Source organism: Longibaculum muris (assembly GCF_004343035.1).
GTDB lineage: Bacteria > Bacillota_I > Bacilli_A > Erysipelotrichales > Coprobacillaceae > Longibaculum > Longibaculum muris.
On record NZ_SMCQ01000005.1, the window covers coordinates 57672 to 115342 of the forward strand.

The 57671-nt window shown below is 29.6% G+C and carries 58 protein-coding genes, 11 tRNA genes and 1 pseudogene (2 of these 70 cut by a window edge); 4 read left to right on the plus strand and 66 right to left on the minus strand.

What is annotated here, in order from left to right; translation table 11 throughout:
* On the minus strand, window positions 1-25 hold the beginning of the coding sequence (locus tag EDD60_RS05395; RefSeq protein WP_066449339.1) for a DUF969 domain-containing protein. The gene continues 653 nt to the left of window position 1, outside the view; 25 of the gene's 678 nt are visible here — the first part of the coding sequence; the start codon lies at window positions 23-25; its stop codon lies beyond the left edge, outside the window.
* 103 nt (window positions 26-128) lie between these two features.
* Window positions 129-521: a PTS sugar transporter subunit IIB gene (locus EDD60_RS05400; RefSeq protein WP_243646641.1), complete on the minus strand. Its 393-nt coding sequence runs from the start codon at window positions 519-521 to the stop codon at window positions 129-131.
* Between the two features lie 138 nt (window positions 522-659).
* Between EDD60_RS05400 and EDD60_RS05405 the strand changes: the two genes are divergently transcribed.
* Window positions 660-1724: a branched-chain amino acid aminotransferase gene (locus EDD60_RS05405; protein ID WP_132226306.1), complete on the plus strand. Its 1065-nt coding sequence runs from the start codon at window positions 660-662 to the stop codon at window positions 1722-1724.
* Window positions 1725-1778: 54 nt separating this feature from the next.
* Here EDD60_RS05405 and EDD60_RS05410 read toward each other — a convergent pair whose 3' ends face one another.
* From EDD60_RS05410 to EDD60_RS05435, 6 genes are all read right to left on the minus strand, one after another.
* Window positions 1779-2561, minus strand: a complete 783-nt coding sequence (locus EDD60_RS05410; RefSeq protein ID WP_243646639.1) for an HAD family hydrolase — start codon at window positions 2559-2561, stop codon at window positions 1779-1781.
* Window positions 2545-3882, minus strand: coding sequence for a citrate synthase (locus tag EDD60_RS05415; protein WP_132226307.1), 1338 nt, complete (start codon window positions 3880-3882; stop codon window positions 2545-2547). The genes EDD60_RS05410 and EDD60_RS05415 overlap by 17 nt, the downstream gene beginning before the upstream one ends.
* Before the next feature lie 68 nt (window positions 3883-3950).
* Complete coding sequence (locus EDD60_RS05420) at window positions 3951-4469, minus strand: hypothetical protein (protein WP_066449331.1); 519 nt, start codon at window positions 4467-4469, stop codon at window positions 3951-3953.
* 66 nt (window positions 4470-4535) lie between these two features.
* On the minus strand, window positions 4536-5312 hold the full coding sequence (locus EDD60_RS05425) for an HAD-IIB family hydrolase (protein WP_066449328.1): 777 nt from the start codon (window positions 5310-5312) through the stop codon (window positions 4536-4538).
* A 36-nt stretch (window positions 5313-5348) separates the two neighbouring features.
* Window positions 5349-6359 (minus strand): AI-2E family transporter, encoded by a 1011-nt coding sequence (locus EDD60_RS05430; RefSeq protein WP_066449325.1) that lies wholly within the window; start codon window positions 6357-6359, stop codon window positions 5349-5351.
* Window positions 6360-6411: 52 nt separating this feature from the next.
* The gene (locus EDD60_RS05435; RefSeq protein ID WP_066449323.1) at window positions 6412-7797 is read right to left on the minus strand and encodes a polysaccharide deacetylase; all 1386 of its coding nucleotides are present in this window, start codon (window positions 7795-7797) and stop codon (window positions 6412-6414) included.
* 90 nt (window positions 7798-7887) lie between these two features.
* On the opposite strand from EDD60_RS05435, the gene EDD60_RS05440 reads away from it, so the two are divergent.
* On the plus strand, window positions 7888-8436 hold the full coding sequence (locus EDD60_RS05440; RefSeq protein ID WP_066449321.1) for a hypothetical protein: 549 nt from the start codon (window positions 7888-7890) through the stop codon (window positions 8434-8436).
* Here EDD60_RS05440 and EDD60_RS05445 read toward each other — a convergent pair.
* The 25 genes from EDD60_RS05445 to EDD60_RS05565 form a co-directional block, all read right to left on the minus strand.
* A complete protein-coding gene (locus tag EDD60_RS05445; protein ID WP_066449319.1) occupies window positions 8422-10770 on the minus strand; it encodes an HAD-IC family P-type ATPase in 2349 nt (782 codons plus the stop codon). The two genes, EDD60_RS05440 and EDD60_RS05445, sit on opposite strands and share 15 nt — an antisense overlap.
* 176 nt (window positions 10771-10946) lie before the next feature.
* Window positions 10947-11023 (minus strand) — tRNA-Ile (locus tag EDD60_RS05450).
* Window positions 11024-11065: 42 nt separating this feature from the next.
* A tRNA-Met gene (locus tag EDD60_RS05455) sits at window positions 11066-11142 on the minus strand.
* 31 nt (window positions 11143-11173) lie between these two features.
* A tRNA-Phe gene (locus tag EDD60_RS05460) sits at window positions 11174-11249 on the minus strand.
* Window positions 11250-11253: 4 nt separating this feature from the next.
* Window positions 11254-11330 (minus strand) — tRNA-Asp (locus EDD60_RS05465).
* A 3-nt stretch (window positions 11331-11333) separates the two neighbouring features.
* Window positions 11334-11410: transfer RNA gene (locus EDD60_RS05470), tRNA-Met, on the minus strand.
* Between the two features lie 23 nt (window positions 11411-11433).
* Window positions 11434-11526 (minus strand) — tRNA-Ser (locus tag EDD60_RS05475).
* A gap of 8 nt (window positions 11527-11534) precedes the next feature.
* Window positions 11535-11610, minus strand: a tRNA-Ala gene (locus EDD60_RS05480).
* A gap of 6 nt (window positions 11611-11616) precedes the next feature.
* Window positions 11617-11693 (minus strand) — tRNA-Pro (locus EDD60_RS05485).
* Between the two features lie 25 nt (window positions 11694-11718).
* Window positions 11719-11795, minus strand: a tRNA-Arg gene (locus tag EDD60_RS05490).
* A 103-nt stretch (window positions 11796-11898) separates the two neighbouring features.
* Window positions 11899-11987, minus strand: a tRNA-Leu gene (locus EDD60_RS05495).
* A gap of 6 nt (window positions 11988-11993) precedes the next feature.
* Window positions 11994-12068, minus strand: a tRNA-Cys gene (locus EDD60_RS05500).
* Between the two features lie 153 nt (window positions 12069-12221).
* Window positions 12222-13268: an ABC transporter substrate-binding protein gene (locus tag EDD60_RS16380; RefSeq protein WP_066450663.1), complete on the minus strand. Its 1047-nt coding sequence runs from the start codon at window positions 13266-13268 to the stop codon at window positions 12222-12224.
* Window positions 13252-14061 carry an ABC transporter permease gene (locus tag EDD60_RS16385; protein ID WP_066450666.1) on the minus strand — a complete coding sequence of 270 codons (810 nt, stop codon included), beginning with the start codon at window positions 14059-14061 and terminating at the stop codon, window positions 13252-13254. The genes EDD60_RS16380 and EDD60_RS16385 overlap by 17 nt, the downstream gene beginning before the upstream one ends.
* Window positions 14021-14914, minus strand: coding sequence for an ABC transporter permease (locus tag EDD60_RS05515; protein WP_066450669.1), 894 nt, complete (start codon window positions 14912-14914; stop codon window positions 14021-14023). Before EDD60_RS05515 ends, EDD60_RS16385 begins: the two co-directional genes overlap by 41 nt.
* Window positions 14914-15957: a spermidine/putrescine ABC transporter ATP-binding protein gene (potA, locus tag EDD60_RS05520; protein ID WP_066450672.1), complete on the minus strand. Its 1044-nt coding sequence runs from the start codon at window positions 15955-15957 to the stop codon at window positions 14914-14916. Before potA ends, EDD60_RS05515 begins: the two co-directional genes overlap by 1 nt.
* A gap of 11 nt (window positions 15958-15968) precedes the next feature.
* Complete coding sequence (locus EDD60_RS05525; protein WP_066450674.1) at window positions 15969-16502, minus strand: helix-turn-helix domain-containing protein; 534 nt, start codon at window positions 16500-16502, stop codon at window positions 15969-15971.
* Window positions 16503-16650: 148 nt separating this feature from the next.
* Complete coding sequence (locus EDD60_RS05530) at window positions 16651-17481, minus strand: prephenate dehydrogenase (protein ID WP_066450676.1); 831 nt, start codon at window positions 17479-17481, stop codon at window positions 16651-16653.
* 10 nt (window positions 17482-17491) lie between these two features.
* Entirely contained in the window at window positions 17492-18961 is a 1470-nt protein-coding gene (locus EDD60_RS05535; RefSeq protein WP_066450678.1) for a nicotinate phosphoribosyltransferase, read from the minus strand.
* Window positions 18962-19076: 115 nt separating this feature from the next.
* Window positions 19077-19430 carry an FMN-binding protein gene (locus tag EDD60_RS05540; protein WP_066450679.1) on the minus strand — a complete coding sequence of 118 codons (354 nt, stop codon included), beginning with the start codon at window positions 19428-19430 and terminating at the stop codon, window positions 19077-19079.
* A gap of 67 nt (window positions 19431-19497) precedes the next feature.
* Window positions 19498-19776: a LysM peptidoglycan-binding domain-containing protein gene (locus EDD60_RS05545; protein WP_066450681.1), complete on the minus strand. Its 279-nt coding sequence runs from the start codon at window positions 19774-19776 to the stop codon at window positions 19498-19500.
* A 78-nt stretch (window positions 19777-19854) separates the two neighbouring features.
* A complete protein-coding gene (gene rnc, locus EDD60_RS05550; protein WP_066450683.1) occupies window positions 19855-20541 on the minus strand; it encodes a ribonuclease III in 687 nt (228 codons plus the stop codon).
* The gene (gene plsX, locus EDD60_RS05555) at window positions 20538-21521 is read right to left on the minus strand and encodes a phosphate acyltransferase PlsX (protein ID WP_066450689.1); all 984 of its coding nucleotides are present in this window, start codon (window positions 21519-21521) and stop codon (window positions 20538-20540) included. Before plsX ends, rnc begins: the two co-directional genes overlap by 4 nt.
* A 66-nt stretch (window positions 21522-21587) precedes the next feature.
* On the minus strand, window positions 21588-23597 hold the full coding sequence (gene recG / locus EDD60_RS05560; protein ID WP_066450692.1) for an ATP-dependent DNA helicase RecG: 2010 nt from the start codon (window positions 23595-23597) through the stop codon (window positions 21588-21590).
* Between the two features lie 81 nt (window positions 23598-23678).
* Entirely contained in the window at window positions 23679-24587 is a 909-nt protein-coding gene (locus EDD60_RS05565) for an AEC family transporter (protein ID WP_066450694.1), read from the minus strand.
* Between the two features lie 149 nt (window positions 24588-24736).
* Here EDD60_RS05565 and EDD60_RS05570 point away from each other — a divergent pair, with 149 nt between their 5' ends.
* Together EDD60_RS05570 and EDD60_RS05575 are read left to right on the plus strand one after the other, a co-directional pair.
* Window positions 24737-25507: a Cof-type HAD-IIB family hydrolase gene (locus EDD60_RS05570; RefSeq protein WP_066450695.1), complete on the plus strand. Its 771-nt coding sequence runs from the start codon at window positions 24737-24739 to the stop codon at window positions 25505-25507.
* A 92-nt stretch (window positions 25508-25599) separates the two neighbouring features.
* Window positions 25600-26274 (plus strand): DUF3298 and DUF4163 domain-containing protein, encoded by a 675-nt coding sequence (locus EDD60_RS05575; protein ID WP_066450696.1) that lies wholly within the window; start codon window positions 25600-25602, stop codon window positions 26272-26274.
* A gap of 474 nt (window positions 26275-26748) precedes the next feature.
* Here EDD60_RS05575 and EDD60_RS05580 read toward each other — a convergent pair whose 3' ends face one another.
* The 33 genes and pseudogenes from EDD60_RS05580 to EDD60_RS05735 form a co-directional block, all read right to left on the minus strand.
* Window positions 26749-27561 carry a hypothetical protein gene (locus tag EDD60_RS05580; protein WP_066450698.1) on the minus strand — a complete coding sequence of 271 codons (813 nt, stop codon included), beginning with the start codon at window positions 27559-27561 and terminating at the stop codon, window positions 26749-26751.
* 39 nt (window positions 27562-27600) lie between these two features.
* Window positions 27601-28643 (minus strand): annotated as a pseudogene (locus EDD60_RS05585) (nucleotide sugar dehydrogenase); the annotation flags it as partial.
* Window positions 28644-28883: 240 nt separating this feature from the next.
* Window positions 28884-30167: a BCCT family transporter gene (locus EDD60_RS05590; RefSeq protein ID WP_132226308.1), complete on the minus strand. Its 1284-nt coding sequence runs from the start codon at window positions 30165-30167 to the stop codon at window positions 28884-28886.
* A 9-nt stretch (window positions 30168-30176) separates the two neighbouring features.
* Window positions 30177-31454, minus strand: coding sequence for an ATP-grasp domain-containing protein (locus tag EDD60_RS05595; protein ID WP_066450702.1), 1278 nt, complete (start codon window positions 31452-31454; stop codon window positions 30177-30179).
* A 2-nt stretch (window positions 31455-31456) separates the two neighbouring features.
* On the minus strand, window positions 31457-32107 hold the full coding sequence (locus EDD60_RS05600; protein ID WP_066450705.1) for a sugar transferase: 651 nt from the start codon (window positions 32105-32107) through the stop codon (window positions 31457-31459).
* A gap of 84 nt (window positions 32108-32191) precedes the next feature.
* Window positions 32192-32602 carry an LbetaH domain-containing protein gene (locus EDD60_RS05605; RefSeq protein WP_066450708.1) on the minus strand — a complete coding sequence of 137 codons (411 nt, stop codon included), beginning with the start codon at window positions 32600-32602 and terminating at the stop codon, window positions 32192-32194.
* Window positions 32603-32613: 11 nt separating this feature from the next.
* Complete coding sequence (locus EDD60_RS16065; protein WP_165973127.1) at window positions 32614-32757, minus strand: hypothetical protein; 144 nt, start codon at window positions 32755-32757, stop codon at window positions 32614-32616.
* 376 nt (window positions 32758-33133) lie between these two features.
* On the minus strand, window positions 33134-34249 hold the full coding sequence (wecB, locus tag EDD60_RS05610; RefSeq protein WP_066450711.1) for a non-hydrolyzing UDP-N-acetylglucosamine 2-epimerase: 1116 nt from the start codon (window positions 34247-34249) through the stop codon (window positions 33134-33136).
* Between the two features lie 241 nt (window positions 34250-34490).
* The gene (locus tag EDD60_RS05615; protein ID WP_066450714.1) at window positions 34491-35945 is read right to left on the minus strand and encodes a lipopolysaccharide biosynthesis protein; all 1455 of its coding nucleotides are present in this window, start codon (window positions 35943-35945) and stop codon (window positions 34491-34493) included.
* A gap of 3 nt (window positions 35946-35948) precedes the next feature.
* A complete protein-coding gene (locus tag EDD60_RS05620; protein ID WP_066450716.1) occupies window positions 35949-37091 on the minus strand; it encodes a polysaccharide pyruvyl transferase family protein in 1143 nt (380 codons plus the stop codon).
* Window positions 37088-37843: a glycosyltransferase family 32 protein gene (locus EDD60_RS05625; protein WP_066450718.1), complete on the minus strand. Its 756-nt coding sequence runs from the start codon at window positions 37841-37843 to the stop codon at window positions 37088-37090. The genes EDD60_RS05620 and EDD60_RS05625 overlap by 4 nt, the downstream gene beginning before the upstream one ends.
* A 189-nt stretch (window positions 37844-38032) precedes the next feature.
* The gene (locus EDD60_RS05630) at window positions 38033-38494 is read right to left on the minus strand and encodes a serine O-acetyltransferase (protein ID WP_207905296.1); all 462 of its coding nucleotides are present in this window, start codon (window positions 38492-38494) and stop codon (window positions 38033-38035) included.
* A 134-nt stretch (window positions 38495-38628) separates the two neighbouring features.
* Window positions 38629-39735 (minus strand): EpsG family protein, encoded by a 1107-nt coding sequence (locus EDD60_RS05635; protein ID WP_066450723.1) that lies wholly within the window; start codon window positions 39733-39735, stop codon window positions 38629-38631.
* Window positions 39725-40834: a glycosyltransferase gene (locus tag EDD60_RS05640; protein WP_132226309.1), complete on the minus strand. Its 1110-nt coding sequence runs from the start codon at window positions 40832-40834 to the stop codon at window positions 39725-39727. Before EDD60_RS05640 ends, EDD60_RS05635 begins: the two co-directional genes overlap by 11 nt.
* 18 nt (window positions 40835-40852) lie before the next feature.
* Window positions 40853-41650, minus strand: coding sequence for a glycosyltransferase (locus EDD60_RS05645; protein ID WP_082787461.1), 798 nt, complete (start codon window positions 41648-41650; stop codon window positions 40853-40855).
* A 38-nt stretch (window positions 41651-41688) separates the two neighbouring features.
* Window positions 41689-42837 (minus strand): glycosyltransferase family 4 protein, encoded by a 1149-nt coding sequence (locus EDD60_RS05650; RefSeq protein WP_066450733.1) that lies wholly within the window; start codon window positions 42835-42837, stop codon window positions 41689-41691.
* A gap of 34 nt (window positions 42838-42871) precedes the next feature.
* The gene (locus EDD60_RS05655; RefSeq protein ID WP_066450735.1) at window positions 42872-44059 is read right to left on the minus strand and encodes an ATP-grasp domain-containing protein; all 1188 of its coding nucleotides are present in this window, start codon (window positions 44057-44059) and stop codon (window positions 42872-42874) included.
* Between the two features lie 45 nt (window positions 44060-44104).
* Window positions 44105-45388, minus strand: a complete 1284-nt coding sequence (locus EDD60_RS05660; RefSeq protein ID WP_243646642.1) for a DegT/DnrJ/EryC1/StrS family aminotransferase — start codon at window positions 45386-45388, stop codon at window positions 44105-44107.
* Window positions 45385-45555, minus strand: coding sequence for a hypothetical protein (locus EDD60_RS05665; RefSeq protein WP_243646640.1), 171 nt, complete (start codon window positions 45553-45555; stop codon window positions 45385-45387). The genes EDD60_RS05660 and EDD60_RS05665 overlap by 4 nt, the downstream gene beginning before the upstream one ends.
* A 203-nt stretch (window positions 45556-45758) precedes the next feature.
* Window positions 45759-46244 carry a transcription termination/antitermination NusG family protein gene (locus tag EDD60_RS05670; protein WP_066450739.1) on the minus strand — a complete coding sequence of 162 codons (486 nt, stop codon included), beginning with the start codon at window positions 46242-46244 and terminating at the stop codon, window positions 45759-45761.
* A complete protein-coding gene (locus tag EDD60_RS05675) occupies window positions 46241-46717 on the minus strand; it encodes a hypothetical protein (RefSeq protein WP_066450749.1) in 477 nt (158 codons plus the stop codon). Before EDD60_RS05675 ends, EDD60_RS05670 begins: the two co-directional genes overlap by 4 nt.
* Before the next feature lie 918 nt (window positions 46718-47635).
* Window positions 47636-47992, minus strand: a complete 357-nt coding sequence (locus EDD60_RS05685; protein ID WP_132226310.1) for a type II toxin-antitoxin system PemK/MazF family toxin — start codon at window positions 47990-47992, stop codon at window positions 47636-47638.
* A gap of 717 nt (window positions 47993-48709) precedes the next feature.
* Window positions 48710-48838: a hypothetical protein gene (locus EDD60_RS16565; RefSeq protein WP_257529190.1), complete on the minus strand. Its 129-nt coding sequence runs from the start codon at window positions 48836-48838 to the stop codon at window positions 48710-48712.
* Window positions 48839-49051: 213 nt separating this feature from the next.
* Complete coding sequence (locus EDD60_RS05690; RefSeq protein WP_066450755.1) at window positions 49052-49963, minus strand: tyrosine-type recombinase/integrase; 912 nt, start codon at window positions 49961-49963, stop codon at window positions 49052-49054.
* Between the two features lie 15 nt (window positions 49964-49978).
* The gene (locus EDD60_RS05695) at window positions 49979-50791 is read right to left on the minus strand and encodes a hypothetical protein (RefSeq protein ID WP_165973128.1); all 813 of its coding nucleotides are present in this window, start codon (window positions 50789-50791) and stop codon (window positions 49979-49981) included.
* A 28-nt stretch (window positions 50792-50819) separates the two neighbouring features.
* The gene (gene rfbD / locus EDD60_RS05700) at window positions 50820-51728 is read right to left on the minus strand and encodes a dTDP-4-dehydrorhamnose reductase (protein WP_066450762.1); all 909 of its coding nucleotides are present in this window, start codon (window positions 51726-51728) and stop codon (window positions 50820-50822) included.
* Complete coding sequence (gene rfbB / locus EDD60_RS05705) at window positions 51728-52762, minus strand: dTDP-glucose 4,6-dehydratase (RefSeq protein ID WP_066450765.1); 1035 nt, start codon at window positions 52760-52762, stop codon at window positions 51728-51730. The genes rfbD and rfbB overlap by 1 nt, the downstream gene beginning before the upstream one ends.
* Before the next feature lies 1 nt (window position 52763).
* On the minus strand, window positions 52764-53339 hold the full coding sequence (gene rfbC / locus EDD60_RS05710) for a dTDP-4-dehydrorhamnose 3,5-epimerase (protein ID WP_066450767.1): 576 nt from the start codon (window positions 53337-53339) through the stop codon (window positions 52764-52766).
* A gap of 13 nt (window positions 53340-53352) precedes the next feature.
* Window positions 53353-54249 carry a glucose-1-phosphate thymidylyltransferase RfbA gene (rfbA, locus tag EDD60_RS05715; protein WP_066450769.1) on the minus strand — a complete coding sequence of 299 codons (897 nt, stop codon included), beginning with the start codon at window positions 54247-54249 and terminating at the stop codon, window positions 53353-53355.
* A 75-nt stretch (window positions 54250-54324) separates the two neighbouring features.
* Complete coding sequence (locus EDD60_RS05720) at window positions 54325-55476, minus strand: MerR family transcriptional regulator (protein WP_066450778.1); 1152 nt, start codon at window positions 55474-55476, stop codon at window positions 54325-54327.
* Window positions 55473-55736, minus strand: coding sequence for a hypothetical protein (locus tag EDD60_RS05725; RefSeq protein ID WP_066450780.1), 264 nt, complete (start codon window positions 55734-55736; stop codon window positions 55473-55475). The genes EDD60_RS05720 and EDD60_RS05725 overlap by 4 nt, the downstream gene beginning before the upstream one ends.
* Before the next feature lie 240 nt (window positions 55737-55976).
* Complete coding sequence (locus tag EDD60_RS05730; RefSeq protein WP_066450783.1) at window positions 55977-57422, minus strand: flippase; 1446 nt, start codon at window positions 57420-57422, stop codon at window positions 55977-55979.
* A gap of 22 nt (window positions 57423-57444) precedes the next feature.
* Window positions 57445-57671, minus strand: partial view of an O-antigen polymerase gene (locus EDD60_RS05735; protein ID WP_165973129.1) — the 3' end only. The gene runs 997 nt beyond the window's last position; only the last 227 of its 1224 coding nucleotides appear in the window; the start codon falls outside the window, past its right edge; its stop codon occupies window positions 57445-57447.

Consider the following 57671-nt stretch of genomic DNA (forward strand, 5'->3'; position numbering starts at 1 on the left):
TACCAATTAAAGTCATGTATTCCATTGTTTACATCTCCTTTCAAATCATAGATAGTTTTCATTATAGCGAATTTTCTTCTTTTTTTCAACATTATTAAGAACTTGAATAAAAAAAGAACCCTTGCTTTTTATTTTTCATGACTATATGCGCACTTTCTGGTTATTTTTAAAACATTTTCTTCACCAGGAAAATGAACTGGATTTTCTCCTGATTTTCTAAAAATATGAATGATATCCTTAGCATCTTGATAAATCTCTTTAATTTCCATCATCCCATACATTCTTGGTGGCAAGATATAAAAAGGAATAGGCAAAGATTGCATTTGAGCAAGTCTTTTGACATAAATATAAAGATGTGGACAACAAATCACAATATCATAATCATGCATTTTATCTAAGGCTAAGGAAAATGGTGAAAATTCAATAAAGACTTCATTTTCTAATTGATTTTCTCTAATTTCTTTCTTCATTCTCTCTACAACATAGCTAGAAGAAAAGCCTCCACCACAGCACAATAACATTTTCAACAATTTTTTCACCTCGTTTTTTATCTTATTCCTTAATTTTACACTATTTTTTATTTAAATGCAAAAAAATATATTGTTTATAAAATAAAAAAAGAGTATAATTGCATTAACTGTTAAAGGGGGATTATATATATGGAAATTAAAATTGAAAGAGCAAAAACATTAAAACAAAAACCTGATCAAAATAACTTAGGATTTGGAAAGTATTTTACTGATCATATGTTTATGATAGATTGGGATCAAGATCAAGGCTGGCATGATGCACGTATTGTCCCATATGGACCAATTCCAATGGATCCAGCAACGATGGTTCTTCATTATGCTCAAGAAACTTTTGAAGGATTAAAAGCTTATCGTAATCCAAATGGTGATATCTTATTATTCAGACCAGAAATGAATGCACGAAGAATGATTAATTCTAATAAACGTATTTGTATGGCTGAATTACCTGAAGAAATGTTTGTTGAAGCAGTTGAAGCAATTGTGAAATATGAACAAGATTGGATTCCAACAGCACCTAATACATCATTATACATTCGTCCAGTCACATTTGCGACAGAAGCTGGTGTTGGTGTACATCCAGCCAAAAGTTATAAATTTGTGATTATCTTATCACCAGTAGGTAACTATTATCCTGAAGGTGTCAATCCAGTTAAAATTTGGGTTGAAGATGAATTTGTACGTGCAGTTAAAGGCGGTACTGGATTTACAAAATGTGGTGGAAACTATGCAGCAAGTATTGCTGCACAAGTCAAAGCTGAACAAAATGGTTACACACAAGTTCTTTGGTTAGATGGTGTGCATCGAAAATATGTTGAAGAAGTTGGAACAATGAATGTTATGTTCTTGATTAATGATACTGTTGTTACTGCAGCTTTAGAGGGTTCAGTTTTACCTGGTGTCACAAGAGATTCTATTATTCATATCTTAAAAGATTGGGGATATAAGGTTGAAGAACGTGATTTAAGTATTGATGAATTGATGGAAGCTGGTAGAACTGGTGCTTTAAAAGAAGCTTGGGGAACAGGAACAGCAGCAGTTATTTCACCAATTGGAGAATTATGTTATAAGGGTGAAAAAGTGACAATTAATGGTTTTGAAACTGGTGAATTAACACAAAAACTTTATGATACATTAACTGGTATTCAATGGGGTCGTTTAGAAGATAAATACCATTGGACAAAGCTTGTCAAATAATCCAAGATTTTTCTTGGATTTTTTTTATGCAAAAAAACGACCTGAAACGGTCGTTTAATCAATAAGCTGATAATACTGTAAAGCTTTTTCAATCCCATCATTATCAATAGCAGCTGTAACATATTCGGCTGCTTTTTTTAATTCCTCAATTGCATTACCCATTGCTATGCTATGAGTCACATGTTGAAACATACATAAATCATTTGCTCCATCACCAAAAGCAAAAGCATCATCTTTACTCAGGGAAAAATAGTCTAGAACTTTATCAATTCCATCTCCCTTGTCCACTCCAATAATTGTCGCATCAGCACTTGGATGAGGAAAATGTTCATTGAAAACAACACTATCCTTAAGTTCTAATTGCACATCTTCAAATTGTGTATGACTAGGAAAATAAATATCAAACATATAACCAGTGACATCATCATCTTGAAAAGATGTTTGATAAAAACCAGGTAAATAGTGATCTATTGCATCTTGTAAAGCAATCGGATCTTCATTTTCTAAATATCCTCTTTGATGGTCAATAAAAGCAAAACCACAATGATGTTTTCTCATCACTTGCATAAAATATTGAATCTGTGATGATGTTAAGGGTTCATCTAATAAAACTTGGTCATGATAAACAATATAACGTCCATTACTGGTTATAAATCCATCAACAACATCATGGAAATATTGATAAGCATATTCATAAGAGCGACCTGTACAAATCATTAATAAATGCCCTTCTGCTTGTAATTTTTTTAATGCTTGTTGTGTCGATGATGGAATATCATGACCAATTGCTAACGTTCCATCAATATCAAAAAATAAAATTTTACGATCTTTTCTCAATGTCCTCATACTCCTTAATACCGCCAACATACTTTGTTGCTGGACGAATAATACGATTTGAATAGAGTTTACTTTCAATATTATGTGCTATCCATCCAACTGTTCTTCCAACTACAAACAACAATGTATAAAGATCACTAGGAATATTTAGCATATCATAAACTAAACCACTATAAAAATCAACATTACTACAAACATGAATACCTTTACGTTGATAAATTTCAGCAATCGCAATTTTAGCAAATCTTTGATAAAAATCAAATTCATCTAAGCGATTTTTTTCTTCAGCAAGTTCTTTACACTTTTCAGCCAAAATATCACTACGTGGATCACTTAAAGTATAAACAGCATGACCAATTCCATAAACCAATCCACTACCATCATTAAATTGTTTATCTAAAATACGACAGATGATATCATGAATTTGTTCATCACTGGCTTGAAGTGAAATTTCCTGAATGACTTTTTCCATTTGTTGTTTAACGGCTAAATTGGCTCCACCATGACGAGGTCCTTTTAATGACCCAATTGCCCCTGCAACTGATGAATAAATATCTGTACCGGTTGAAGAAATCACGACATTAGTAAAAGTTGAGTTATTTCCTCCACCATGGTCAGCATGTAAAACCAAGGCAACATCTAATACTTCAGCTTCTTTTTTACTAAAAGTCCCATCATCTCTTAATAATGCTAAAATTGTTTCAGCAATACTATAATCTTGGTGAATATGATGGATAAACAAACTTTGAGCATCAAAATAATGAACTTTGGTTTGATATGTATAACAAACCATACTTGGCATTTTAGCAAGTAAATGAATACCCTTTAATAATGTTTCTTCAATTCCCACGTTATCAGGATCTTCATCATAGTTATATAACATTAAAACTTCTTGTTGTAATTTATTCATTAAATTCTTGGCTGGAAAGCCTAAAATATTTGCCTCTAAATAATGTGGCGGTAATTCATAATTTGAACTTAATATTTTTTTAAATTTTTCAAATTCTTCCTGATTTGGTAAATAACCAAATAAAATTAAAAAACAAACTTCTTCAAAGAGATATCTCTTTTCATGACGCTTCGCTTCGATAATATCTCTGACATTAATTCCACGATAATAAAGATGACCATAGTCATCAACCTTTTCCCCATTTTCTTTTTTATATCCGACAACATCAGAAATTTTTGTTAACCCTACTAAAACTCCTGTTCCATCTTCATTACGTAATCCCTTTTTAACAGAATATGTTGTATATAATTCATTATCAATTTGATTTTCCGTTAAAGATTTTTCAAAAAAATCTCTAATCTTTTCTTCCATATCAATCACCCCTCTTATGATATAGATTATTATACCATTATGTTGTATAATTGTATACAATAAATTATTTATATCATATCTGGTACTTTATAATTAATTTTCAATACATCAAACCATCTTTGTTTTTTATCCATTTCACTATTTATACCATAAGCTTTATATAAAGTCGTTCCCTCTTTAACAATATACCAAACTTGATTTTTATCAGTTTTAAAGCATGTCACTCTTGAAACATCAGAAATATGTGTTTCTTTCTTCTTAACAATTTTTTCTACCTTCATACTATCAAGCAAGTCTACATATTTTTGACTCGCATTATCTTCATTATTCATATAAAAAGTTTCAAAACTTAAAGAATAGACATCTTGATAATCAGGCGTTAAAGTTCTCGTGTGACGAATGCATCCTTCATCATTTCCTGCATCGCCATATTCATCAACTTTCATACAATTAGGATATTCGGTTAAACCTAAATACTTCTTGTATTGATTGCCACTCAACACAATCACTAATGCACAAATAGCCACAACTGCAATGAATACAGATGCAATGGTTTTCACATTATGCTTGTAATGTTCGTTTTTCATAAAAAAACCTCCTTATATTCTCAGTTTATGACGATTATCATCAAATAGCAATCAAAAAAGGTTTTTTTATAAAATCCATCCAAAATGGCGACAAGCATATTCTATTCCATCATCAACACTGGCCTTTGTTACAAATGTTGCCTGGGCTTTTAACGGTTCACAAGCATTTCCCATGGCTATATTGGTCCATTCTTTTTTAAACATTACCAAATCATTAAAATCATCACCAAAAACAACAACATCTTCTTTTTTTCCATTGACTCTTTCAATCATTTTAAGGATTCCTTGATCTTTTTCATCATGTTGATAAGTTAAACATCCTGGCATAAAACGAATATGCCCTAAACTATCTTTTAATGTTAATCGATCTTCTTCCTTAGGAGAAATCGCAATATAAATCTTATATATGTTTTCAATATCTTCAAATTTCATAGAACGATTTAAAATATAACGTGTTGGTTCTTGACGATAACCAATCTGTTCAATAAAACGCTCATCTTTCATCACAACATCAATACTATCACGTGGTGATATTAAAATACCATAACCTAATCGATCAGCTTCATAGCATAATTGAACAGCCAGTTGATGATCAAGTGGTCTATTTTCAATCAGTTCATCATTGATTGTCAATGCTGCTCCACCATTACTTACTATATGATGAATACCCATCTTTTTAGCAAATTCTTTTGTCTTATAATAAGCTCGACCTGTCGCAATACATACAAAATGTCCTTGAGCTTGTAATTGTTGAATAGTCATTTTAGCACTTTCAACAATTTCACCTGTTTCTTTATTTGTAAGTGTTCCATCAATATCAAAGAAAAAATACTTTTTATCCATAATTAACCTCCCATGCTATTATATCAAATTCAAGTTTTAATGAGAAGCTTTATCCTTAGCATCTAAAATACTATAAATAATATTCATATGAATAGGTGAAAGAATAATCCCAATCAAGCCAAAGAAATATAAATGAATCATCATAGATAAAAGCAAAAGGAAGGATGGAATCTGTAATTGTTTATTCATAATTTGTGGTTCTAATAAACTCCTTACAACATTAATAATTAAATAAAGCAAAAATAAATATAGTGCTTTTAAATAAATCCCCTTAAAAAGATAAAATAAACACATAGGTAAAATAACAATCCCAACACCAATAAAAGGTAAACTATCTAAAAAAGCAGTTAATAAAGCATATAAGAGGGCATTTTGGAATCTTAAAACAGAAAAGCCTATCCAAAGAATAAAAAAACAAATCACCATTAAAATCAATTGACACTTTAAATAAATGCCTAGACTCTTTAAACATTTGTTTTTAATAAAAATAATAAATTCTAGTGTATGGTAAGGAAAAATCTGATAAAACTTCTTTTTTATACTTTCATAATCTATAACAAGAAAAAAAGAAGAAATAATAAATAATAAAAAGGAAAAAAAGAAAGTAGGAATACGATTCATGATTTGTGATAAAAAAGTCATTGTATAAAAGATACTGTTTTGTAAAAGTGTTTGCAGATAAGCCAAAACATCTTTATTTTTTAACCAATCTGCTTGATGAAAGTATCCCATTATCTCATTGAAAAATGGTTCAATAATATTGACATAATATTCAGGCCAATTTTTTATGAATTGCATAATGAAGAAAAAGCCATACGTCACAATAATCGCAAGTACAAATAGAATCATAAAGTAAAAGACAACCAATAAGATAATCCCTATAGAATGTCTTTGCATATGGATTCTTTGATCAAAATAGTCAATAAATGGTTTCATGACAAAATAAAAAAGAATTGCCAAAAGAAAAGGAAAAATAACATGCAGCATATATTTAAGAATCAAACAATAAATAATGATAATGAACAATATCATATATTTCTTTTTCATTTTATCACCACTTCATTATATGTATAAGAAAATAAAAAAGCCCTAAATGGGCTTAATTATTCACATGTTGATGAAAAACTGGTGTTGAATCATCAATAGCTTTAAATGTATATCCTTTTTTCTGATAATGTTCTATCACTTTAGGCAAAATATCTACAGTATTTTGTTTCCCATTAGCATCATGCATTAAAATCATGACTTTTTTAGCCGAAGATGATGTTGCTCTTTTTAACATTTGAGATTGACTCATATGCGCATAACCATCACCATTCTCACAATTCCAATCATAATAAATATATCCTTTTTTACCAACTTGCTTTGTAAGTTGACTCATAATTCCTTTGTTATATTTTCGTGAAATTGTATTTGATCCACCACCTGGAAAACGAATATATTTTGGGGTAAAACCAATATATTCTTTAGCTAGCTTACCAACTTTATCTAAATCTTTAAAATAAGCATTTGTTGAAGCATAAACTTTAGAATAATTATGCGAATAAGTGTGTAATCCAATGGTATGTCCTTGATCATATGCTGTTTTAATATAAGGACGATATTTTTCATTCATACCAGTTATAAAGAAAGTCGCTTTACATTGATAACGTTTTAAAATCTCTAAAACTTCTGGGGTATGGCGAGATGGTCCATCATCAAATGTTAAATAAACAACTTTTTCATTGTCTTTGGTTTTATCAACAACTTCTACTTGTATTGTTTTTTCTGATTGATTGCCTGAAACATCTTTAGCAATATATTTAACTTGATAAGTTCCTATCTTATTCGTATCTAGCTTATCACTTTCTACTTTTAAAGTTGGATTCTTATCAAAATCATCTTTAATTGTCGCTAAAGCTTTTAAATCAATTTTTTCCCCAACGACAACATTCGCATTGCCAACAATAATTTCAGGTGCCTTTTCATCTTTAACAACATTCACCTTGACTTTTTTTCTTGTTTCATTATCATACGCATCCTTAACAATCACTTCTATCTCTTGCCAACCCACTTTATTAAATTCATAGTTTTTAGCAAAAGATACTTTTGTTTGACTAGCATCTTTAATATTCTTAACAAGCTCTGATGGTTCAACTGTTTGATTTAAAGCAACCTTTTTAGATTTGACATCAAATTCAGGAGGCAATGTATCAACAACATTGACCTTCAAAGTTTTTTCTTCATCTTTATACTTATAAACAACTTTATATTCTCCAACTTTTTTAACATTCACTTGAGAACTATCTATCTTAACATCATCTTTCTTACCATCTTTAACATAATCTATGAAACGAGAATAATCAACAACTGTATTGACTTCAATCTCATGATTACTTATAAAATGGATAGATGATTGATTAATAACGAAATAACCAATTCCTATGACAAGAATTGCTATAATAATACAAATTATGGCTATAAACAACTTTTTTCGCGGTTTCATATAAATTCCTTTCTATTTTTTTACCTTTCTTCGACAAATTCTACAAAATTTTGCTCAATATATATGCTATAACTTCCAAGGGTGATTTTCATGTACATATATAATTTAAACAAAACAAACAATTCTTCTCTACCTATTTTGGATCCTGATTATAATTATGATACATTATATTCTAAGGAAAATATGCGAGATTTTTTTAAATCCATTCAAAAACCAGAACAGACAACATTTATTACTGGAATTTATATTCAATATCATATAACTCCTTATCTATATGAAAAATTTCCAGACTTTTACTATCACTTTTATCAACCAATTGAAGATAGTATTCAAGAACATTTTAATTTTGATTATGCAAATCTATATTCTGAACGTAGTGATAGTTATTTTATTGTTACTTTTAATATAACTGAACAAGAAATCAGCAACGCTATTGATAATCTCTATCAAAAGCTTGCTCATCAAACTTTTACTTATCATCAAAATGAGTGTGAAATACAACTCAAATGTGGTGTTTATTTTTCTCATGTAAGAATTAATCCATTTGATTTTTATCAAGCTTCTAAAAAGCAGTTTGATGAAATTCTTTGTAAAGAACAGTCTTTTTTATCTTTACAAAATCTTTTAATGGTGAGATAAATAGACATCATATCTTTTCATAAAATAGTGAATCATTTTTCTTAACAATCCAATCACGAAAACTGCACTTGCACATAGTGGAATAGTCCAAATAACGCGCCAATTTAACAATGGATAAATTTCAAAGAAATTTGGCATAATCAATAAAATACAATAAAACAATATTGTTATGACGCTTGCAAGTGTCATACGTAAACGATTGAGTGGCATACACACAATAAATACAACTAAAAAACTAATGAATCCAGCAACCAAGAAATAATAAGTTGAATACATTTTAGCATCAAAGTGTAACCACTGACCTACAAACCCAATTGCCAACATATAAATAATCATTGTTAATGCACAAGGTAAAGCAGTTGAAACAACATGGCGTAAAAAGCCTTGTGATGATAACACTGATGAACGTTCTAAGGTTAATAAGAAACTAGGAATACCAATAGCTAATCCACTAATTAAACTTAATTGTAATGGCGTAAAAGGATAACTCATTCGTAAAGCTGCAAAAATTAAACAAAGTGCTGTTGAATAGATGGTTTTTGTTAAATAAAGTGAACTGACTCTTTCAATATCAGCAATAATTGCGCGGCCTTCTTTCACAATGGCTTGCATAGAAGCAAAGTTAGAATCTAACAAAACGATATGGGCCGCTTGTTTGGCGGCATCACTTCCAGCTGCCATAGCAATTCCGCAATCAGCATCTTTTAAAGCCAAAACATCATTCACACCATCTCCAACCATCCCGACAACTTGACCAAGAGCTTGGCAAGCACGGATAATTTGTTGTTTTTGTTCAGGTTTTACACGCCCAAAGACACGATAATGAGCAACTACTTTTTGTAGTTCTTCTTCATCATTTGGTAAGGTTGAAGCATCAATATAACGCTCACCATTCTTTAATCCAGCTAAACATGCAACACGTGATACAGTCATTGGATTATCACCAGATAAGATGCGCATTTCAACTCCAGATTTTTCAAAAAAGGCCAAAGTTTCTCTTGCTTCTTGACGAATGCAATCATGAATTAAAACAAGTGCTACTGGAACAACCTGACCAATTTGGCTTGTTTGTTCATCAACTAAGTCAGTTTGGACAAGCAATAAAACACGTAATCCTTCTTTTGAGTAGGTTTCTACCTGTTTTAAAACAGGATGATTTTCAGGTAATAAGTATTCAGGTGCTCCCATTGCATAAGCACCTTGTTTTTCAAAGCAAACAGCGCTCATTTTACGCTGTGACGAAAACGGAATCAGCGTTTTGACATCATAACCCTCAACTCTAGAAAAATGATGTTGTAAAGCCAATTGCGTCGCATTAACAGCATCAAAACTATAGGCCATTGCACTTAAGACACGATTAATCTCATCAATATCTTGTTTGATTAATGGTATGATTTTTTCGACTTCTAACTCCCCTGTTGTTAGTGTACCCGTTTTATCTAAACATAGCACATTAACTCTAGCAAGGGCTTCAATAGCTTCCATCTCTTGAATTAAAGCCTTTTTCTTGGCTAACTTACCCACTCCAAGAATAAATGATAAACTTGTCAATAAAACCAAGCCTTCAGGGATCATCCCAATCACACCACCAACAGTCTTAACAATCGCTGATGCCCGATCATCAGGAAAAGCTGCAAGTTGTGATATAAACAAAACCAAACCAACCGGAATAATCACAACACTTAAAACTTTAATCACTTTGCCAATCGCATCTTTCATCTCTGAAGATGCTTTATTTTTATGTTTAGCCTTATGAACAAGCTGAGTCGAATAATTATCATTTCCTACTCTAACCACCTGTGCATAGGCGCTTCCAGCTACAACAAAGCTACCTGCAAGTAATTCATCTCCATGATTTTTCTTAACTGGTTTTGATTCACCAGTTAACATTGCTTCATTCACTTCTAAACCTCGTGACTTTAAAACAATACTATCTGAACCAATCTGATTCCCACTTTCAATATAAACGACATCATCAACAACCAATTTTTCAACTGGAATAACTGATTCTTGATGATTTCTGATAACTTTAACCTTCTTAACTGTCACAACAGTTAATTGATCTATAATCTTTTTAACTTTTAACTCTTGATAGATTCCTACAACAGCATTTACAATCACAACAACCATAAAAGTTAAATTTGTCCATCGACCAGTCGATAAAATAATCCCAGCTAAAAAGACATTTAAAATATTGAAATAAGTCAATGTATGTTCCATCACAATCTGTTTCTTTGTCTTTGAAATATTATCATGTGAAACATTAACTTGTCCATTATCAATACGTTCTTGCACTTGTGAAGTTGTTAATCCAAAATTATCTATTTTTTCCATATCATCTTCCACCCACGTCAACAATATAACATACCGTTATGAATATTTTGTGTATCTAATCACAAAAAATTAGTATACTTATCATACCATATTTTCCCATAAAATTATAGTTAGATAAAATAAAAAGGCTGAAATCATATTGAATCATCAATACAACTTCAACCTTGAACATTCAATGGTGGACCCTGAAGGACTCGAACCTTCGACCGATCGGTTATGAGCCGATAGCTCTAACCAACTGAGCTAAGGGTCCTTGATAAAATAAAAAGTGGTTGATCACCACTTATAAGCTTAATGGTAGCGGGGAAGGGATTCGAACCCCCGACCCACCGGGTATGAACCGATTGCTCTAGCCAACTGAGCTACCCCGCCATGTAGTGAATCGTTTTTGTTTTTAAAGTAATGGTGGTTCCGGCCGGAATCGAACCAGCGACACGAGGATTTTCAGTCCTCTGCTCTACCGACTGAGCTACGGAACCATAATGGCGGTCTGGACGGGACTCGAACCCGCGACCTCCGCCGTGACAGGGCGGCATTCTAACCAACTGAACTACCAGACCATTTGGTTGCGGGAGAAGGATTTGAACCAACGACCTTCGGGTTATGAGCCCGACGAGCTACCAGACTGCTCCATCCCGCGATATGTAATATTCTTTTTTTAAATGGCGGAGGTTGAGGGATTCGAACCCCCGCGGGACTTTCATCCCCTGTCGGTTTTCAAGACCGATCCCTTCAGCCAGGCTTGGGTAAACCTCCGCAATTAATGGTGGAGCTTAGCGGGATCGAACCGCTGACCTCCTGCGTGCAAAGCAGGCGCTCTCCCATCTGAGCTAAAGCCCCATTAAATGGTCGGGAAGACAGGATTTGAACCTGCGACCCCCTGGTCCCAAACCAGGTGCACTACCAAGCTGTGCTACTTCCCGTTCAATTCATTTTTCAAAACTCAATTGGCGCGCTAGGCAGGAATCGAACCCACAACCTCTTGATCCGTAGTCAAGCACTCTATCCAGTTGAGCTACTAGCGCATCTCTTTAACAGCGCCTCTATACTATATCATATCCGCTGTTCTTTTGCAACACTTTTTTTACATTTTTTTCAAATTCTTTTTTTGAAGAATTTTTCAAGAAATGGTGCCCAGGGCCGGAGTCGAACCGGCACGGATTTTAAGGTCCGCAGGATTTTAAGTCCTGTGCGTCTACCAATTTCGCCACCTGGGCAACAGTTGGAGGTTCCAGCCGGACTCGAACCGACGATGACAGAGTTGCAGTCTGTAGCCTTACCAACTTGGCTATGGAACCGTTTTTGTTTCTCTCTTTCTGTTGCTCAACTAGTATATAATATTTTTTTAATGATTGCAAGACCTTTTTGACATTTTTTTCTTTTTAATTTTTGCAATCATAAAAAAATAAAGTTCTGATGGGCTTTTTTTCATCAGAACTTTTTTAATTTTTTTATTGTGCTTTGACTTTTGTCCAGTATGAACTATACATTTCTTTGATGTTTTGAGGCTGATAGGCAAACACTTCATCATTTTTGCCCATTCTTATCCCATATGCACTAATTCCGTCAAAATCGCCTTCTGAGGCCTCTTTAGCGGCATTGACATTAGAAGTTAAGTATCCTACTTCTAACGTATTATTTAAAGCATTCTCATCATTAATCATATAATTAATAAATTCCATGGCTAATTTTGTTTCTTTACAATCTTTACTCACGACAAAACCATCAAACCATATGTTTGTTCCTTCTTCTGGCATATAAAATCCAATATCCGAATTTTCTAACATAACCGATGCTGCATCACCTGAATACATAACAGCCATAGCCTTTTCACCATTTTTCATAGCATCAATTGTTTCATCTGTTGCATAAGTTGGATCCATTGTTTGACGTTGTTCAACAAGCCATTGATAAGCATCTTTGACTTCTTTTTGATTCGTTGTATTCATAGAATATCCTAAAGCCTTTAAAGCCACCATAAAAGAATCTCTTTCTGAATCATACATATAGATATTTCCTTTATACTTAGGATTACGTAAAACTTCCCATCCAGCTTTTAAATCTTTTTCTGAAACTTGTGTCTTATCATAAACAATTCCAACATTCCCATAGAAATAAGGAACCCAATAATCATTATTCTTATCAAAATTTTGATTTAAAACTTTACTATCTAAACTTGATTTAGATGTAATCAAAGACCAATCAATCTTTTGTAATAGATTTTCTTTAATCAAACGTTCAATCATATATTCAGAAGGAACCATAATATCATACTTGTTTCCTCCTAATAATTTTGTATACATTGATTCATTAGAATCAAATGTTTCATAAATAACTTTACAATCAAATTCTCTTTGAAAACCACTAATCACATCAGGATCAACATATTCACCCCAGTTAAAGACTCTTAAAGTATGAGAATAGCTACGTGACCCACATCCACTTAACATTCCAACCACAAGAGTTAATGCTAAAATAATTTTAAGATGACGCTTCATTTATGCTTGCTCCTTTCTTTTTAACAATTAAATATGGAATAAATGTTCCAATTAACAATACCAATAAAATAACAATTAAAACAATCGTCGATAAAGCATAAATACTTGGATTCATACGTTTAGACATGTTATAAATAACAATTGAAATATTTTCAACACCATTACCACTAACAAAATAAGAAATAACAAAATCATCAAATGACATAGTAAAGGCTAATAATGCTCCCGCAACAATCCCAGGTTTAATTTGAGGTAAAATAACCTTCATCAAAGTTTGAAATGGCGTTGCCCCTAAATCCATTGCAGCATCTGCTAAATTAGGATCTAATTGTTTAACTTTTGGATAAACATTTGTAATAACATAAGGGGTACAAAAAGCAATATGAGCCAATAACATCGTCATATAACCTTTATCAATATTAATAACTGAGAAAAAGATCATTAAAGAAATCGCTGTTACAATTTCTGGATTCATGATAGGTAAATTATTAACCTGTAAAATCGTTGTTCTTATAACCTTCTTAGACTTCGTTAAAGCAATTGCTGTCATTGTCCCTAAAATTGTTGAAATAACCGTTGCTAAAATCGCAATACTCACAGAAACTACCACAGCATCTAATAACTGTAAATTCCCAAATAATGACTCATACCAGCGTAAAGAAAAGCCTTTAAAGTTAGATAATGACTTGGCACTATTAAACGAGAAAAATGCCATGACAATTAAAGGAAAGTACAAAAATGCTAAACATAAACTAATGCAAAGTACTTTTACGTATTTTCTTTCTTTTACCATTTCTTCTACTTCCTCCTTCCTCATCTTCATTAGACATATTTGTACGCTTCTCAGCCTTATAAATAAGTGCCATCAAAGCAATAACAATAACGGCTAAAACAAGTGAAACTGCACTACCAAAATGCCAGTTTCCAACTGTAATAAATTGTTGTTCAATGAAATTACCAATCAATGAATATTGACCGCCACCTAACATCTTAGGAATAACGAAGGCACTAATTGCTGGTAAGAATACCATTGTTACCCCAGTTAGCACTCCACTTAATGATAGACGAAAAGTAATCTTAAAGAATGTTTGTACTCGTGATGCCCCTAAATCCATAGAAGCCTCAGTTAAAGACTTATCCATATTTGTAAGAGATGTATGAATAGGCAAAATCATAAATGGTAAAAAGTTATAAACCATCCCAATTACAACTGAAAAATCAGTATACATCATATGCATCTTGGCAAATCCTAGCGCTTGCAAGGCATGGTTGATCAAACCATTATTACTTAAAATACTCATCCATGCATACGTTCTCATTAAAAGATTAATCCATGTTGGAATGGTAATTAATAAAATTAATAATGTTTGAGTTCTTTCTTGACACTTTGAAATCATATATGCAATTGGATATCCAATCAATAAACAAATCACGGTTGTTAAAATACCCAAAACAAAAGAACGCATCAATACAGATAAAAAGATTGGATCAATAAATCTAAAGAAATTATCTAAAGTAAATCGAAAAGTTGTAATTTCTGTTCCTTTTGCAGTAAAAGCATAAAACGCTATTAACAACATAGGAACAATTGTTAAAACAAATAACCAAAAACAATATGGTGAAACAAGCTTCTTATACTGTTTCATTAATATGTCCCCATCTTTTCCATGACATGAATATCTTCAGGCCAAAAATCAAGATTTACTTTCTTTCCAATTTCACTCATATCTGTTGTATGAACTTTATACATACGTTCACTTGTTTCTACCATAATTTCATAATGCACACCTTTAAAGATAATTGAAGATACAACACCTTCTATCTTTCCTTGACCAACTTCAACAATATCTAAATCTTCTGGTCTTAAAACAATATCAACTTCTTGTCCCTCATCAAAACCTTTATCAACACAAACAAATTGTTGTCCATCAAATTCAACTAAGAAATCTTTAACAAATATTCCCTCAACAATATTAGATTCCCCAATGAATTGTGCAACAAAACGATTTTCAGGTTCATTATAAATATCAGTTGGTGTTCCAATTTGCTGGATTGCCCCATCATTCATAACGACAATCGTATCTGACATTGTCAGTGCTTCTTCTTGATCATGAGTCACATAAACAAAAGTAATCCCGACTTCTTTTTGAATATTCTTTAATTCAATTTGCATTGTTTTTCTTAATTTTAAATCCAAAGCTCCTAATGGTTCATCTAATAATAAAACCTTAGGTTCATTAACCAATGCTCTAGCAATTGCAACACGTTGTTGTTGTCCCCCAGACAATTGTGAAATATTACGTTTTTCAAATCCCTCTAATCCTACCAAAGATAAGATTCTTAAAACTTTTTGTTCAATGACATCTTTTTCCATCTTTTTAATTTTTAAACCAAAAGCAATATTATCAAAAACATTCATATGGGGAAATAAGGCATATTTTTGAAAAACTGTATTAACTTCTCGTTTATAAGGTGGAAGTGTTGAAATATCAATTCCATCAAATAAGACTTCCCCTGAACTGGCTTCTTCAAAACCAGCAACAATTCTTAATGTTGTTGTCTTTCCACAACCACTAGGACCAAGTAAAGTCATAAATTCATTTTCATGAATATCTAAATGAATGCCTTTTAAAACCACTTGTCCATTATACTCTTTTGTTAAATTATCCAATTCAATCAATTTTTTCATTTCATTTCCTCCTAAAATAATGGTGGTGTAGAAACCCAAATTACTTTTGCTAAAGTATCATAAGGATTTTCTAAATAATGTGTTCTTTTTCCACTGAGATAAAAAGTTTCACCTTTTTTTACAATCAATTCCTTATCACCATAGTGTAATTTAACTTTCCCACTAATGACATAACCAAATTCTTCGCCATCATGAGGTTCCATCTCCATTGAATTCTTCCCTTTTTCAAGTTCAATTAAAATGGGTTCCATCGCATTTTTTTGTGCATTAGGCACAATATAAGAAATTGTAAAGTCATCTTGCATATTAACAAAATAATCATCTTTTTTAAAAACAATTTGTTCTTCTTGTGTTTCATTAAAGAAATCATGCAAGGTGGTGCCTAAAGCTTCTAAAATATCCTCTAAGGTTGCGATTGAAGGGGATGTTAGGTTTCTTTCAACCTGTGATAAAAATCCCTTTGTTAACTCACTCCGATTGGCTAATTCTTCAAGTGTTAACTGATTAGCAATGCGCAATCTTTTGATTTTTCCTCCAATATTCATAATCTCTCTCCTTTGTTTAGTAATACCAAACTTCGTGTTTAAATCTACAAAACATAATTATTATACAAAATATGACTAAAATTGCAACATATTTTTAAACAAATTGTTTAATATATTAAACTATAGAATTTAAAAAAAGTAACCTCAGTTACTTTTCTAGTTTTTCTCTACGTTGTGATGACTTTTCAAACATTGTTTTTAAGGCTTGTTCATCTTGATTGATTAAAGCTAATTTTAATTGATCAAATTCTTTTTCAAAACGCTGCATTGAAGCTAACAGATAGTCACGATTGTTTAAAAAGAGTTCTGCCCATAAATCTGCATTAATATTTGCAATTCTTGTTAAATCACGGAATGAATCTCCAATATATTTACCAGTTTCGTATTTTTCATCATCACTATTCATTAATGCAACAGCAATGGTATGAGGCAATTGAGAAGTAAAAGAAATGATTTCATCATGAGCATAAGGGCTCATGATTTTTACGCTCTTAAAGCCTAATTTTGAAACAAAATCACACATATAGGCAATCTTTGTTTTATCATTTTGAGGATGTTCAATCACAATATAATTGGCATGATAGAAAACTTCTTTGCTAGCATAAGCATAACCTTTTTTCTCACGTCCAGCCATTGGATGTCCACTGATATATTCTACATCTTTATCGATAATCGATAAGGCCTCTTGTAAAAAATATGATTTAATTCCTACAACATCAGTAACAATACTGCCTTTTTTAAAAGTATGATTTTTAATAAAATCTAAAACCAAAGAAGGATATAGACAGATAATTGTCATATCACTTTTGGCAATAATATCATGTCCATCGACATATCCTTCTTTAATATAACCTTGTTTCTTGGCAAGGGCTAATGTTTCTTCATTACAATCCACACCATAGACATCATAACCTAAGCCATGCATAGCTTGGACATAACTTCCACCAATCACACCTAGTCCTACTACTGTAATAATCATTTGGCACCTACTATTCTGTTTTGCCACCTTCGGCTAACATTTTTAATTTATAATCTAATAATTTCTTAGTTAAATCAACATAATAAATATGAGGGTATTCTAAACGGAAAACTTCATCCCATAATAAAGCTTTTTGTTTTGTCGAATAAGCTCTAATTTCTTCTAAACTATACTCTGGATAAACACATTTTCCTTGATCAAAAATCAATTCTTGTAATGGTACAATTTCATAAGTTCCTGCATAAAGAGTTTTATTTTTCCATGCATCTGATTGATGATAAATTGTTAAATCTTGTCCTTCATCTAAGATTTCATCATGGAAAGCAATGATATCAGCAATTGCTTTATTGGTTTCTTTTTCAATTAAACGATAAACTTTTTTGTATCCTGGATTGGTAATTTTTTCAGTATTTTCTGAGATTTTAATCTTTGGAATAATTTGACCATCTTTTTCTACAGCAGCCAATTTATAAACTCCGCCAAAAACCGGTGCTGATTTAGAGACAATCATGTTTTCTCCGACTCCAAAAGAATCAATTTGAGCGCCTTGTTCTAAAACGGAACGGATTAAATATTCATCCAATGAATTAGAGACCGTAATTTTACAATCATGTAAACCAGCCACATCTAACATCATTCTTGCTTTCTTTGTTAAATAAGCAATATCTCCACTGTCTAAACGAATTCCAGCTAATCTTTTTCCCATTGGTGCTAAAACTTCTTCAGCCACTCTAATTGCATTAGGAACCCCGCTCTTTAAAGTATCATAAGTATCGACTAATAAAACACATGAATCTGGATAAATCGTTGCATATGCTTTAAAAGCTTCAAATTCACTATCAAATGATTGAACAAAAGAATGTGCCATTGTTCCTAGTACTGGTACGCCAAAAGCAACTCCTGCAGATGTTGTAGCTGTTCCAGCAACCCCACCAATATAAGCAGCACGTGCACCATAATGTGCCCCGTCATACCCTTGAGCACGTCTTGCTCCAAATTCCATAACTGGTCGCCCTTTGGCTTCTTGACAAACACGATGTGCTTTTGTTGCGATTAATGATTGATGATTAATTGTAACTAGTAAGAAAGTTTCGATTAATTGTGCTTCAATTAATTTTGCTTTAACAGTCACCAATGGTTCATAAGGAAAGACTGGCGTTCCTTCTTTGACTGCATAAATTGTTCCGGTAAATTTAAAGTTTCTTAAATAATCAAAGAAATCTTCATCAAAAATATGTAATGATCTTAAATATTCAATATCCCCTTCACTAAAGTGCATATCTTGAATCGCTTCAATTAATTGTTGAAGTCCAGCAAAAATAACAAATCCACCATTATCTGGATTTTTACGATAGAACATATCAAAATAAACAATTTGTTCTCCTTTTCCCATCTTAAAATAATTATATGACATTGTTAATTCATAAAAATCCATAATTAAAGTAATGTTTCTTTCACTACTAACATTCATTTTTTCCATTTTAATGCCCCCTGTATCATTTTTACTATCATATACCAATTTATCAAAAAAATAAAGTTTTTTTGTGTATTGACACCTTTATTGTCAGAAAAAAATCCTTATATTTGCATAAGGATTATCGTTTTGCTTCTTCAAAAGCTTTTTTTACAGCATCTTTGAGAGCATGTGAAGTTTTAGTTGCTCCTGAGACGGTATCAACATCATACTTATTATTGTCTTTCATGTTTGATATCATCTGTTCTATAGCAACTCCACCAATCGATGGTGTTTCATTATGTTCTTTTACAACAACATCTTCTATCTTATCGTTTTTGATAGTTGTTGTGACTTGGAATTCACCACCATAGCCATTGGCTATTGTTTCATATTCACCATCTTTGTAAGTCGTTTGTTTGACTGTTTCTTTTTTCTTTTCATTTGCACAACCACATATCAATAATGATAAACATAGGATCATGATTTTCTTCATTTTTTCTACCTCCTATTTATAGTTTTCGCTTGATTTAAAAAGTTATGCAAAAAACCTCATAAAGAGGTTAAAAATATAAATCATAAGATTGTCTTTGATATGGTTGAGGCAATGGTTTTACTTTTTGATAAACAATTGGAATAAGCAATTGTTGGTCTGGATGAATCATCATATCATCTTTTAAGTTATTCATTGCTTGAATCCATGCGACCTCACTATTAAACGTTTTTGCTAAACGATAAACATTGTCACCTTTATTGACACTATATAAGATAATTTCACCCACTTTTGGATATGTGATTCTTTCATTTTCATACATATTGTCATACATATATGGATTATACATTTTATCCCTCCTAAAATAACCTATGCCAATAATGAATTTGTGTCTAGGCGAAAAAAGAAAAAAACGAGATTTCTCTCGTTATTTATTCGTTGCCATTTTATTTAATGCATCTTTTGCCGCTTGTTGTTCTGCACGTTTTTTACTTGTTCCCTTACCAATTCCTAAACGCATATCATCCATCATGACAGCTACAGTAAATTCTGGAGCATTGGATGGTCCTGAGGTTTCAAGTAATTCATAAGTCACTGTACGGCGTTGATCAGCTTGAATTAATTCCTGTAATGTTGTTTTATAATCTGTAATATCATCATAGTCTAAATCATTAACATGTTGATAGATTGTTTCTTCTAAGATTTTAATGACTTCTTCTTTTCCACAATCTAAGTACAAAGCACCAATAAAAGATTCAAAAATGTTTGCTAAAACACTTTCTCTATCTCGTCCTCCACTTTTTTCTTCACCAACACCTAAATAAAGTAATTCTCCAAGTCCTAATTCTTTAGAAAAACGAGCTAGCGATTCTTCGCGGACAAGCTTACTACGTAATGTTGTAAGAGTTCCTTCAGGAACATCGGGGAAAAGTTTAAAAATAAATTCTGATACATATAATTGTAAAACAGCATCACCCATAAATTCTAGACGTTCATAGTCCTTTTTCATATGATGTGATTCATTGGCATAAGAAGCATGGGTAAATGCTTCTTTATATAATGAAAGATTATGAAAAGGAATTTGTTCTTTTTGTAAGAAATCTAATATTTTCATTTTTCACTCAATCCTTCTTTCATTTGGGTAACAACATCTAATTTGACCATTTGATAAGCTAAATCCATTGCATTAGCAAATGCCTTAGCATCACTTGCACCATGAGCTTTGACAACTGCTTTTTCAAATCCTATCATTAAAGCCCCACCAACAGATTTATAATCAAATTGATCTTTTAAAGCATATAGAGATGATTTAGCAAACAATGCACCAATTTTCCCACTTAATGATGACATCATACTTTCTTTAATCATCTTCATCAAAATAGAAGCAGCTCCTTCACATGTTTTTAAAGCAATATTTCCACTAAATCCATCAGTAACAATAACATCGCAATCACCTTTTAAAATATCTCTACCTTCAATATTCCCAATAAAATCAATTTTATTTTCTGATTCTAAAAGTTGATATGCCTTTTGATGAACTTCATCACCTTTTTTATTTTCTGTTCCAATATTTAATAAAGCAACTTTTGGTGAAGCAATACCTCTTATATTTTTTGCATAAATATGTCCCATAATTGCAAAATCATGTAATTGTTCTGGGGTATTTTCAGCATTCGCTCCAACATCCAATAAAGCAACACCTTTTTGATTATATGTTGGTAAAACAGCCATTAAACATGATTTTTCAACACCTTCAATACGTTTTAAAAATAACATAGCACTTGTATAGAAAGCTCCTGTGGAACCACAAGAAACCACCCCATCAACAATTCCATCATTAGCTAAAGTCACTGCTTTGACCATGCTTGAATCTTTTTTACGACGTACTGACATAATTCCAGCATCCATTGGAACAATATCTCTAGCATCAACAATATGAATACGTTCATTTGATTGTAATTTTTCTAATTCTTCAGCTTTTCCTGTGACATAAAGTTCAACATCCTGATGGCTTTGCATGAACTTTTCACAAGCCTCTACAACAATACTGCTTCCTAAATCGCCACTCATGGCATCTATTGATAATTTATACATATGATAACTCACTCCTTGTTTTCTACCCTATTATACATAACTATTTATATTTTTCAATGTTTTAAATCAATCAACATACTGATTATTCTCTTTTAAACTTTCTTTAATCTGATTCATAAAATGCAAATAACCACCTTGATGAAGATAATCGTCAATAATTTTCATTGCATCTTCTCTAGCAACGCTTAAGATAGGAAAATCTTTTAAGACATCTGCCACCAAGAAAGTTGGTAAACCACTTTGCTTATTTCCCAAAACTTCACCCGGACCTCGCATTTGTAAATCATACATTGATATTTCAAATCCATCATGACTCTTTTCCATATACTTTAATCTTTCAATGGCTTCTTTAGATGTTGATGAACTCATCAAATAACAATAAGCTTGTTGACTTCCACGACCAACTCTCCCACGCAATTGATGGAGCTGACTCATCCCAAAACGTTCAGCATTATAAATCACCATCATATTGGCATTTTTGACATCAACTCCTACTTCTACAACAGTTGTAGAAACCAGAATTTGAATTTCATTTTTTTGAAAGGCTTGCATGATTTTTTCTTTTTCTTCATCTTTCATCTGACCATGTAATAAACCAACCTGATATTGATTTTTAAAATAATTTTGCATTGCTGCGGCTATTTGTGAAGCACTTTTAGCCTCAATCGCTTCGCTATCTTCAACAAGTGGACAAATCACATAACATTGACCACCAATTGCCAGATAGTCTTTGAGCTGTTTTAAAATAGGTTTCATGGATGATGATTTAATATATTTTGTTATAACGGGTTTTCTGCCTACTGGCATTGTTTTTATAGTTGAGACATCCATGTCACCATACATAGAAATGGCTAAAGTTCGTGGAATTGGAGTTGCACTCATAATCAAGAAATCAACTTGCTTTCCTTTGTTTTTCAAGGCTTTTCTTTGTTCAACACCAAAACGATGTTGTTCATCTGTAATGACAAAACCAAGTGATGCATATTCAACCTTTTTTTGAAATAATGCATGTGTTCCCACAACAATATCAATTTCATGATGACTGATTTCTTCATATAATTGATTTTTTTCTTTCATTGATAAAGAACCTGTCAACAAAGCAATTTTTACATCAGTTGCTTTAAAAAAGTCACACAAAGTTGCATAATGTTGAGCTGCTAAAATTTCTGTAGGTGCCATTAAAGCCCCTTGATATCCAGCTAAATAATTGGCATACAAAGCCACACTACTAACAACTGTTTTACCGCTTCCTACATCACCTTGTAAAAAGCGATACATCATTTGAGAACTCTTTAAATCTTCAATGATTTCTTTAATGGATGTTTGTTGATCTTTTGTCAATTGATAAGGTAAAGCTAAAATAAAATCTTGTAATTTCATTGTATCAAAACTTTTTGCTATACCTGTTTCCTGGTTTCTTTGTTGTTTGATAAATTGCATTGTTAACTGGAATTTTAAGAATTCTTCGTATTTTAAATATCTTAAGGCTTGTTTAATATCATTTTGAGTTTCAGGGAAATGAATATTATATAGAGCACTTTCTTTATGAATGAGTTGATGTTTGATGATATATTCTTCAGGGACATATGAAATAATCTGTCCTTTTAAATGCTGAAAAGCTTTTTTGACATATTGTTGAAAAGCTTTTTGGGTCATTCCTTCTTTAATTGAATAGATAGGATGAATGCCATATAGTTCACTTAGTGGTTTGATTTTTATGTCAGTTGCTGTAATTTTATCATTTTGACATCTACCAATGATAGTCATAGTCGTTGACATTTTTAAGTATTGTCTTAAAAAATGTCGATTAAAAATAGTCACTTGATATTGATGAAGATAGTGATCTTCTACCATGAATGACATTCTTGACATTTTCCCTTTAAAGAAGATTTTTGTTGGTGAGATAATTGTTGCTTCAATAATGATTTTATCATCTTCGTCATTGGGATAAGTTTCTTCAATGATATCATAACGATAAGGATAATGATTAAGGACATCTTCTAAAGAAGTGATATTCATAGTTTCTAGTACTTGATATCTTTTTTCAGTTGTTTTTAATAATTTGATATCTGTCATTATCCCACCACCTTGTTACCTATTTTACATGAAAATATGAAAAAAAGATACCCAAAGGTATCTTAAAATACATTATTTCATCTAAATAAACAATAACAACAAGACAACCATGCATACAATTGAAACTAAAATACTCAATGAATTGGCAGTTGCTGACATATCTCCTTGATATCCTATTTTTCTAGTAAATACAGCTGAAACAGTTGATAAAGGTGCACAATATGCCATAATCATAATCTGTTTAGCTAGTAATGGAATAGGAAGGAATAATGTTAATAAAGAAACAACAATTGTTCCAACCATTCTTAAACCAAGAATCTTAAAAACATTTTTAGCTTCTAATGGTGAAACTTTTATCTCTAACATTAAACCAATCATTAACATTGCTAGAAAGCTATTACCTGCCCCAATTGTTGAAGCTATAGTTAAGATTGGTGAAGGAATTTGCAGTTTAAAAATTGCTAAAATAAAAATTAAGACATAAACATCAAAAGGAATCGATGAAAATAATTTTTTAAACAATTCCTTAATATCAAAATGATTTTCTCCACTAGCCACATGATCAGCTACAGCATAAGTCATTCCTAACCCCATCAAAGCATTCCCAATATCAAAAGAACACAAATAAACAACTCCCATCCCAGGAAAGAAGCTTTGAACAAAAGGTAAAACAAAATTTCCTATATTATATCCAGATGTATTGATCATAAAAGCACCTTTCATTTTCGCATCATCTTTTATACTTGCTATGTAACCAATTATCATCATCACAACATTAGATATAATTCCAATCGCAATAAGTATAAGAATTGTTGCATCTAATTCTATTCCATTAGCACTTGTTAATAAAGCACAAGGTAAAGTAATATTCATAATAATGGTCGCTACAACATTAGCATCTGACTTCTTTAAAACATCTACCTTTTTTAAAGTATATCCAATCACAATAATCAATATAAATGTCAATGATTTTATCAAAACATCAAACATATCTATCCCCACACTTTCTTTTGATATTATAGCAGTTGCTTAAAAGAATGCAAAAAAAATTCAAATTATGAAAATAAATTCAAAACATGAAATTCACTTTTTATAAATGCATGCTTAATGATATAATAAAAACATATGGAGGTTAGATTATGACAAAAGCAATATTTTTTGATATAGATGGTACTTTGGTTAGTTTTCAAACACATCAAATTCCTAATTCAACTTTTGAAGCTTTAAAAAAGCTTCAACAAAAAGGTATAAAATTATTTATAGCAACGGGGAGAGGAAAAGATGGATTAGATGTTTTAAAAGATTTCCCTTTTGATGGTTATATTACCTTAAATGGACAATATTGTTATACTCAAGATAAAATCATTTATGAAAACACAATTCAAAAAGAAGATTTACAAGCTTTACTTGATTATTTAGAAAAATATCCTTTCCCTTGTGGCTTCACTGAAGAACATACCAAATATTTCAATATGCGTGATGAACGAGTTGATGAAATTCATCGTATTACTCATAATGATGATCATCCTGCTGGTGATTGTTCTCAAGTGATTCATCATAAGGTTTATCAATGTATGTGTTTTGTAGATGAACAAGAAGAAAAAGCATTATTAAAAGTTATGCCTCATTGTATTTCTGCTAGATGGCATCCTTTGTTTTGTGATGTTTCTCCAGTAGGTGGAACAAAACAAAATGGAATAGATCAATTTTTAAAATATTATGATATTGATTTATCTGAAACAATGGCATTTGGAGATGGTGGTAATGATATTCCAATGTTAAAACATGTTGCAATATCGATTGCAATGGGAAATGCTAATGATGATGTGAAAGAAATTGCTAATTATGTAACTAATGATGTAGAACATGATGGTATTATTCATGCATTAAAACATTTTAATTTGTTATAAAAGTGTATGAAGTCAGATAACAAAACCAAACTAAATTGATAAATAGTTGCTTATGATACAAAAACTATTTATCAATTCATGAGGTGAAATTTATGAAATCTTATTTAAAAAGTTTCTCATTATTTCTTATTTGTTTTCTGCTTCTTTTTTCATTACAAAATGTTTATGCCATTTGCCCAGTTCAACTCATTGTCAAAAAAGAATATCATTTTGAAAGTCCAGGTACTTCAACAACTGTAACTATTCCTGAAATAAAAGGTATTGAAGATTCTAAAGTTGCAAAGGAAGTCAATCAATTAATACAAGACTCTGTTGATGATTATTTACAACAAGTGAAGGAATATGATCAATCTTATAATCAAATGAATGATTCTCAAGTTAAAAAATGGCTTATTGATATCAATTATCAAACTTATTATGCAGATTGTAATTTCATATCTTTTTCCATTAATTCAACTCAAATAAATGCATCTTCCTATCTTCAAAAAACCTTTTTAAACATTGATTTAAAAACAGGAAAACTGCTTACAGTAGAAGATTTTATTGGAAAAGACTATCAAAAAATTATTAAAGATGAGGTCCAAAGACAAGCTAAAGATGATGAAAAGAATCAACAATTCATTTATTTCAATGATGCAATTGAAAATCTAGAAATCACAAAACAACAACCTTTCTATATTAATAAAGATAAACAAGTCGTTGTTGTCTTTAATGAATTTGATATTGCTCCTGGATATATGGGAATGCCTGAATTTATTATTCCTTAATAACATGTATCATAAGCCAAGAAAAATAAAAATGACAATAAATATCACTATAATGATACTCATTGTCATTTTTTCTTTCAAAAAAAGCAACCCAACCAATGAGTTGCTTTAATATATAATTATGTATTTAATTTTTCAGTTAAATATTGATGAAATACATCCATTTCTTCTTGAGTTAATATTTGTATACTCTTTTGTTTTTCATCTACTTTTATATTTTTAATACTGATTGTTTGAAGATGATATTCATCTTGAGTGTAGACAAATACTGAGCATAAAACATATCGAATTGTGTATAAAGTATTATGAGATAGTTTATCTTTATTTTCTTTATTATAAAAGAATTGATCAACATTATTACTTGTAATATCTTCTACATTCTAATCATAAAAGTAAGCACGATGTTTTTTTACTCATCAACCATTCCTTAGAAATATCTTCAAACTTCTTAGATAACATTTTCTTATTGCATTTCTAGATTTCTGTTTTACTCACTAAATATTGACTATCTAATGTTAAATCATCAATCATTCCAATGACTGGATTATCATCATCATAATCTACTGAATCATATTTATATGCATATAATCGTTGTAATGCCTTAACTACAATATGATATTGTTTTTCTTCATTGGTTAATTCTTCATAATTTTCAAAATAGATTTGTTCGATTGGAACTAAGTATTCAAATTTATAGAATTTGCTATTGGATATAAAATCTTCTAATAATTCATCACTATTGACAAAAGAAAAAAGATATCCAAATAATTCTGGACCATCTTTTACAATTTCATATATTTCATTCTTTTCTATTGCATCACTAAATGCAAATCCTTTAAAACTATAATCTTGATAATTAGATCCTAATACTTGTTTTAAAAAGATACTTGAATAATCATTTAATTCACTTAAATTAATTTCTTTTTCATTTAAATACATTCTTATATATTGATCATATTTGAATGTAAAGCCATATCTTTTTAAGAATCTAGATAATGACGTATCATTACATAACACTTTATCTAAACTATATCCATTATCATCTTTATTATCATTTAATCTTCTACTTAAATGATAAAAGTTTACATAATCAATATTTATACATAAATGTTTTTTTACATAATCCATAAAGTAATCATATTGATCATCTAGTATTATAACGGAACGTTCTTTTTGAAACTCGATATAGCAAATATCAAGCAAATCATTTAAGTCATCTTTACAAATATTTAAAGCTTCACAAATTGATTTTACCATCATTATTTGTAAAGTGGTGTTTATATACAATGTATACACCTCCTATCTTTATTATCTATCATATTTTTATTAATCTCTTCTGGATAAATCTCTTGTATATACTTTATCTTCTACATCATCTAAGCATTCATTGTATCTATTAGCTATAATAGCATCTGATAAACGTTTAAATTCTTCTAAATCATTGACCACTTTACTTCCAAAGAATGTTTCCCCATCTTATAATGTTGGTTCATAGATAATAACTTCAGCACCTTTGGCTTTGATTCGTTTCATAACACCTTGAATTGATGAAGCTCTGAAGTTATCTGAATTAGATTTCGTTGTTAAACGATAGACACCAACAACTACTTTCTTTTGATGGATCATATGAATTGTTATCTTCATATCCATAATATCCTGCTTTTGCTAATACTCTATCCGTAATAAAGTCTTTTTCTTGTTCTATTACTTTGTATAATAGCTATCATCATTTCTTGTGGTACATCTTGATAGTTAGCTAATAACTGTTTTGTATCTTTTGGCAAGCAGTATCCTCCATATCCAAATGACGGGTTGTTGTAATGTGTTCCAATTCTTGTATCTAGACATACACCATTAATGATTTCTTGTGTATTTAATCCTTTCATTTCAGCATATGTATCTAATTCATTGAAGTATGATACACATAATGCCAAGTATGTATTGGCAAATAGCTTGACTGCCTCTGCTTCAGTAAACCTCATGAATAATGTATCAATGTTTTCTTTGATTGCACCTTCTTGTAGTAATGAAACAAATATCTTTGCTCTTTCTACTAGATATTCATTATTCATATCTGTTCCTACAATAATTCTTGATGGATATAGATTGTCATATAATGCCTTTGATTCTCTTAGAAATTCTAGTGAGAAGATAATTCTATCAGTATTGTATTTCTTTCTTACTGATGCTGTATATCCTACTGGAATTGTTGACTTGATAACTATGATACAGTGATCATTACATTCCATAACTGTTTCAATCACATTTTCTACAACACTTGTATCAAAGAAATTCTTCTTTGAATCATAATTTGTTGATGCTCCAATGATAACAAACTCAGCATTACTATATGCTTTTTTAGCATCTAGAAATTATTCTCCATTCACCTGTGATTAATGAAATTGGTTTGAATTAAAGCTCATCTCCTAATGTTCTTATATTTGCATCATATTTTTTCAGATATAAAAACTTAATTCCACCACTGTTAATCAATATAAGAAATATAAATTAAGTTTTAAAATCTAAAAAATCTATTTTTTTTGAAGATTTTAACTTCCAAACTATATACTTTATCAAAAAGACTTCAAACTATATTAATTTGTTAATATTTATAATTTAGAAATAATAGTTTCATATTCTTCTTCAGTAATTGTTCCAGTCTTAGTGAAGTCTACTTTACCAAATGAAAAGTTAAATGCATATATCATTGCACGTACAAAAAACGGAACAAATAATAAACATAAGATAATTGTAAATAATCTTGGAAAGCCTGTTATCAAAAGAATAATATTCAATACACCTAAGATTGTCATTGTAGCATATGTAACTACATCCATTACTTTCTTTGTGCTTATAGTTTCTTTTTTAGTTTCATTATTTTCTAATAGTCTTACAGTATCGTTAACTAAAGTTTTAGCTGCTGAATCTAATGATGTAACTGCAAATGCTAACATTGTTAATGCAGTTAATACATAAATAGCTGGTCCTCTTGAGAAAGATAATGTATAACCAGTTGCTGCTGATACTAAATGCCAAATAACTGTAAGTGTAATTAATGAGAAAGTACCATATTTCAAAATAGATTTAATTGAATATCCATTACTACAATATGCTACAAATCTACCACAAAATACTGACCAAGAAACCACTGTAGCTTCGAAATACCACCAATATGGATTTACCAACAATTCTTGCCAAGGTTCTACATTTAACATTCCTTGGAAAGGAAGTATCTTGCTCATATCAACCATACTATTATCGTATGTAGATATAGTAGTAAATAAAGCGATTGAAGTTATGATAAACATAATAATATTAATTCTTGAGTATTTAACTAATAAATTTTTCTTTACTGATAATGTAGCAAGAAGTACAATTGTACCAATAACCACTACAATTGAGATTATTCTTTGTATTCCATCGATTTGAAGAGGAGCAAGAATAGTTGTTGCTGCCATAGGAATAGAAGTACTTAAACCAATTACGATAGATAATATATTGAGCACTGTACTTTTCATTTCTTTATATGTTGCTAAGCTGTAAATACCAGCAATTAGCATTAAAGATGTTTGACCGATTGTATAGAATAGATCAGCATTCCATGTACCATATGTATTTTGAAGTTCAGATGGAAAGGATCCAACTAGATATACTCCGGTAAAAGTACATGCTAACATTGCCATATAACTAAATTTACTTTTGATAACAGTATGTTGGTCTGGTAACCATACTATTCTTTTACTATGTTTTGAAAAGTACAAAACAACACTAGCAATAGTACATATTAGGAAAATTCCTAAATATATACAAAGCATAACTGGGTAATCTGTTGCAACACCTTCAAGCTTACCCATTTTTTCAAAATGTTCTAGTATTTTTTTAATAATATCCACTATTTAACCTTACCTTCCTTCTAAACCCTCTTTATATACTTTTTTTATATAATCGTAGTTTGTGTAACGGATCATAGCATCACTTCCATCTTCCATTATCACTTTAATGTTCGTGTTAATAAAATTAATTATATTACACATATCATCAATGTTATCTGTTACAAAAGCGAAAGTACCTACGTGACCATGCATTCTCATTTTGTCTCCTTCAACTGTTCCTGAATGATATGTGATTGCCGGATTAGATGTAATGATATCAATTCCCTCAATTGATTTTAGAATTCCTTCCTTGGAAACCCATATATTATATGAACAACCACATTTTTTAAATGCTCTAACTTGAGATACTGGTAAATCGTCTACTGAATGCTTCTTGCCAAGAGCATAATCAACAAGCCATTTAATAGTATCAAAAGACATCATCTTTTCGTATTGAATAAAAGTCATATCACCTGGCAAACGATACCCCATTTCTATTACATAAAAATTATTATCATCATCAAGCATTTCTTGTACCCAAGCAATTCCCTCTTTACATTCCAAACCTTTAAGTAAAGATTCTATTTGAGGATTGATTTCTTGTACAAATCTTTCAACATTGTCAGACACAGTAGTTGTTAACGAATATAGATTTTTTTCTTCACCTGGCTGAGCATACATACCATTTAGCGCTATCAATCTTATTTCTCCGTTTGCTATTGCATAATAGCTATACCACTCTTTTCCAGTAAGTAGTTTTTCTACTATTAACTTGTCGCTTTTAGATACTGATCTTGCATATTTACATGCATCAATCAATTCTAGTTCATTATAACAATAACTAATTCCTCTATTACCATTTTGATCAATCGGTTTTACAACAACTGGGTATTCAATACTATCCAATTCTTCTTTTTTATAATCTGTAGAAATATGATAATCTCTAGCCACAGGAACGTTATATTCATTACATTTTTGCTTAAAATCATGTTTATCTTTTGAATAATGCCAAGATTTTTCTGAAAGGTAACATGGTAAACCGAGTTTGTCTGTCAACTTTATCATCATTTCGATATTAAATTCACTCAAGCCACAAAAAACACCATTTACACCTTCAATTATACATTTTTCTGCAAGTTTTTCGGTTTCGGTTGTATTTATCATCCAATATTCATCAGCCCATTTTTTTGCATAAGAAATGTCTGGACTTTTATCATCCGTAACGATTGTATATATTCCACTACTTCTTGCGTAATCAATGATTTCTTTTGTTGCATTGCTAGTTCCTAAAAGTAATAATTTTTTCATTACTATTTTCCTCCCTTTATATCACAATTTTCAATAACATTATTATTTTCTTCGGGTTTCCCTTCGTTTGTATATAAATTTTCATGTTTTAATACTGTATACACTGTTCTGAAAAGAATTTTTATATCCAACCATAATGAGTAATTATTTGCATACCATGCATCCATAAGTCTTTTATCTCTAACTGAAGCATTATTTCGATAATATGCTTGAGTATAACCTGTAATACCCGGTTTAACTTTTACTTTATCAATTTCATCTGGCAAAAAATCATGTGAGCCATCGTCAAAGGGCGTGCTTGCTCTAGGTCCAACAATACTCATATCACCTTTGAGAACGTTTAATATTTGAGGAATTTCATCAAGACTTGTTTCTCTAATAAATCGTCCGATTTTTGTAACTCTATCATCTTTAGCAGAATTATATGTACTTCCATCATCATTAATTATCATTGGAGCATTAGTTTTCATAGAACGAAACTTGTACATATCAATAACCTTTAAATCTTTTCCAATTCTTTTTGATTTATAGAAAACAGGTCCTCCATCTTCCATCTTTATTGCAATTCCAATAATTATATATAAAATTGCAAAAAAAGGAAGCATAATTAGACAAAAGCAAACATCAAACAATCTTTTAATAAATTTATACATTTTCTTCCCCCCTCTTTTAAATAATCATAATTTCCACTATAATGCTTTATTCTATCATAATCAAAATAACACCAGTCGGGCACATTAATTTTTATTGGTACTCGCGTGCAACTTGAAACTATGCATCCCTTTCCCATTACTGACTCTGCCGCAATTGTTGATTTGGCACAAATTACTGAACTCTCCCCCCTCAACTGGAACTTCTTCAGAAATGTCTGCAGAAGGATGAATTAGTGTTAGAACGATAAAGTCAGTCCTTTGTATTTTTTGTCCAACATTTGTTATTTCTTCTCTACCAACAGCTACGATTGCAACGGAGTATTCATCTAAATACTTGCGATAATCACTCCATTTTCCTAGAACTTGTTTTTCTTTAGAAGAATCATCGTCAAGATAATCTATTTTATTAAACATTCTTAAACTTTTAGCAATTTCTGCAACTTCTATACGATAAATACTAACATCGAGAATCAATAAGTTCAGTTCCCGATTCAAACTTCGTTTCTCTAATTAAAAATTTCTTTTTTCAATAGCTTCTTCAGTTCTCCCATAACAATATCCTTTATCTTGCCATTTTCATCTCTGCCCTTTTTATAACGTGCTTCATATCTCCCATCAGTGCATAATCTAATATTTTTTCCTATTTTCATCTGCATAATGCCTCCGTAAATGGTCTATAGTGGTCAATACGTCAATTTCCTTGTATATCCTAGCATATAAAGAAAAATATTGACCACATTGAGTAGTCAGTTTACTATGAACATTTAATTTGTCATCCCCCACGATTCTACCGCTTTTCCATTTCTATATTTTTTAACTACTTTTTCATTCTCTTCCTTTACTTCTACAACATTTTAATATTAACAATATACAAATTCTTAAGATTATAAAATTAACCTTCATAAGCCAAAATTTTAAGAGTAGCAAAGACCGCAGAAAAATATGGAAGTCTTGTTCTTGTAGGTATGGATTTGTATTTGCGTAATGATAAAGCTTTAAACATTGATTTGAGCTTTGTTGTTTGTTCTAATTATATTTTTCAGTCTTCCCAAACTCTAAAATATCAGCTATTCTCTTACAAGCCTTTCCATCTCCATAAGGATTTGCTGCATGAGCCATCTTATTATATGACTCTTCATTTTCTAATAGTTCTTTAAAGTTTCTATATATTACATCTTCATCAGTTCCAACTAATTTAAGAGTACCAGCATCAATTCCTTCTGGTCTTTCTGTTGTATCTCTCATTACAAGTACTGGTTTACCTAATGATGGTGCTTCTTCTTGAATTCCGCCACTGTCAGTTAGAATCATATAAGAATTAGCAAGTAAATTATGGAAATCTAAAACTTCCATAGGTTCAATGATTCTAATTCTATCACATCCACTCAATTCTTCATCCGCAGTTTGACGTACTAATGGATTCATATGGATTGGGTATACAGCTTTCACATCAGGATGTTCATTTATAATTCTTCTAATGGCACGAAACATATGATGCATTGGCTCACCAAGATTTTCTCTTCTATGAGCTGTGATTACAATTAATCTGCTACATTCTGCCCAATCGAGAACTTCATGTTTGAAATTTGCTCTTACTGTAGTTTGAAGTGCATCGATAGCAGTATTTCCTGTGATGTAAATAGATTCAGGATTTTTGCCTTCTTTAATTAAGTTATTAGCAGAGCGCTCAGTTGGTGCAAAGTGATACTTAGCAATAATTCCAACTGCCTGTCTATTAAATTCTTCAGGATATGGAGAATAAATATCATACGTTCTAAGCCCTGCTTCGACATGTCCTACTGGGATTTGTTTATAGAAACAAGCTAATGAAGTAACAAATGTTGTACTTGTATCGCCATGAACTAAAACAATGTCTGGTTTAACTTCATCAAGTACATCTCCAATTTTATTAAGAATATTTGTAGTAACATCAAACAATGTTTGACGGTCTTTCATAATAGAAAGGTCATAATCTGGAACTACATTAAATACTTCGAGAACTTGATCAAGCATCTGACGATGTTGGCCTGTAGTACAGACAACAGTATTGATTCCTTCTCTTGTTTTCAATTCATTTACTAACGGACACATTTTAATTGCTTCCGGTCTTGTGCCAAAGACTAACATTACTTTTTTTTCCATAATAACCTCACATTTCTTTTTGCCTTCGGCTTCAAGCCACACATCACAATGAAATTATATCTTATTCTTATTATTCACGATTCTATGATAGTGGTTATATAGCCTTCCGGCATAAATTTTTAAATTTACCCATCGGTTTATATTTTAATGTGCAAGTGTGCTACTCATTTTTCTATTTATATATGCACTTTTTTCGAACTTTTTTATTTTTTCAAATTAATCCTCCAAAACCTCATAATAACTACTTACTTTTTATAATTTTAAAATATTTTATAATGACCTTTCGTTTAATAATAATCAACAAAACTAATAATGAAAATAATAAAATTCGTGCTATTATATGTTCATATAGAAGTAATACTATGAAAGAACAAAATAATACTAACAGTGAAATTCCTATAATCGAATAAATGTCATAAATTTTCTTTTTAATGATTTTGTTACATATTGTATTATATGCAACGTAATGAAATATACACATTACAATATAGCAAATTAAAGTTACATAAGCTGCTGCTTGATATCCAAATATCTTAATACAAAAATAGTTAAATAAAATATTTAGCGAAGCACACATTATTGATGCAAGAACAGTAATTTTCTTTTTTTCATAAAACAACTCGACTCTTACAAATAGCTGTTGTAAATAGTTAAAAAATATTCCAGCAGACAAAACAGGAATCAAAAAGACCCCTTCGTAATATTCCTTTCCACCCATTATCATCATTGCCTCTGGAGCAAATATAATTAAAAGTAATAATAATCCACATATAAATAATAATATAATTATGCTTACACTATTCATTTCTTTATATTTTTTCTCTTTTAACTGTTGATATTGCCATGGAACAAATGATGACTGAATCGCTTCGGTGAACAGAAAAACTAATGAAACTATTGAATAGGCGATACTATAAATTGCAGTAAATGCTGAACCACATAAATTTCCAATCATAATTCTGTCCGACTGATTTAGAATAATTTGAGAAAGAAAGTGTGGTATCAAGGGTAAGTTGAACGATAAAGCATACAACCATATTTCTTTAGAATAAAAACATTTTTCTTTACGAAAATTATTAATGTATATCAATAAACCATATAAAATATCAATTATTATTATAGAAGCAATTCTTGCATAACCCTTCTCCTGAAAAAAAAACACAAAAATTAATCCTAAAATTGTCATCGAAAACAATTTTGTTAATATTACTTTTATAGCAGAATTGTATTTATATTGATATCTTTTTAAAATAAGCCAATATTCAGTACTTGAAACAAATACAAAACTTAAAACCATAAAAAATATAATTATAAAAGGCAAATTAGTCAGAGAAACAAAAAAACTTCTAAAAATACAAACAATAAGAAGCGCAAATAAACATAAAATTGTTACCAATCCTTGAAAACTTGAAACAACTTTTTCTTTATTTTTAAATTTAAGAAATGCATTATTAATTACACCCATATGAAAATTCAATGTAATCAATAGCATCATAATAGAAGACCATGAGTTAAATATATTAACTGTTCCGTATTGCGAGGTACTCATAAGTCTTGTAAATATTGGAACAGTAATAACACTAACTGATTTTTGAATAAATCCACAAATCGTAAACCAAAATACTGCCTTTATTGGTAAAGAAAATCCACAATATTTATCCTTAATTATTCTACAAATCACATAAATTTTAGTCATTTATTAATCTCCTAAATAATTTTTAAAGTCTTTTAATATATTTTCCTTCATATTTACAATTTTATCATTTTGAGGAATTTTCAAAGTCATCATATTAATAGAATCATAAATATCTATTTCGTTATCTTGTAAAGAAAAATTATATTCACTCCTATCTATAATAGCAAAAAAATCTGACACCTTTTTGTCCCATGATATTGATATACTTGGAATATTTAAACTATATCCAATTATATGACTATGCAATCTATATGAAACAAACAAATCAAATTTAGAAATCATCATCGTTAATTCATAACCTGATTTAGGTTGCTCCTCTATATTAACTTTTAGTCCCATCTCTGTACATTTTTCATATAAAGATTTTGCAATATCAAAGTCTTCATTAGATCCATTAACAAAGATTGAACAACAATAATTTCCCTTATTTAATAAAGCAATTAATTTTATCCAGATATTAACATTATGTTCATTTAAAAATTTATCTTTTAAATTTATAACTCCTAAACCAATATTATTAATTTTTGTTACGTGTTTAGGTTGTTGACCATAAGCTTCACATGCAAATAAAGCAGGATCAAAAGAAAAAAAAGGATTAACATTAAATTCATATTCTTCGTTTAACTTCTTAATAAAATCAAAACTATCTCTAAAAGAAATAGATTTAATATTTTTGTTTTTGAATATGTTTATATATTCAGTTAATGTTAAACTGTCAAATTTCATACCATTACCTATCGCATTAAAAATTACATTTGTACTAGCATCAATTGAATAGTTCATAAAGTATTTAACAGCATATGTAAAATGGTCCATAAAAAGTTGTCCACCACAAAAAATAATTAAATCGTATTTTGTTTTTCTATAATTACTTTTAATAAGATACTTATATTCAATGGTATTAATGTAATAATTATCAATATTAGCTATTCCAATCTTACGAAGTTTTCTTAAACTAAATCTAATGATTTTATATAAATATTTAATTAAACTACTTTCGCTTAACATCACTTCTCTACAAGATAAATCAGCGAAGTTTATTTCAATATTTTCATTACATTTCTCGACTATATACTTAACAGATTCACATATTACTGAATCTCCTAAATTGCTTGAATATCTTTCTCCAATTAATAAAATTTTCATCTTCCGCACCATTTTTTTATTCTATCCAAATTTTTTCTTCCAATCGTACTAAGTAAAAATCTTCGAATTGATAAAATAATTTTTTGTTTAAATAATACTGTTTTTTTTGATCTTCTTATTCTTTCTTCTTCTGGCAACCAAGAGCCTTCAAAATGATGAATTGTGTAAGTATCATTTGTGTACTTTTCTCCAAATGCTCTTTTCATTGGACAAAAAACTTCTTTACTATAAAGAGTAAAATTTTCAACTTCTTGATATGTATTATTTGGAATCAACCCCTTCTTCAGCATGATATTTGTGATAATATCAACATTTGTTGTTAAATCTAAATTTCCATTTTCATCAATAAAATGCTTATCATCGTAGTAACTCAACAATTCTTTAAAAATTGGCAATTCTTTTTCACTTCCCATAATACCCGTAGGAATTTGATTTGGAGACTCAAAACCCGAAAACGACTTATGGGTTAAAAATACATCAAGATTTTTTAAAACTTCAACATCTGTATCCATGTAAATACCACCATAATGATAAAGAGCATATAATCTCACATAATCTGTAACAAACGCAAATTTTTTTGATTCATAAGCTTCTTTAACATAAGGTATACTACTAATACAAAAATTTTTCTCATTCCATAGGACTAATTCATAATCAGGTAAATATTTTTTCCAGCTATTAATATAAAATTTTGCTGATTCTGGAAGTGGATTTGGTCCAAACCAGCAATAATGTATAATCTTTGGTATCATAACTAAATTGTATAAACTATTATTAGTTTACACTCCATCCTTTCTAAATAAATAATCTTTCTTTTTTGAACTTGATTTTAAATTAAATAAAATTTTATAGTAAATTCAATCATTAATTTTGTTATTAGTTCTCCCTCAATATATGAAAATACTAGATTTATATCATAAGACAAAAACAAGTCTAACAAACTAACATTTTCTAATTATAATTCTAGGCTTATTCATAACAACAGTTGCATTATCAGGTACATCTTCACATACAATACAACCTGCTCCAATTTTTACATTATTCCCTATTTTTATATTCCCAATTATTTTTACTCCAGCACCAATCATTACGTTATCGCCTATAACTGCTGCTTTGTTATCTTTTGCCTGTCCTATTGTTACTTGTTGAAAAATTGTAACATTTTTACCTATTTTGGCATATGGAGAAACTATTATCCCGTTTAAATGGTGTGGAAGAATTGGAGGAGTTTTAAAGTATGCTCCTTTGTCTATATCTGTTCCAAAACTAGCATTATTAAACGCATCAGAACGTTTTACCCTAAACAAATAAAAATATCTAACCAATATATTTTTCTTTGAGTTAGAATTTATAACTTCATTATGCATTTTCCAATATTTTTCATGATTGTAATGTTGTGTCATATGCATCATTTTTTTTAATATAATTTACTATTTTCATATTCATATTTTTCTGGTATATTTTTTACCTTTTCCTTTCAAAAAATAAACATATAATTAATAAAAAAATAAAATTCTATCATATAGAATTTGCTTTCTTATATATCAAATTTTATTGGCATCAAAGGTTCAGCAATCCAATAAGATCCAAGTAATTCCGAAACAACATAATAAACACAATATATAGCAATTAATAAATTACTGAATTTATGTTCTTTGGTTCCCTTTTTCAAAATATAGGGGAATAAAATGATGTAACAAATTTTAACAAAATAAATTAGTCTTCCTCCTAAAATCGGGAAAAAATAATATGCAAAAACTCCTATTATTTCAAATATTACAATGTTTAAAAATACCTTCACTGTATCGTTTGAATTATTTAGAAGTTTTGAAAAAGTAAATAAAACAATAATAATTGGTAATCTCGAAATAATGTTCCCTAATCCAAATCCATTAAAAGTGCTATAAAATGCATAATCTCGATTTGATAATTTTCCAATGAAATTTATAATTAAATTTGAATTAGTGATTGTTAAATAATAAAACAATATAATTCCATGTTTTAAACGATTAATAGTTTTATTTTTATATCTATATGCATATATTGCTATTAACAAAAACAATATTGTAGACATATGAAATCCAAATGCTGCAAAAACAAAGAATAGAAATTTTGAAAAAATTTTTTGATCATAAAATTTTAAACTATAAAAACATAATGATGCAGCACAAATTTGTCTTAACATTCCAAAAGAGACTAACATATATATTGTCATTAATAACAACATACATTGAAATTTTTTTAACTCTAATTTTTCTGAAAAATAATTAATTGATTTAAAAAAATATAAATATGTAATAAAAGCGACAGACAAAGTTAAATACTTGTACTCACCAAAAAATTGATATATTAAATAATTCAATGATTTGAAAATAAATTCTAATTCAAACAAATGCAAATTAGGTCCATATTCATATTTGAATAAATAACTATAGGTATCATAATCACTATTGCTTTGCTGTAACCCTACAACTCCCACAATTATTATTAAAGATAAATAATAAAAAAACCTATTTAAATTTATTTTTTTATTAAAGATAACAAGTTTAATGTTTTTATCAGATAATGAATACAAATACGATACAAGAAAAATAACTGAAAAAATTATAATTACTGTTTTAATATCCCAATTACTAATACTCATTTTGTTCACCATAAATTTGCTTTAATGTATTTAGTAAACTTGATACATCATATTTTTTTGAAGAAAGAATTTTTTTCCTTTCTTCAAAAATTAGATTATTTTCTTTGTATAATGCTTTTCTAATTTCGTTTGCCCATTCAGTTGAACCCAAACTTATAAAAGTTATTAACCCCATACCTAAATCAACTTCCTTCGAAATATTATTAGAGATTACTGCAGGTAATCCTGCAGCTTGGGATTCTATTAATGTTAATGGAAATCCTTCAAATAATGAAGGTAGCAATAAAACATCCATTACTCCCATCAAAATATTTATATCATTTCTTTGTCCTAAAAATAAACAATTATTATATACTCCTTTTCTTATTGAATATTCTATAATTTCTTTTTTTAAAGGACCATCCCCAATAAGCAATAATAATGCATCGTTGTGTTCACAAAAATCTGAAAAAATATCAATCAAGTATTTATGGTTTTTTTGTTCTACAAACCTTCCAACATGACCAATAATAATTTGATTTGAGATATTTAGTTCATTTTTTAGCTCTCTTATATCATTTTCATGACAATTAAATTTATCAACATTAATAGCATTATTAACAACTAAAATATCTTTATTTTTATCAAACAAAAGTTTTTTTGCTTCCAATCCACAAGCAATAAAATTTGTAGAATATTTATTGATTAAATATTTTAAAAAATATAGCTCTAATTTCTTTTTAAAGTCTCTTTCAAACCCTTCAATGGACGTATTATGACAATGGCTAATTCTAACATTAATATCGTTTTTTTTACCTACATACATAAAAATTCCAGACAAATGATCAACATGTGAGTGAATAACATCAAAAGGACCATTTTCTTGGATAATTTTATCAATATCTTCTATAAATTTTTTTATTCCAGATTTTCTTAATGGTTCAATTTTATATACATTAGATCCAAAACTTATAGCTTCTTTTTCATAAAAACCCTCAATCAATGTTATTTGCAAAAAATCAAATTGCATAGTACGATTTTTTTCTGTGCGAAGCAAATTCATTAGCAAAGTTTCAGCTCCACCGGTCGATAATTGACTTACTATATGTAACACTCTCATTATATTCCACACCTCACTTTATCTTCTTTTTATTATCCATAGCAATTTATGAGGAATTAATCCAACAACTAAGGGCTTTATAACATAAATAAAATTTTTAATAGATAAAATTCCCATTTTTTTAAATCCTTTATACCTTACTATCATTTCATCAATTCGATATTCATATCTTCTCTTTTTTTTCATAACTGTGGGGTTCACATAATATCTTAACAATGGTGTTTTAATATTATATCCAATTTTATTTTCTGCATATAATCTCATAAATAAATCATAGTCTTCGGCTCTTCTTGTTTCTTTTGCCACCCTATATCCATCAACTGATAATAAAGAACTTTTTCTAAACATTGTTGCTGGATGGACAAATGGTGTACGAAACAAAAAATCTATTTTATTTGGCTGTTCAATTTGGTTACTCTCACTAACTATATTTATTCCATCGTACGTGATAATATCGGAAGAGACAAAAGAATATTGCTGATTTTCATCTAAAAATTCAACTTGTTTTTGAAATCTAGTTGGGAAAGAGTAATCATCATCATCCATCCTAGCGATATACTCGCCTTTAGCATGCGATAAACAGTTATTTAAACTAAATGCTAACCCTCTATTTTGTTTATTCTTAATAATTTTCACTTTTTTATTTTCTAAATATTCCGTTTTTATTATCTCTTCTACAGGAATATTTGAACAATCATCACATATAATCAATTCCCAATCATCAAATGTTTGTTCGAAAATAGATTTAATAGCTTCATTAATTTTATAATTACTATTATAAGATCCCATAATTACACTTATCATCGGATTTCCCATAAATATCCTCCTTTTCTAAATTAGTATCAAAATATACATTAAACGCAGATAGAGTTAAATAAAAGTTCTTCATATATTCTATATATTTCTTTTTTAACTTTATTTATATCAAATTTTCTTGCATCAAAAATATTATTTTCTCTAATTTTTCTAAGTTCATATTCATTTTTTTTCAAATACATGATTTTCTCGGAGAACTTTTCAGCATCATCAGGAGAAACTAGAAATCCGTTCTTTTTATTTACAATTAAATCTCTATTTCCTCTTATATCAGAAACAACACATGGAAGTCCAGATGACATTGCCTCCATTATTGAACGGCTTAATCCTTCTCTGTAAGAGGCCATTACAAAAACATCAGCAAGAGAATACATATCATTCATATTACTGCAATTTCCTAAAAAATGAATTCTATTTTTTACTCCCAACTTATTAGAATAAGAAATTAGTTCCTCTTTTTTTTCTCCATCTCCACATATTACTAAATGAACATTAATATCTTTTATCAAAGATATTGTTTTAATAAGAGTTTTATTATTCTTATTTTCATCGAGTCTACCTACAGATATTAAAATAAAATCGTTCTTATCAAAATTGAACAATTTTTTTAAATCCTTTTTACCATCAGTATTGCTTTTAAAAGCTTCCAAATCAATACCTACTCCTGGAATATAATATACATTCTCTTTATTTTTCAAATTGAATAATTTAGCAAATTCGTAATCTTCTTGATTAATTGTAATCAAAGCATCTGTATAATGAGCTAACCATCTTTCAACAGGATAATAGAACAACCAATTCTTAATAGGAGCTCCTTTGTAAAAGTGGAATCCATGTGCTTGATAAATCACAGTTTTAACTCCACATTTTTTCCCAGCTAATCTTCCTAACAGTCCACCGACAGGAGTATTGCAGTGGATTACATCAAATTTCTCTTTATTAATTAATTCTACTAATTGATGGTATGCTTTTATGTTATTTTTTGAGTAAGGAGATCTGTCTAAATCTAGTTGGCAAAAATGTACACCGTATTCTTTTGTATCATTTTCTAATTTTTCTTTACTGGTTTCTTGAAAATTCGCAGCTAGATAGAACTCCATCTTCAACTGTTTTGATGCTAAAACAGCAGCTTTAGAAAAGCTACTTACACCATTTGATAAATTTGAAATATAAAGCAATTTTGTCATTTTATACCTTTCTCCTTATTAAAACTCTTTGATTCTATCTTTCTATCGAAAATTCTATCTCTTTTCTTGCTTCTTCTGCTTTTCTTTCAGCTTTATTAACATCATTAAAATTAGCCACTACATATCCACACCCATCTAAATTGGTATGGTATTCATTCACAACATCACCATCATTCATATGATGATAAATTTCTACACCAAACTTTTTCTGTATTTCACTGAAATTAGGTAATTCTTTTATCTTTCCCCCTGTAAAAGCTAATAACTTAGTCACTACTGACTTGTGTTCATGAACTGTCCAATCTGGTTCATCTCCGACAGCAACCTTTAACATATTACCCATATAATCAATACCTGTACCATATGGGATAATACATGGTCCAATCATATTCCCACCCATGCGAGCTCCAATATCAATAATATGAATAGAACCATTTGTTGTAATTAACATATCCATGTTTACAGAACCGTGATTGATACCTAGGGCTTTGATAGCGTTTGCTACACATTCTTTTGCTCGGCTTTCAATTTCACTAGAGAGGCCACAAGGAATCGCATGCCCAAGCTCAGCATAATATGGCGGCTTTGTCATCCATTTCTTCATAATTGCCATGACGTGAATTTCACCATTAACTACCAAAGACTCCGCGCCATATTCATCGCCAATTATAAAAGACTCTATCACCGCACGGTGAGTTATAGAACCATCCATTGCATATTTGCAGGCATCTGCTAATTCCGAAAAATTATCTACCCTCCTTGCTCCGCGACTTCCTGACCCGTCACATGGTTTTACCATTACAGGATAAGTAATTTGCAGAGCCAGTTCATTTATATCTGTATCTTTATTCACTTCAAAAGTCTGTTCAGTATCATCAACATGATTTTCATATAGTCTTTTGCGAACAAGGTATTTATTTTTAATTAGTTTTGCTGATTCATAATTCAATCCCGGAATTCCTAAATGCTCAGCTATATACGAAGCTGTAAGCACTCCGTAATCAGTAGCTGCGGTTAGGACTCCATCAATTTTTTCTTCTCTAGCAAAACTCAAACAAGCTTCTTCATTAACAATATTAATTACTGCATATTTATCTGCATGAGCAAAACCAAGAGCATTTGGGTCAGCATCAACAGCTAATGTATAGAAACCCATTTGCTTAGCTTTCAATATTACAAAATCCTGTAGGAATCCTGCACCTATTACTAAAATTTTTTTCATATATTAGTCTTCTTTCTTACTAATTTAATTAGGCTCTGTTCTTCCTTAATCAAGAAACTCTTTAGCAACTTTTCTTACACACTCAACCACATACATCACATCTTCATCAGTTAAGCAGCTATGAAGTGGTAAAGTTACTTCGTTTTCATACTGTTCATAGGCATTAGTATAATCTTCTATATTGAATCCTAAGTTTTTGTATGCAGTATGCATTGGAAGCGGCTTATAGTGAACATTTGTACCTACTCCTAATTCAGCCATCTTTGTGATGAATTCATTTCTCTCTTCACCGCTAAATGCTTCTCCACTCTTCTTAAACAATCTAACTATGTAAAGGTGGCCTGAAGAAGAATAAGTAGAAGAATAATGTTCAAGAACTTTAAATCCACATTCTTCGCACACTTCATCATACTTCTCAATTATTTCTTTTCTACACTTCAACATCGCATCATATCTTCTACTTTGACTTAAACCGATAGCAGCATGAACATCAGTCATATTGCATTTATACCAAGGACCAACAATGTCATATTCCCAAGCACCTAATTTTGTTTTTGCAAGAGCATCTTTACTTTGACCATGTAGAGATAAAAGTTGGTATTGTTTATACAATTCTTCATTATCTATGCCTTCAATATTTTTCCATGTAACTGCTCCACCTTCTGCAGTAGTTAAATTCTTAACTGCATGGAATGAAAAGTTTATAAAGTCTGGATATTGTGCTACTGGCTTACCTTTATAAGTAGCACCAAAAGAATGTGCTCCATCATCCATAACTACAATTCTATTTAAAGCTTTTTGAATTTTATTTTCTCCAGCTCTGAACAATCCTTTTTTCTTCTCAACTATTTCAAAAATTCTTTCGTAGTCACAAGGAATACCAAATAAATCAACTGGAATAATTACTTTTGTTTTCTCTGTAATTGCACTCTCTAATTTGTCATAATCCATTGTGAATTTACCTTTTTCACAATCAATCATTACAATAGTAGCTCCAACATGTTCAATTACACTAGCACTAGCTGTATATGTATAAGCAGGAACAATAACTTCATCTCCAACTCCAATACCAAGTACTCTTAAAGTCATCTCAGCACAAGCTGTTTGAGAATTAAGACAAACTGCTTTATTAGTTCCGCATCTATTAGCCACTTCTTTTTCAAGCTTTTTAACTTTAGGACCTGTAGTAATCCAGCCAGATCTTAATGTATCGACAACTTCATTAATTTCATCTTCTCCTATATCAGGTGGAGAAAAAGGGATAGTCTTTCTATTTTCCATTTCAAATTTACTCCCTTCTTTATTTTTAGAAAAAACTTGGTTCTTCACCAAACTGTTTTGTATCCGTTCTTCCAATTCGAAGAATCTTGTATAGGTTTTAATTCAAGCACTATACTATTGCCTCTAGCATAGATAGAAGAAATAGAGTATTTTCCTTTTATTTGTTGATAAGCAGACACGCCATCTTTATATTGATATTCTTTTTCATCAATCATACAAATGACTTCAGATTTTAATTTTTGATAACATATCTATCTCCCTTCTTTTGAACATAAAAAAATACAGGTCATTAACCTGTAATATATGAAATAAGCTATTTTTAGATACAGTTTCCCCTACCCCAAATTTTCCCATTTCATACTATGTTCCAAACTTCAATAGAGGCGGATTCCCTGCGCTCTAAATAAGTTCTTGCCTTTTAAATTTCAATTCCCATACATATTCTTCTATTAAAGAATTCTAGGTCTAGATAGGCACATTGATTATGCTTATCAACTTTAGTAATATGCTTTTCTAACAGTTTTAATGGTCCATCAATAATAATGGTTTTACCATCTTCTTGATATCCATGAGAAAGTCTTATAGTATAGTTTTCATCTAATACAAGACTAAAAAACTCAATTTCTTTTTCTGTTAGTGTTGTTGCATCTACATTTTTAAGTTGTTTAATTAAACCATCATTTTGATCTTTCATTTTTAGTAATAAATCATTAAAGTCAGTTTGACATAAATGAGTTTTTACAAAAACATAATTATTAAACATTGGTTTAATTAATACTTCTTTGGTTTTACGTTGACAAACTTCATATTTTGGAGTAAATGCTATTAAATTCTCATTCCTATTTAAATTAGTAATAATCTTATTTGTTTTATAGTTTAATGTATATAGTACATACCAATTCATGATTTACTTACTATTTCTAATGGAACTAAGAATTTTTCATTGAAAAAAATGTTTTTTAATGTTGCTGTTCTATGATGACGATTAATCTTTGTAATTTTACCTTTATAGTTTAATAATGGTCCTTCATCAATAATTAATTGTGAATTAACTATATTTCCAATAGAATGTTTAATAACATCCTCATTTGAATAAAAATATTCCATTAATAATTGTTCTTCAGTGTTTAGAGTAAAAATATTATTCTTTGAATGAAAAAGTTCCTTGTATTTTTCAAAAAGTAAATCTTTTCCCATATCAGTAACAATAAACATATGATCAGGATATAAATCCTTTACAAAATAATCCTTTACCCCTCTCACACTATACCATTTCTCTATTTTAGGAATAAAAGCTCTTATACCTTCTTGTTTATTAAGAAATGTAACAAGATTGTCATCTTTATGTATTTTTCTATCAACAACGTACCAAAACACATTCAACCCCTCATGCCTTTCTCTTATAACAGAACTTCGTGTTCTGTGACAAAATAAAAAAATGAGTATGATTATATCCATTTTAATAACATTTTTATCACACAAAGATTATCCTTTGATTTTTAAATTTATTATTTAAAATATAATAAATAAAATGTCATATATCATTTAGTACTATATATGACAATGATCATGTTAACAAAACATTATCTAACATTTTTCCTTGAAAACTTGAACATATATGCTATAATTGTTCTCACAGAACACGAAGTTATATGATACAACGCAGCATATATAAACTTAATTAATTTTTTAAAATACCATTCTCTTTAATAAAAATAATATATTGTATTCTATAATCATCACCCTAAGTAAATTAAAAAAGTTATCTGTAAAAAATAACAATTCTCTTACAGATAATCATTGTTTACTTTTTATTTATATAAAATATTTTTTGGTTTAAACCTTATATTTTGAACAGAAAAATTTGATTGTTAATTTTATTTTCCTAGAAAAAGATAATAATTAAAAGTAATTTTAAATATTCTCTACTACTTCAAGATAATACAGATAACAAAATTCTTGATTTATTTCATCAGACTGCAGGAATAGGATAAGAGCTAAGAATCAAAATCTTTTGTCCCTTTCACAACATCGTACGCAAAGTTCTCTATTCGGCGTTTCATAAATTTATAGAGTCGTAATAGTCTAAAGGACTTATATATCCCCATGATTTTAATCTATCATTGGTTAGCTAGTGTTCTAGCGAGTATAAAGCTATTGGATATTCTCCAGCAGCTCTTTCTTGCATTCACCCTTCCCATACATTGGATTTATTAATACCTAATTGTTGTAGATTTCTATACCTTCTCCTTATGAATTTCCATCTTTTTCAGTATATCATTCTTATTCTTCGTCTTAACCAGGTACTATGCCAATACTAATCAACAATGAACGATTCACTTTTAATAAATCTTTATTGTTTAAACTATCAACTCTAATTCCTAGTCTACGTTTATCAACAGTTCGTAACTGTTCAAGCATGACAATAGAATCTTTGACTAACCCATACCCATATGATAATCGTACATGAGTTGGTAAATCCGACTTCTGAATATGTGAAGTAATCACGGCAATAATTACAGTATCATTAAAATAGTTTCCAATATTATTTTGAATAATCAATACTTGTCTTACTTCACCCTGCTTAATTCCAATAACAAAATCTAACTTTGCTAAATAAATTTCTCCTCTATAAATCTTTTCATGCCTCATAAATTTATCACCTTCCTTTTATTATGTAAACCAATAGTCATCACAAAAGATGATGTCTACTATTAATCTAGAAATTAAATTTTCACTACGATATTGACTGGCTGCTTTGTTATTCACAGTTCACGAGCTGAATTTATTCTTTATGGCATCCATTCATCGCTTATAGGATTCTCACCTATATAATGTTCTCACTTGCAACAGACTGGTTCCTACTCTAGTCAGAACGCATTATGTGAATTATTATCTTCTAACATTGTCATGGCCAAGTAGGAGCAATCTATTTTCATAATCGAATAGTTATCGCTCGTCTCATGGTGTATTCATTAATGGGCTCAAATGTTAGTAGTGTTATTAATACTGGTACTCTATTTTCAAAAATATATGAGAAACCATTCTTCTCATATACCAACATATTAAAATGTTATTTAAAGGGATTAGAAATTAAATTCTTTTAATTTTTTGATACCTAATAATATAGATGCTCATACAGTTTTTGGATAAACACCTTGAATTCTCGTAATTTCAGCAAAACTTAAATCATAATAGAAGTAACCAATAATTCTTTTGGATTGATTTTTAGGTAATTTGTTTATGATGTTCATTAAATTTAACTCTTCCTGTTTTTCATGAAATAATTTTCAGGACTTTTCTCTTTTTTGGTTGATTCATTTTCAATACCCGCATTTCTATCAAGAGAATAATAGGCTTTATTTCGTCCTACTCTTTCCGTATAATCATGTATTTTCTTTTAAACAAAATAATTAGTTCATAAAAATCATCATCGACTTCAACTTCAACATCATTCTGAATATAATAATATAAATTCTTTAAGTTAACTTTTTTCATGTGATTTTTCTCCTGGTTTTAGACATAATTTTGCCTTCCACATACCACCACGAAAAACCATGAAAAAAAGGATAACTTGTTAAAAAAGTAAACTTTTTTCAAATTTCTATGTAATTTCTTAATTAATCGGTTTAAAAAGCCCCTTAAATAGCATTTTAAAGCATAAAAAAAAGCAACCCAAATAAATGAGTTGCTTTCATGTAATATTGTATTCTATTTACTAAATATATTGTTTATTTCATTTTTCTTCTGATCAAGTGAACAATCCGGACATAACTCATATATTCCACTAAAATCAGAAGTTCCAATAATCTCACATAAACATTTAATATTCATATTGTGAGATAGACAATATGAAATAAAAGTATTTCTTAATGCATTAAAATCTGTTTTTATTTTTAATGTTATACATAATTCTTGTAACTTTCTTTGTACTGTTCTTGTATCAAATATATTCTCATTTGTTGATAAAATAAAGTAATTTGACTCCATAGGATAACAATCAAAGAAATCAACAAGATATTTCTTTACATATTTACTAATTGGAACAGAACGTAGTGAATATTTACTACGTGGTTCTAATATCGTTAATTTAGTCCCTTTTTCTGTTTTGATACGTTCAACACTTTTAGATATGTGTATGACATTATTGTCTAAATCAATATTTTCTTTTTTTAATGCACTAATTTCACCAGTTCTAAGGCCGGCATATAATGATAACAGAATAGCGAGAGAAACAGCATCTTTATTAGCTAAAAGATATTCATTAAGTATATCTATTTCTTTTTTTGTTAAGATTTGAGTTGGTCTTTGTTTTTCATCATGCTTTAAATTGATGATATTGATTGTATTCAATTGATATTCTTTTTTAGCATAAACAAATATTGAACGTAAAACATGACTAATTGTATATAGTGTACTTTTAGATAACTTTTCTTCATTTTCTTTTTTATTGAAGAATTCATCAACTTCATCTTCAGTAATCTTTTCAATATTCTTATCATTAAAATATGAAAGATGTTTGCTTATAACTTTCTCATATTTATCATAAGATAAATGCTTAACAACACCTTGTTTACTCAAAAGCCAATCTCTAGAAATAACTTCAAATCTTTTAGATACCATTTTCTCACCACCCTTCTATAATTCTTGTTTACTTACTAAATATTTACTGTCTAATGTTTGATCATCAATCATTCCAATGACTGGATTATCGTCATCAAATTCAACAGTATCATATTTATATGCATATAATCGTTGTAATGTTTTAACGACTATATGATATTGTTTTTCTTGGTTTGTTAAATCATCATAGTTTTCAAAATAAATTTGTTCTATTGGTACTTGATATTCAAATTTATAATATTTACTATTTGATTGAAATTCTTCTAATAATGCATCACTATCTACAAAAGAAAAAAGATATCCAAATAACTCCGGACCATCTTTTAGAATTTCATAATATTCATTTTTTTCAATCGCATCATTAAAAGCAAAACCTTTAAAACTATAATCTTGATATTCATATCCAAACATTTGTCTTAGAAAGACTGTTGAATAATCATTACACTCATCAAGTACAATTTCTTCATCATTTAAATACATTTTAATATAATCATCATATTTAAAGGTTAAACAATATCTATTTAGAAACTTAGATAATGAACTATCATTGCATAAGATATCTACTAAACCATATCCATTATCATTTTCATTATCATTTAATCTTCTACTTAAATGATAAAAACTTACGTAATCAATATTCTTACAAAGATGTTCCTTTACATAATCCATAAAGTAATCATACTGATCATCTAACACAAGAATAGAATAATTTAATTGAAACTTCCTAAAGCAAGTTTCAATTAATTCTTCTAATTCTTTATTGTTTATATTTAATACTTCACATATTGATGATTTCATTATCTCTTGTGAAGTGGTGTTTATGTACAATGTATGCACCTCCATTCTTATAATATAATTATAATTCGTTGAGATATCTTCTTACAGCGTCTTGCCAAGTAGGAAGTGGTGTAAATCCATTTTCTACTAGTTTGCTCTTATCGAGTCTGCTGTTCATTGGTCGAATAGCCTTTGAAAGTCCGTATTCTTCTGTAGTTACTGGAATTATTTTAGTAGTTAACCCATATTGTTTATAAAATTCAACACAGAAATCATACCAGCTAATATATCCGCCTTCATTAGTTGCATGATAATATCCATACTTTTCAGTTTCACACATATCAACTAAAAGTCTTGCTAAATCATAACAATATGTTGGTGTACCGATTTGATCATTAACTACTTTTACTTCATCATGTGTCTTCCCAACATTAATCATAGTCTTAATGAAGTTCTTACCATTTAGACCAAATACCCATGCAATTCTAACAATAAAGTATTTATCTAAAGTAGAAGAAACAGCTAACTCACCTTCTAATTTTGTTTGACCATAAACATTAAGTGGTTTATAGTCTTTACAATCTGGTTTCCATGGCTCTATTCCCTGTCCATCAAACACATAATCGGTGCTTAGATATAACATCTTAGCATCAATAGTTTTACATGCATCAGCGATATTTTGTGTACCACCAGCATTTACTTTTCTTACAAGTTCTACTTTATCATCATCTTCAGCCATATCTACAGCAGTCCATGCTGCACAATGGATGACTGCATCAGGTTTGATTTCCTCGATTGTCTTTTGTACTGCTTCTTTATCAGTAATGTCCAAGCTAACATAAGAGGCAGAACATACAACACTTCCATCTGCCACTCCACTATAAACATCAGCAATATCACTGCCTACTCCAACATATCCTCTTTTAAGAAGTTCGTTCATTACGTCATGACCTAATTGGCCATTAACGCCAGTGACAAAGAATTTCATTAGTTTCTCTCCTTGTAGTTCTTTTCAATCCATTTAAGGTATTCACCTGAAGTACATTCTTCAGTCCATTTCTTACCTTCTTCAGATAAGTACCAATCAATTGTAAGAACAATTCCATCTTTAAACATTGTTGTTGGAGCCCATCCTAATTCATCCATAGCTTTTTGTGGATCAATTGCATAACGTTGATCATGTCCATGTCTATCAGCTACATATGTAATTAAAGATTCAGGTTTACCTAATTTTTCAAGAATAATCTTCACGATTTCAATATTTGCTTTTTCATTATGTCCACCAAGATTATAAACTTCACCAACTCTTCCCTTCTCAAGTACAGCTAAGATTCCATAACAATGATCTTTTACATATAACCAGTCACGAACATTTAATCCTTCTCCATATACTGGAAGTGATTTGTCATGAGTTGCATTATGAATCATAAGTGGAATTAGTTTTTCTGGGAATTGGTATGGTCCATAGTTATTTGAACATCTAGAAATAGTTACTGGTAACCCATAAGTTCTGTGATATGCAAGAACTAATAAGTCAGCACTTGCCTTACTAGTAGAATATGGACTAGATGTATGAAGTGGTGTATCTTCATGGAAGAATAGATCTGGTCTATCTAGTGGAAGATCACCATACACTTCATCAGTAGATACTTGATGGTATCTTTCAATTCCGTATTTACGGCAAGCATCCATAAGTACTGCAGTACCCATGATATTAGTTTCAAGGAAGATTCCTGGATTAGTGATACTTCTATCTACATGAGACTCAGCTGCAAAGTTGACTACGATATCTGGTTTTTCTGTTTCAAAAATCTTATCGATTGCTTCTCTATCTCTAATATCTGTTTTATAAAATTTGTAGTTTGAATTTTTTAATTCTTCTTCAATAGTAGCTGGATTTGCAGCATATGTACAAACATCTACGTTGATGACTTTATATTCAGGTCTTTCATCTAATAATAATTTACAGAAACAGTTTCCAATAAATCCTGTTCCACCTGTTACTAAAATAGTTTTACTCATATTAACAATTCTCCTCATATTTAAACTCATTCTTAGACTCTTCAAGTGTTGGTCCAACTTTATCTTTTTCACTTAATACTGGTTCAATTCCATTTAATAATGAACCCCAATCTACATTTACTTCTGGAGCATCATATCTCATGCCACCTTCAGATCCTTTGTTGTAGACATTATCACATTTATATCTGAATTCAACATCATCAGTTAATGTTAAGAACCCATGGGCAAATCCTCTAGGAATAAAGAATTGACGATGATTTTCAGCACTTAATTCACAACTTACATATTTACCATATGTAGGAGAACCTTTTCTTATATTCACTGCAACATCAATGACTTTTCCTTTTGTACAAGATACTAACTTAGATTGTGCATATGGTGGATTTTGCCAATGTAATCCTCTTAATGTTCCTTTTTGTGCAGAGAAAGACATATTATCTTGTACAAATTCTACATCTATTCCCATTGCTTTATATTTAGGTTTTGAATATGTTTCAGTGAAGTAACCTCGATGATCACCAAATACATCAGTTTCAATGATTAAAACACCCTCAATTTCAGTTTTAATAACTTTCATCTATAATTACTCCTTATCTTAATTGATCTAAATATTTTCCATCAACAACATCTTTTAAATATTGTCCATATTGGTTCTTTTTCAATAATTCATATGTTTCAAGGATTTGTTCTTTAGAAATCCATCCATTTAAATATGCAATTTCTTCAAGACATGCAATCTTTCTATGTTGATGAGATTCAACAGTTTTAACAAAGTTAGTAGCTTCTACTAAAGATTCATGAGTTCCTGTATCAAGCCAAGTAAATCCTTGTCCAAGTAACTCTACATTTAATTCTCCATTTTCTAAATAAATGCGATTTAAATCAGTAATTTCAAGTTCACCGCGTGGACTTGGTTTTAATTGCTTAGCATATTCAACAACTTTATTATCATAGAAGTATAAACCAGTTACACAATAATTACTCTTAGGTTTAGCTGGTTTTTCTTCAATACTAATAGCTTTACCTTCATTGTCAAATTCAACAATACCAAAACGTTCTGGATCATCTACATAATATCCAAATACAGTAGCACCTTTTCCTTGTTCAGCATTTTCTACTGCTTCAGTTAATCTTTTCTTTAATCCATGTCCTGCAAAGATGTTATCACCTAATACCATAGCAACTGTATCATCACCAATAAAATCAGCTCCAATAATAAATGCTTGTGCTAATCCATCTGGACTTGGTTGTACTGCATACTCTAAATTAACACCAAATTGACTACCATCACCTAATAGTTCTTTAAATCTTGGTGTATCCATTGGTGTAGAGATAATTAAAATATCTCTAATACCAGCATTCATTAATACTGACATCGGATAATAAATCATTGGTTTGTCATAGATTGGTAATAATTGTTTACTTGTTACTTTTGTAAGTGGATATAATCTTGTTCCTGATCCACCTGCTAAAATAATTCCTTTCATCGTATTTCACACTCCTTTTATTGTTATTTTCATATAGTATAAAAGATGACGTCACGTCACCTTCAAGCATTGTATTTATTTTTTACAAACAAATATTCCAGCATCTTTCGTAATCCTTAATCCATCTTTCATTTCTTTTATAACAAAGTTTCTGAACTCTTGATATCTTGCAAGAATTATTTCATTTTGATTCCCATGACAAGAAACTATGTAGGCAATTAGAGCATCTACATTATCAACAAATAGGCTATCTTCATATTGTATCCATTCCACGTCACTAAAGTACTGTCCAAGAATGGATGCTCCATTTTCCTTGCCAAATACATCATATAGATTATTGCTAGAAAGATAGATAGAATTGTCAAATTTCTTCACCAAAGCATCGATTTCTTTCATATGGTCTTTACCATAAGTACTACAGATGAATCTGCCATTACCTTTCAATGCTCTATTTATTTCCGATAGCCCTTTGTTTAAATCCTTCAAGTAAAATAGAACATGGTTAGCTATTACCACATCAAAACTCCCATCTAAGAACGGTATCTCCTCACACCTAATCACCTGATAATTAAATTTATCTCCAAGATTACGTCTGGCATCATTAACCATTCCTTCAGATTTATCACTCAAAGTTATATTGAAATTACTACTTTGACCTCTCCACAAAGAACCATCTCCACAACCAATTTCTAATACCTTATCGTAGTAACTTAATTTCAGCGTCGATAAAAGCCAAATAAAACATCCCTGTTTATTGGTAGAGTATAAATCATGGAGGTTAATACGAGCATTGAGATTTGATACATCTTTAAATTGAGTGTAGATGTTAGCAGAATTGTTTGTAAGGTGAATCAAAGAAAGCATATTCTCCCAATTGATGTCATTATGTTTCTTTAACTCCATAATTGTATTATCAATAGCTTCTTCAACCTTGCTCATCTGATCAATCTTCTCTTCAACCATTTTCTTTTGTACAAAAAGTGCATTACTTAATGTAATAGAATCTACATCATTCAGGTTCATACTTTTAATTTCATTTAAAGAAAAGCCTAAATACTTAAATAATAAAATCTGTTGTAGTTTTATAAGATCATTATCTACGTAATATCTAAATCCATTAGGCGCAACAAAAAAAGGCTTTAATAAACCTTCATTGTCATAATATCTAATTGTCCTTAATGTAACATTTGCTAGTTTAGCAAATTGGCCTGATGTATATTTTTTCATAGTATAGTATTACCTATTTTTGTATTTCTTAATACCGCAATTCCAAGTTCTACAATTTTACCATTCATATATTCTATTACTACAGAAATATCATCCACTTTTACATTAACAATATTATTCTTTTCAATAATATTAAGTTCATTTAATCTGTAAAAATTTCCTTCATCTATGAGAACTTTGGGAGATGAGAAAATTGCAGAAAAGTTTGGAGAATGAGTTGTTATTGATTTGTAATAATACTTATCTAATTCTTTTAACATTTGTTTTCACCTCCGTGTATTTTTTGTATAAAGTCTAAATCAAACATCTCAATAATAATTTCGTTTATATTAATGAGTTAACTTTCGCAATATTAACATTATAATAAACAAAAATATTTCTTATACCAATAATTCATTATTCATATTTTTTAAAATATACTAATAACTAGATAATTCCAGTATATACACGTTATAATAGAAAATGTAAAAGCAAACACAAATAATAAAATTAAATTAAAATCAAGATTTTCTTTTCTTGGTTAAAGACATGAGTTCACTATGCTTTAACAATACTTCAATCATAAAATAAACAATTATGCATAATAAAACATATATAATAATAGTTACAAATTTTTTCTTAATTAGCGAAAAATACAAAAAATATAATACCACAATACCTATTACTCCAATTAATGTTTTTAATAAATCAATTACCAATTTATATCTAGGCAAATTAATCAACATTGCTCTAGACTGGAATATTGCTATAAAAAAAACGCACCATTCCGCTATTAGCGTCGTGAAAGCTGCAGCATTAAAACCATATTTAGGAATCAATATAAGATTTAATACAATGTTTATAAAGCCTCCTATCAATGTACTAAATAATATTTTAGATTCTTTTCTTTGTGGTAATAAAATATTGTTATTAATTATTGTGGATAAAAGAGTTGGAAGAATTGCAAATGACAAAATACATAATGCAACTTTACTTTCTAAATAATCGTTATTGGAAATTAGCGTAATAAAAAAATCTGGTAAAAGAATAATTCCTACCACTATAGGAATTCCAAATAATAAAATAATAGAAAAAATACTTTTTAATTGAACTAAATATTCTTCTTTGTTTGAATCAATTATATAAGCAAATCTTGGTATTGTAACACTAATAACAGAAGCTAATATAGTCTTTATACAGGAATATATCTTAGAAGAAACAGTATATAAACCAACCTCTGTCTCTCCTCTTAAAAAACCTAATATCGTAATATCCGAAGTGACATAGATAGAAATAGCTATATTCATTGCAAATATCGTAAAGATAGGTTTTAAATGTCTTAACATGTTTTTATTAAATACTAACTTTAAGTTTACATATTTTTTCACATACATGTAATTCAAAAAATTAATAATAAATGAAGAAAATGAACTTATAAAAGCATATTTAAATATATCAGTTTGATTTTTTACAAAAAGTATAACAAGAACAAAAGTAAATATTTGAAAAAAAATAGTCCTTATTGTTATATATAGAAAATCCTCATATACAATATTTATCCACTCTGTACCTAATGTTGTACATATTATACTTATACTTAATATAAGAATTAGTATTCTATTAGTCGATAAAACAGGCACACATAAAACAATAAAAAACAAAATAGAATATGAAATAAATGTGGAAATTATATTTATTGAGAATAATTCACTACTAAGTAAACTAATTTTTTCATTATTATTCCTAACTTTTGCACACTCTCTTATTGCATATGTCGATATTCCGAGTGCAGCAAATATACTGAAATATTGTATAATAGAGTTACTAAAATTTATTGCTCCTATTCCTTCTTTACCTAAAACCGCTGTTACATATTTAAATGTAATCAAAGGAAAAACAGTCGTAAATATTGTTTTAAAAAAATTCAAAAGCATATTAACATTTAACGATTTTTGTTTATATTTCATAATTTACCATTCCTTTATCGATTCATTTTTTAATAATAGATAATTTTGTATTATATGTAATAAATTTAACAATTGTAAGCGAGTAAATTAACATTAGTCCTAGAAAAGTATTAGACAATTGAAATCTAACAAGACTAAAAGCAATATAGTACAATATGATACAATATAATATGTGACTTAAAATTGATCCATTTGTTTTTTTATAAAGTCTATATACATACATGCTTAGCATACCAAACATAATTGAAA

Excerpts from the sequence above, each read along its gene's own strand:
- EDD60_RS05535 (WP_066450678.1), bottom strand. The coding sequence starts at position 18,961 with ATGGAAAAAATGAATGTTAGTAGTGAAAGAAACATTACTTTAATTATG.
- EDD60_RS05530 (WP_066450676.1), bottom strand. The coding sequence starts at position 17,481 with ATGATTATTACAGTAGTAGGACTAGGTGTGATTGGTGGAAGTTATGTC.
- EDD60_RS05515 (WP_066450669.1), bottom strand. The coding sequence starts at position 14,914 with ATGAAACAGTATAAGAAGCTTGTTTCACCATATTGTTTTTGGTTATTT.
- EDD60_RS05435 (WP_066449323.1), bottom strand. The coding sequence starts at position 7,797 with ATGAAACCGCGAAAAAAGTTGTTTATAGCCATAATTTGTATTATTATA.
- EDD60_RS05635 (WP_066450723.1), bottom strand. The coding sequence starts at position 39,735 with ATGAGTATTAGTAATTGGGATATTAAAACAGTAATTATAATTTTTTCA.
- EDD60_RS05650 (WP_066450733.1), bottom strand. The coding sequence starts at position 42,837 with ATGACAAAATTGCTTTATATTTCAAATTTATCAAATGGTGTAAGTAGC.
- potA (WP_066450672.1), bottom strand. The coding sequence starts at position 15,957 with ATGAAAAAATTGATTGAATTGGATAATTTAACAAAAGAGTATAATGGA.
- rfbD (WP_066450762.1), bottom strand. The coding sequence starts at position 51,728 with ATGAAATTCTTTGTCACTGGCGTTAATGGCCAATTAGGTCATGACGTA.
- EDD60_RS05405 (WP_132226306.1), top strand. The coding sequence starts at position 660 with ATGGAAATTAAAATTGAAAGAGCAAAAACATTAAAACAAAAACCTGAT.
- EDD60_RS05670 (WP_066450739.1), bottom strand. The coding sequence starts at position 46,244 with ATGAATTGGTATGTACTATATACATTAAACTATAAAACAAATAAGATT.
- plsX (WP_066450689.1), bottom strand. The coding sequence starts at position 21,521 with ATGTATAAATTATCAATAGATGCCATGAGTGGCGATTTAGGAAGCAGT.
- rfbA (WP_066450769.1), bottom strand. The coding sequence starts at position 54,249 with ATGAAAGGAATTATTTTAGCAGGTGGATCAGGAACAAGATTATATCCA.
- EDD60_RS05425 (WP_066449328.1), bottom strand. The coding sequence starts at position 5,312 with ATGGATAAAAAGTATTTTTTCTTTGATATTGATGGAACACTTACAAAT.
- EDD60_RS05730 (WP_066450783.1), bottom strand. The coding sequence starts at position 57,422 with ATGAAATATAAACAAAAATCGTTAAATGTTAATATGCTTTTGAATTTT.
- EDD60_RS05725 (WP_066450780.1), bottom strand. The coding sequence starts at position 55,736 with ATGTTAAAAGAATTAGATAAGTATTATTACAAATCAATAACAACTCAT.
- EDD60_RS05575 (WP_066450696.1), top strand. The coding sequence starts at position 25,600 with ATGAAATCTTATTTAAAAAGTTTCTCATTATTTCTTATTTGTTTTCTG.
- rfbC (WP_066450767.1), bottom strand. The coding sequence starts at position 53,339 with ATGAAAGTTATTAAAACTGAAATTGAGGGTGTTTTAATCATTGAAACT.
- EDD60_RS05415 (WP_132226307.1), bottom strand. The coding sequence starts at position 3,882 with ATGGAAGAAAAGATTAGAGATTTTTTTGAAAAATCTTTAACGGAAAAT.
- EDD60_RS16380 (WP_066450663.1), bottom strand. The coding sequence starts at position 13,268 with ATGAAGCGTCATCTTAAAATTATTTTAGCATTAACTCTTGTGGTTGGA.
- EDD60_RS05685 (WP_132226310.1), bottom strand. The coding sequence starts at position 47,992 with ATGAGGCATGAAAAGATTTATAGAGGAGAAATTTATTTAGCAAAGTTA.
- EDD60_RS05565 (WP_066450694.1), bottom strand. The coding sequence starts at position 24,587 with ATGTTTGATGTTTTGATAAAATCATTGACATTTATATTGATTATTGTG.
- recG (WP_066450692.1), bottom strand. The coding sequence starts at position 23,597 with ATGACAGATATCAAATTATTAAAAACAACTGAAAAAAGATATCAAGTA.
- EDD60_RS16565 (WP_257529190.1), bottom strand. The coding sequence starts at position 48,838 with ATGAAAAAAGTTAACTTAAAGAATTTATATTATTATATTCAGAATGAT.
- EDD60_RS05525 (WP_066450674.1), bottom strand. The coding sequence starts at position 16,502 with ATGAATATTGGAGGAAAAATCAAAAGATTGCGCATTGCTAATCAGTTA.
- EDD60_RS05445 (WP_066449319.1), bottom strand. The coding sequence starts at position 10,770 with ATGGAAAAAATAGATAATTTTGGATTAACAACTTCACAAGTGCAAGAA.
- EDD60_RS05690 (WP_066450755.1), bottom strand. The coding sequence starts at position 49,963 with ATGGTATCTAAAAGATTTGAAGTTATTTCTAGAGATTGGCTTTTGAGT.
- wecB (WP_066450711.1), bottom strand. The coding sequence starts at position 34,249 with ATGGAAAAAAAAGTAATGTTAGTCTTTGGCACAAGACCGGAAGCAATT.
- EDD60_RS05545 (WP_066450681.1), bottom strand. The coding sequence starts at position 19,776 with ATGTATAATCCATATATGTATGACAATATGTATGAAAATGAAAGAATC.
- EDD60_RS05665 (WP_243646640.1), bottom strand. The coding sequence starts at position 45,555 with ATGATTGATGAAAAAGAATATCAATATAAAGATGGCGTGTCTGCTTAT.
- EDD60_RS05540 (WP_066450679.1), bottom strand. The coding sequence starts at position 19,430 with ATGAAGAAAATCATGATCCTATGTTTATCATTATTGATATGTGGTTGT.
- EDD60_RS05595 (WP_066450702.1), bottom strand. The coding sequence starts at position 31,454 with ATGAAAAAATTATTACTTTTAGGAACTAGCAATGCAACAAAAGAAATC.
- EDD60_RS05420 (WP_066449331.1), bottom strand. The coding sequence starts at position 4,469 with ATGAAAAACGAACATTACAAGCATAATGTGAAAACCATTGCATCTGTA.
- rnc (WP_066450683.1), bottom strand. The coding sequence starts at position 20,541 with ATGAAAATATTAGATTTCTTACAAAAAGAACAAATTCCTTTTCATAAT.
- EDD60_RS05645 (WP_082787461.1), bottom strand. The coding sequence starts at position 41,650 with ATGGGAAATCCGATGATAAGTGTAATTATGGGATCTTATAATAGTAAT.
- EDD60_RS16065 (WP_165973127.1), bottom strand. The coding sequence starts at position 32,757 with ATGAAAATAGGAAAAAATATTAGATTATGCACTGATGGGAGATATGAA.
- EDD60_RS05640 (WP_132226309.1), bottom strand. The coding sequence starts at position 40,834 with ATGAGAGTGTTACATATAGTAAGTCAATTATCGACCGGTGGAGCTGAA.
- EDD60_RS05720 (WP_066450778.1), bottom strand. The coding sequence starts at position 55,476 with ATGAAAAAATATACATCAGGCCAATTTGCTAAACTAGCAAATGTTACA.
- EDD60_RS05600 (WP_066450705.1), bottom strand. The coding sequence starts at position 32,107 with ATGTATAAATTTATTAAAAGATTGTTTGATGTTTGCTTTTGTCTAATT.
- EDD60_RS05655 (WP_066450735.1), bottom strand. The coding sequence starts at position 44,059 with ATGAAAAAAATTTTAGTAATAGGTGCAGGATTCCTACAGGATTTTGTA.
- EDD60_RS05570 (WP_066450695.1), top strand. The coding sequence starts at position 24,737 with ATGACAAAAGCAATATTTTTTGATATAGATGGTACTTTGGTTAGTTTT.
- rfbB (WP_066450765.1), bottom strand. The coding sequence starts at position 52,762 with ATGAGTAAAACTATTTTAGTAACAGGTGGAACAGGATTTATTGGAAAC.
- EDD60_RS05430 (WP_066449325.1), bottom strand. The coding sequence starts at position 6,359 with ATGAAAAAGAAATATATGATATTGTTCATTATCATTATTTATTGTTTG.
- EDD60_RS05440 (WP_066449321.1), top strand. The coding sequence starts at position 7,888 with ATGTACATATATAATTTAAACAAAACAAACAATTCTTCTCTACCTATT.
- EDD60_RS05630 (WP_207905296.1), bottom strand. The coding sequence starts at position 38,494 with ATGACACAACATTACAATCATGAAAAATATTGGAAAATGCATAATGAA.
- EDD60_RS16385 (WP_066450666.1), bottom strand. The coding sequence starts at position 14,061 with ATGGTAAAAGAAAGAAAATACGTAAAAGTACTTTGCATTAGTTTATGT.
- EDD60_RS05625 (WP_066450718.1), bottom strand. The coding sequence starts at position 37,843 with ATGATACCAAAGATTATACATTATTGCTGGTTTGGACCAAATCCACTT.
- EDD60_RS05400 (WP_243646641.1), bottom strand. The coding sequence starts at position 521 with ATGTTATTGTGCTGTGGTGGAGGCTTTTCTTCTAGCTATGTTGTAGAG.
- EDD60_RS05615 (WP_066450714.1), bottom strand. The coding sequence starts at position 35,945 with ATGACTAAAATTTATGTGATTTGTAGAATAATTAAGGATAAATATTGT.
- EDD60_RS05620 (WP_066450716.1), bottom strand. The coding sequence starts at position 37,091 with ATGAAAATTTTATTAATTGGAGAAAGATATTCAAGCAATTTAGGAGAT.